Genomic DNA, 57671 nt, shown 5'->3' on the forward strand with positions numbered 1-57671 from the left:
TATTGTTTAGATTAGTTGCGATTTGAATATCTGAACCATCAACAGCCAAGAGTTTATATCCTTTATAATTATCATTACTATAAGTTGCTGCTGTAAAATCATGGAAAAGCGACGCAAATGCTTTAGGAAGTATGTTCTTACGCTGCTGGACAAAAGCAGATGATGTTGCTGTATTTAAGCCATAGCCAAACTGCCGTAAAAGTTCATTTGATAAAGATGCTCCCTCCATTGTCAATAACGAAAGAATCATTTTCTCACAATACTTATTCTCAAAAAAATCCCACACCACATTTTCTGTGATGTGAGATTTTCTTAACTTAATGCCATTGTTATAGATGCGCCTGGGCTTTTTACTTTTTTGCTTTTTTAGTACGCGATGGAGTGTATGCATACTTGCGTGCTTTGCTTTGTTTGCGGCACCAGCTGCTTTGCGAGACCTCATCTGATTAGGAAGAAATATACATTTATGCAAAGAGATATTTGAATATTGCGCACAAGTGATATAAAATGTAGACATGTTGTAAAACAAAGGAGGGGATTTTTTGTATAACAGTAAAACTCATGTAGCGTATGAACTAAAGAGATTGTTAACGACAAAACGGCGTTATCAGGAAAGACTGGAGCAATTACCGCAGGGCTATTTGAAACTCTGCGCCTCTAATGGCAGACCGTATTACATGCGGCTCAAAGATGGACAGAAACAGTATTTAGGAAACGGTGCAAAAGAAGAAGTGCAGAAATTGCAGGAAAGACGATTTTTGGAAGTTACAATTCGGAATATAGAGTATAATCAGGGCTTGATGGAGCAGTATTTGGATCAATATCGTCCGACCGAGCCTCATGAGGTCATGCAGTCACTGCCGAAGGCGTATCAGAGGTATGATACGTACTGGGCAGAGGGGATACTGAATCCGAAGCAGTGGGAATTTGCTGATTACAACAAATCTAATTTTCATCCGGAGCATTTGACTCATAAAACGCAAAAAGGAGAATTTGTACGTTCAAAGTCAGAAGCTCTTATTGCGGACATTTTATATGAGCGAGGAATCCCATATCACTATGAGGAAAGGCTGCTGCTGGGCGATAAAACTGTTGTACCGGATTTCAAAGTTCTGGTGCGCAGTGAGAACCGGTTCAAGTTTTTAGAACACTGTACCATGATAGAGAATGAGCGCTATATTCGAAGCTTTATTTGGAAGATGCAGCAATACCAGGCACATGGATATTTACCGTGGCGGGATATTTTCTATACCTTTGATGATGTGGACGGCAGTATTGACACCTTCAGCATCAACAAAATGCTGGATCATTATTTTGAATAGTTCCGCATTTTAACTGGAGTTAGTTAAAATGCGGAACTCTCAAAGTAGTAATGCCGGAAAAGAAAATTACAGAAGCACTGTTTCCGTCGCCACATTATCGCAGAACGCTTTATCATGCTCGACAAAAATCATTGTCGGCTGAAATTGCAGAAGCAGATTTTCTATCTGCATGCGGGATAAAACGTCGATGTAGTTGAGCGGTTCGTCCCAGATGTACAGATGAGCGTTTTCGCAGAGACTTGCGGCGAGAAGGACTTTTTTCTTCTGGCCTTCACTGTAGTCCTCTATATTTTTCTCAAATTGAAGTCTGCTGAAGTCGAGTTTTCGCAGAATAGTTTTCAGCAGAGTAATATCAATGCTGCGGCGTGAGGCATAAGTATCCAGCGTACCGCAAAGACCTGCTGTGGTCTGCGGTACATAGGAAATGACAAGTCCGCTGCCGACGTGCAGATTCCCGGTGAATTCGGGGAGACTGACAGGCGCTTCGTCTGTTACAGCAGCAAAGGTGCTTTCTGCAGCTTGCAAAATCAGCTTCAAAATGCTGGACTTGCCACAGCCGTTAGGTCCCTGCAGTGCAATTCTGTCGCCGCGTTTGACAGTAAAAGATTTCTTGTTAAAAACTGGGAACGCTGTTGAATCCGCAGAGTCCAGGTAAAACCCGCTTACGTGATCTAAGGTAACCAGTACATCCGTGTGATAGGTTAGAGGATGGATTTTCAGGTCGTCTGCGCGCTCAATATTTTTCAAAAGAGAAGATTTTGAATTGATAGCTGCTTCCTTTCTTATCGCTGCCGCCTTGGAACGTTTCATCATTTTAGCGGACTGGGCGCCGATGTGACCTTTGTCAGGTTTGACACCTGCCTGACCGCCGGTACCGCCGGTTTTTCGCTTTTCAATAGTATCAGACCAGGCAGCAGTGCGGCGTGCGGCGGCTTCCATAGATTTTATCTGTCTGGTTAGCTTTTCGTTTTCAGCCATTTCGTAGCTGTCCTGCAGCTCCTTATTGTAGAGCCATGAGGAGAAATTTCCTTTTTGAATTTCGATATTTGTTTTGTTGATGGACAGAATGTGGTCCACGCAGGCGTCTAAAAAAAGACGGTCATGGGAAACCAGAATGAAGCCCCGCTTTTTCTGCAGATATTTGGCAAGGATTTCTCTGCCATGCATGTCCAGGTGGTTGGTCGGTTCGTCGATGAGAAGAAAGCCGTCCTCCCTTAGAAACAAAGCAGCTAGCTGCACTTTGGCTTTTTCGCCGCCGGACAGAGAAGTATACGGGCGATATAGAATATCGTCGGAAGTTTTCAGATAGTTGAGCTCGCGGGAAAGCTGCCAGTATTCATAATTTGGCACAATCTGATCGACGATGTCCAGCGTCAGGCGGTTTGTGTCATCGGCAGTCTGAGGCGTAAAGGGAAAATAGCTGAAAGTTACTTTGGAAGAAATTTGACCCTCATAAGAATATTTTCCCAGAAGCAGATTTAGGAACGTGGTCTTTCCCCTGCCATTTCGACCGGTAAATCCCAGTTTCCAGTCCGTATCTATCTGGAAGCTGACATTTTTAAAAATCGTATCGTAACTGCCATCGTAGGCGAAAGTTAAATTGTTTATACTTATTAAAGACATAAATATGCACCTCCTGGTATTCATACAATAAAATAAGCTGCAAGAAAGTATCTCACAGCTTATAAATATTGCAAAGCTAAGGAACGCGGCGCAAAGGCAGCACCGATAGTTCTTTATAAAGGTAGCATATATTTATTCTCAAAGATGGGTAACTTTCTCGCAGACTGCATGAGAAATAAAGCGGCAGGTGACTACCGTCTTAAAATAAACTTCTTCATGCATGATTAAACTAGCAAGAAATGTTACGCATCTTTTCACCTCAAATCTTTAGATATTTTAGTTCACACAAAGGTGGTAAACAGACAATCAATCTGCTGCTGTCTGTACCCAAAGGCTATTATAACAAATTCGCCAAAGAAAAGAAAGCCTTATTTTTCTTTTCCGCGAGCTTCCTCAAGATAATTGTAAAGGGTGAATTTTGAAATCCCGAGAAGTTCGCAGACTTTTTGACCGGATTTTTGAATCATAAAGACGCCGCGCTCGTCGAGGAATTGAAGCAGTTTAATCTTTGCGTCTTTATTCATTTTGTCCGGCGGCGTGCCGATAAATGCCAGCGCTTCTGTGATGATATTGTCCATCATGCCGTGAATGGATGACGGCTGCAGGTCGAATTCATTACCGTTGGTAGACAATACGCTGGTTTCGAACTGGCCTGATTCAGAAAGACCTTTTACGGCATTTTCCAGTGCAACCAAATCGGTAATATCCTGGTTGATACACAGAGAACTGTTCAGTGTGCCGTCCTCATCAAAAAAGTTGGCGGTTGAAGAACGAATAATCCGCCCGTTTGGAAGGTGGGAAATGTGACGAACCTTTTCAATGGATTTTCTGGGATGATTAACGTTCATGTATTTTAGGAAAGACTGTGTCGGTGCATCGCCGATGGTTCTGCCGGTCACGTGGCCGTTGACTATATAGACGATGGTATGATCCAGCTCTCCGGTAAAGTCGTGTATAACTACTTCTGCAGCAGAGCCGAACTGAGCGGCAACTAAATCTGCAATCTGTTTCAGCTGGTCGAAATTATTAACCATACAGCAACACTCTCCTTTAAGCTTTGTTCAAAAATATACTTTATTATACCAATTTTTTTGCGTTTTCGCAAGATGCCAAACAAAAAGTTAGGAGGTCAAAAAAATAATTTGACCAGGTACAGTAAATGTGATATGCTTAACATAAGATAAATTACATGCAATATGCAATCCGTACGGCAGGAGGAAAAGACTATGGCATTTAAAGATTTTGAGGAATTAGAAAAGAGCTTTCACGCAGCGGGAAAGAAGACCGTTGCAGTGGCGGCAGCGCAGGACAAATCTGCTTTAACTGCGGTGAGACAGTGCAGAAAGGAAGGTTTAGTTGATGCCATTTTAATTGGTGATGAGGCTCTGATTCGTGAAGAAATCAAAGCTTTTGACGGTGACCTTGACGATTGTGAAATCATCGATGCTAAGACTTTGGAGGAAGCTGCGCAGAAGACTTGCCAGTGCGTCAGAGATGGAAAGGCGGACTTCATTCTAAAGGGCAAAATTGATACGGGGATTCTTTTGAAGGCCGTTGTAAAAGAGGAGAATGGTCTGCGTACAGGAAAGCTGATGAGCCATCTGGCATTTTTGAAAATTCCAAATTACCACAAGCTGATTGTACTGACCGACAGCGGCATGGTTCTTTATCCGACCCTGGAACAGAAGAAGGAAATTATCGAAAATGCTGTTGAAAATCTTTGTAATATGGGATATGATATGCCAAAGGTCGGACTATTGGCAGCGATAGAGAAGGTCAATCCCAAGCAGCCGGAGACTGTGGATGCGGCCGCTTTGACCGAAATGTATAAAAATGGAGAAATCACAGGATGTATTGTGGAGGGGCCTCTTTCTTATGATATTTTGATGAGCAGGCAGTCGGCACACAAGAAGGGGTTTGACAGTGAACTGGTAGGCGACGCTGATGTGCTGGTCGTGCCTGATATGCCGTGCGGCAATATTCTCGGAAAGGCACTTCTCTTCTCGGCGGGTGCTGATATGGCGGGGCTGATTGTCGGAGCAAAGGTGCCCATCGCTCTGACTTCAAGAGGCGCTACAGAGAAGGAAAAGAGACAGTCGCTGCTTCTGGCTGCGGCGTGTGCGAAAGGAGACAAATAAATGGCTGAATATATTCTGGTAATCAACCCGGGTTCTACTTCTACGAAGGTTGCTGTCTTTGACGGCGAAAAGGAAGTACACTCCATGAACATCGACCATCCGGCGGAAGAGTTGAAAAAGTTTGTGGATATCAATGAGCAGCGGCCTTTCAGAAAAGCTGCTGTGATGAAATATTTGGAAAGCCAATCGCTGAAGCCGTCTGATCTGGCTGGAATTGCTGCAAGAGCCGGCGCTATCGGACAGCTGGAAAGCGGGGCGTATCTCATCGACGAGACCTTTGTAAATGCGTGCAGAACTTCCCAGATTCCGCACCCTGCTAATCTTTCGCCGATTATTGCCTATGAAATCGCAGAGGAGGCGGGAACTGGTATTTGCGGCTATGCTTATGACGCAGTTTGCGGCTGCGGCGTGCCGGATCCGATTTTTACCTATACCGGTGTGCCGGAAATCAAGAAACCCTTTTTTACTCATGTGCTCAACAGCCGCGCTGTTAGTATCGAGCAGGCGAAGAAAGACGGCATGAAATTAGAAGACACTACTTATATCGTTTGTCATTTGGGCGGAGGTGTTACCAGCAATCTGATTAAAGGTGGAAAAGTGTTGGATTTTGTCGGAGATGATGAAGGAGGCTTTTCGCCGGAACGTTCTGGCGGTGTGCCTTGCAGAGAACTTGTAAAGTTCTGTTTCAGGAGCGGACTTTCCGAAAAACAAGTGCAGAAAAAGCTGAAGGGTCAGGGAGGGCTTACCGCTTACCTTGGAGTCAACGACGCCAGAGATGTAGAGCGCATGGCCTTTGAAGAAGGAAACGAAGAGGCGAAGCTTGTATACGACGCTATGATTATGCAGCTTTCCAAAGATATTGCAAGTTTAGCGCCTGTAGTGTGCGGCAAGGTGGATAAAATTATCTTGACAGGCGGCATGGCATATTCTTCCTATTTGACTGCGGAAATGGAAAAAAGAGTCAGTTTTATCGCGCCGGTTTCTGTCAGCGCAGGAACCTACGAGATGGAAGCGCTGGCAAAGGGCATTCATCGGGTGCTTGCAGGAGAGGAACAGGCGCAAGTTCTGTAAATAACCGGATACGGGAAGCCAGTGCAGCGGCAGATTAGAGTTGCCTAACTGCACTGGCGTATGTTATACTGAGAAAGCAATTTAGCTGTGATTTGTTAGCTCAGCTGGGAGAGCACTTGGGTGACAACCAAGAGGTCGGCAGTTCGAGCCTGCCACAAATCACCAAATTATTAAGAACCAAGGTTTGCGAGTTAGCATTCCTTGGTTTTTGTTTGGCCAACGCGCCGCACGCAGCTAACAAAACCGGGTTGTGCATATAATTCGACGTTTTTCTCAATATATGCACCGCGACCGAAGACGACCGTGGACGAGCAGACACGGAGCGGAGGTGCCGCCTGTATCTATCATAGCATCGATTTACATATTGACGATTTGCTTTACACCGCTGTATAATCAAAAATAAAAAGACTGCAGAGGGAGATGGATAACATGCTGAGAAGATATGCAGAGCAGATTTTGAATCTGTACAACTTCATTGACGGAATGATGATTGTCAATGCAGACGCAAAGGTTGAATATTTTATTACATATCGACCTGACGTCAATCTTCTGAAGGAGCAGAATTTAATCGGGCGTTATCTTTTGGACATTTATCCCAGTCTGACGGAGGAGAACAGCAGCATTATCCGCGTTCTTCGCACGGGTAAACCGATTTTCAATGAGTATCAGGTTTTGAGCACCTATGATGGACAGAACCTTCGGGCGGTTAATACTACCTTGCCTATCAAAGAAGGAGATACCATCGTAGGGGTGGTGGATGTGTCACGATACATTGATTCTGATATCGAGCGGCAGGACATCGTGTTACAGATAAAAGAAGCCGACGATGTGAAGACCATGTATACCATCGACGATATCGTCACTTCGTCCATGCAGATGGAGATTATCAAAGAGCGAATCGGCATGATTGCCGACACCGACTCATCTGTGCTCATCTACGGCGAAACCGGCACAGGAAAGGAACTGGTGGCGCAGTCTATTCATACTAGCAGCAAGCGAAAAAACCGCCGGTTTGTATCACAAAACTGCGCGTCTATCCCGGAAAACCTGCTGGAAAGCATCCTGTTTGGAACTGTAAAGGGCAGCTATACTGGCGCTGAGAACAGACCCGGACTCTTTGAAATGGCAGCGGGAGGCACTTTGTTTCTGGATGAAATTAATTCTATGGAGTGCAGCGTGCAGGCAAAGCTTCTCAAAGCCATCGAAGAAAAGCAGATTACCAGAGTCGGAGGGCTTTCTCCGATTCCCATCGATGTAAAGATTATTTCCGCAATCAATCAGCAGCCTATGGAGTGCATCAGAACCGGAAAGCTGAGAGAGGATTTGTTTTACAGACTCAGTGTGGTGCAGCTTTCACTGCCGCCGCTGCGTGAGCGGCTGAATGACCTGTTTTTTCTGGTCAGCCATTTTATCTCTATATATAATGAGAAAATGCACAGGAAGATTTTGGGTATTGATGAAGAAGTGGAACAACTTTTTAGAAGATATCCTTGGCCGGGCAACGTGCGCGAACTGAAAAATATCATCGAAGGGGCGTTTAACGTGACCAACGCTGCATTTATTCAGCTGAAAGACTTGCCGGAATATATGTTTACTGCGGCGAGAAGAGAGCCGGACTATATGACATCGGGCAAACCTGCTGTCGACCTGAACAATCCGGATTTTTCCATCGACAAAGCCTTGGCTGATTTTGAGGTCAGTCTCATTGAGAAAGCGCTGGCTCAGACCGGCACTATGAGTGATGCCGCAAAAAAGCTGAAAATATCCAAGCAGGCGCTGAACTATAAAATGAATAAATATGACATCAATCGCTGATGGTACGAAAAACTTTACAGAATAGTAAAGTTTTTTTTACTACTTGCGATAGGCTAAAGCCATAGAACGATGGAAACCGCTAATTTCAGCGGTTTTTATTTTTTTATAAATTGGCATAATAATTGCGGTTTATAAATACAAGTTGTGCAACGAGAAAGAAGTAGGAATAAATGAGGAGGTTGACATGAGTCAGGAACTTAAGAAATTTGATATTGACGCAATTCCGGGGGAACGATGGTTTCCGAAAGAGACAACCTTTGAGGAGGATATGAATCTTTACTGGGGAGACTGGGGCGTTGCGTCTGAGGTTGAAAAGCTGCGTGCGGTGCTTCTTCGCAGACCCGGCAAAGAAGTAGAAAACTTTGATGCAGCAGAGTACAGATTTTCTGATGAACCGGTTGATATCGAATTAATGAGAAAACAGCATGACCAAGTTGCGGATATTTATCGGGAGCATGGTGTCAAGGTTTACTACGTAGAGGAACAGAGAGAGGACCGACCGAATGCAATTTTTTGCAGGGATTTGATGTTTATGACACCGGAAGGTGCGATTATCACAAGACCTGGTATGGCAGCAAGACGCGGAGAAGAACGCTATATAGCAAAAGCCCTTGCGGATATCGGTGTGCCTATTGTAAGAACTATCAACGGAGACGGCATGTTTGAAGGTGCAAATGCAATGTGGGTGGACAGAAAAACTGTGGTCATTTCCACGGGAAGCCGCTGCAACAGAAGCGGATACGACCAGGTGGAAACAGAACTGAGAAGAATGGGTGTAACAGAAATCATTCACATGCAGCAGCCTTACAGCAATATTCATATCGATGGTCTGATGAACGCTGCCAGCAACGATGTTGTGATGGTTCATGCGTCACAGGTACCTTATGACGTGCTGGACGTTTTGAAAAAGAAAGGATACAAGATTTTGGAAGCACCATCTACAACAGAGGTGCGCGAAAGCTTTGGCTGCAACTTTGTAGCTTTGGAGCCGGGACTGATTGTAATGCCGGAGGGAAATCCGAGATGTCAGTCGCTGCTTGAAGACAACGGAATCAAGGTAATTACTGTAGATATTTCAGAGATTATGAAGGGCAGAGGTGCGCTGCACTGCATAACCGCATTTTTGAAGAGAGGATAAGGAGAGGTATTTAGCATGACAGATAAGAAACGTGATATCGACGCAATTGCAGGGGAAAGATGGTTCCCGAAGGAATCTACTATCATTGATGATATGAAGGACTTGTGGGGTGACTGGGGTGTATGCTCCGAGGTTGACCAGCTGAAGGCGGTTTTGATGCGTCGTCCGGGGCGGGAAATCGAAAACTTTGATTGGCAGGAAGCTCGCTTTAAAGCGGCAATCGATCCGGAAAAATTTCGTGCCCAGCATGACGGTCTTGCAGACATTTACAGAGCTCACGGCGTCAACGTTCACTACATCGAAGAGCAGAGAGAGGATAAACCTAACGCGCTGTTTTGCAGAGACCTGGTACTGATGACACCGGAAGGGGCTATCGTAACAAGACCTGCTATGGAAGCAAGACGCGGCGAGGAAAGATATGCTGCAAAGACTCTTGCAGACCTTGGAGTTCCAATCATCAGAACCATTTGCGGTGACGCAACCTTTGAGGGAGCGATGGTGATGTGGGTCGACCGTCACACTGCAATTTTGGCAAGCGGCGTCAGGACCAACAGAAGCGGCTATGAAATGGTGGAATACGAACTAAAGCGCATGGGTGTAACAGAAATTCTGCACATGCAGGTACCTTACGGTCACGCCCATATCGATGGAAATCTCAACTTTGCAAGCCACGATGTTGCAATGATTCATGCGTCACAGGTGCCTTACGATGTGTGCGATGCTTTGAAGAAAAAAGGCATAAAGCTGCTGGAGTGCCCGTCCCAGACTGAAGCAAAGGAAAGCTTTGCAATTAACTTTGTAGCCCTGAAACCGGGACAGATTGTAATGCCGGCGGGAAATCCTAGAAGCCAAGAGCTTCTTGAGAAAAATGGAATCGAAGTTATTCCGGTTGAGTTTGATGAAGTTATGAAAGGATTCGGTGCAATTCACTGTTGTACTGCATTCTTAAAGAGAGGGTAAGGAGAAGTAATATGAGTATTTATGAAAAGCTGGCAGAAGAACTGTCACTGGACAGAATGTATGAAAATATGACTTATCTGGTGGATGAAGTCGGAGAGAGACTTTCCGGTTCGCCGCAAATGCGTAAAGCGACGGAATTCATCTGCGGAAAATTAAAGGAGTACGGTGTGGAAGCGCACATCGACCACTTCCCAATGTACCAGAGCTATCCGAAAGAAGCAACATTGACACTTCTTGCGCCGGAGAAAAAGGAAATTCCGGCAAGACCTGTATGTCATATTAAATCCACTTCAGCAGAAGGGCTCAGCGGGGAACTTGTTTATTTGGGAAGCGGTGCCTACGAGGACTATGATGGAAAGGACGTGACTGGCAAAATCGTTCTGACCGACATGAACTGGAGTCCAGGCAGACCTGAAAAGGCAAGGATTGCCTGGGAAATGGGTGCAAAAGCTCTGATTATCATGAACTGGGGTAAGGCAGAAGACGGCCTGATTCAGATGGGTGCAGTTAAGGCCCAGTGGGGAAATCCGACACCGGACACAGAAAAGGATATCGTGGATTTGACTGTAATCAGCATTTCCAGAGCCGACGGTGAATATCTTGCAGGACTTTGTGAAAAGGGCGAAGTCAGCGTCCATCTGACGGCGGAAGCGACCAGAGAGTGGATTACTGCAGACCAGCCAATTGGCAGAGTTTACGGCGGAAAGAGTAGCGGCCAGTACGTACTTGTGGGAAGCCATGTGGACGCATGGGGAAAATCGGCAATCTGCAATGCGTCCGGCAATGCGCTGAATTTAGAACTCGCAAGGCTTTTTCAGAAGCATAAAGATGAACTGAACCGCGACGTAGTATTTGTATTCTGGGACGGCCACGAAATCGCAGAGGGCGGAGGTTCCGCCTGGTATGCAGACAATTACTGGAAGGATATGAACGAAAACTGTCTGGCGTATATCAACATCGACAATCTGGCAATTAAGGGAACTACCATTCCAGGCGTGGAAGGACAGCCCGAACTGAAAGACTATCTGACCGACGCAATCAAGGAAATCTGGGGTCAGGAAGGAGAGTGGCATCGGGCGTACAAAGGCGGCGGTGACTCCTCTTTCTTCGGTGTAGGCGTTCCGTACTGCTCCTTTGCAACAGAGTATACAGAAGAAAAGCTGGTAGAACTGAACTACGCATTTTACAGTCCATGGCTGCACAGCGACTCTGATACCATTGACAAATTGGACAGAGACCTGCTTTTGGGACACGGAAAATATTTTGCGTATATCATCGAAGGCATGGTCAATGCAGACCGTGTTCTTTACGATTTAAAGGCGTTGGCAGATGACACCAGAGAGCAGTGGAGCCAGATTAAGGTGCTTAGCGGCCGTGGTGCGGATTTAATCTCTGAACTGGGTGAAACTGTTGAGGAATATGCAAAGGCGCTGGAAGCCCTCTGGGATTTACGCAATCAGGAGGGATTCGCAGAGGAATACGACCGTCTGGCGCTGCTTTGCGAGAGACAGACTGCAATGCTGCGCTGCTACTCGGGCCGCTACGGACAGGACTCCTGCTGCGCGCTGCAGACAGAAAATCCAATACCGGCCTTGGCGCACGCTCTTGCAAAATACAACAGGGCAGAGGAAGGTTCTCACGAATATTACCTGTGGGAAACGCAGATTCTGCGCGTAAAACACATGGTTTATGATGCAATGTATTACTCCAAAGAGCTGATACAGCGTGGCATACTGAAGACAAAATAATAAAAAGGAGGAAAGGCAATGAAAGGAAAAAGTATCTCTAATCGGAGATGGTTTCTTGCGGCAGCTTTCCTCATCGGCATGCTGGTATTGACCCAGTTTGCCTTTGGGGAAGACGGAGAGGAAACGCAGTATTTTGGCGCGCTTTCTCTTATTACGCCGTTTATTGCAATTGTTTTATCGTTTATCACCAAACAGGTTGTGTTGTCGCTGGCAGCAGCAGTATTTGCAGGTGCAACTATCATCAATGGAGGAAATATTTTTGAGGGCTTTCTGCGCACCTGTGACACATACTTTGTAGGTACTGTAGCGGATTCTTGGAATGCGTCTTTGATGTTGTTTATTCTGGCTGTAGGCGGGATGATTGCCGTTATGAGCAGAATGGGAGGAATGCAGGCTATGGCTGTTGCCATGGCGAAAAAAGCACAGGGTACCAAAAATGTGTTGATCATGACTTGGATTTTGGGATTGATTATTTTCTTTGAAGATATTGCAAACTCCCTGATTGTAGGTCCGACCATGCGTCCTGTTGCTGACGAGGCAAAGGTTTCCAGAGAAAAGCTGTCGTATGTCATCGACTCTACGGCAGGTCCTGTAACCGATATGGCACCAATTTCTTCATGGGTTGCCCACGAAATTGGTATGATTACACTGGCATTTACCTCCATCAGCATGGAGGCCGCCAACGTATACGGAATTTTTCTGCAGACCATTCCGTACAGATTTTACAACATTTTTGCAATCGCAATGGTTATTATTGTAGTGCTCATGCAGAGAGACTACGGTCCGATGTACAAGGCAGAAAAGCGTGCAAGACTGACTGGAAAGCTTTACGCAGATAACGCAAAACCGATGATGAGTAAGGAACTGGATGCTATGAATGTAGCAGAAGGCGCACCGCTTCGCATTTACAATGCGGCAATTCCAATTTTGGTATTCATCTTTGTGACTGTTGCGGCACTGTGGTACACAGGCGGCGGTATGGATGCGGGCTTCACCTTGGAAGGCATTGCAACTGCATTTGGTAATACCGATGCAGCTTCCAGTATTCTGTATTCGGTTATCTTTACATCCATTTTGTGCATTATTATGGCAGTAGCGCAGAAAATCATGACTTTAAGAGAAGCCATCGATGTTTGGCTTGGCGGCTGCAAAGAGCTACTGTTCACCATCACAATTCTCATGCTGGCTTGGTCTACAGGCAGCGTCATGAGTGAGCTGGGAACAGGCGCATACATTTCCGGACTGGTAGGAACTGCAATTCCGGCACTTCTGCTTCCGGCAATTCTGTTTGTAATCGCTTGCGTGATGGCATTCTCCACAGGAACCTCTTATGGAACCAGCGGAATCATGATTCCGATTGCTTTTCCGATTGCTGTTGGAATGTCCGGCGGAGAAGTCGGATCCCTTGCTATCGTGACTATCGCAGCAGTAACTTGTGGCGCTGTCTTCGGCGACCACTGCTCGCCAATCTCTGATACGACAATCATGAGTTCCATGGGCTCTGCAGCAGACCTGATGGATCACGTAAAAACACAGATTCCGTATGCAATGACGGTAGCAGTTGTGGCAATTCTCGGATTTATTCTTGCGGCAGCAGGACTATCTCCGCTGATTATTCTTCCACTGGGCATTGTAGCTTTGGCAGTTATTGTAAGACTGATTGGCAAGAGCACTAAGCTTGAAGACCTCGAAAAAGAAGGATCGGAGTCAGTGTAAATGAAAAAGCTGAGTTTATAGAATTGAAAATCCCCAGGCTTAAGGCTTGGGGATTTTTTCGATGTATCGCGTCTCCATCTTGCCACGCCCGGCAAAAAACGATATAGTATATGATGGAAAAGAAACTCGAAAGGACGAGACAGCATGAAACGGATTGAAAAGATACAGTTTATCGGCATGGGAGCGCTGGGCATTATGTTTGGTGATTTTCTGGCAGGGAAGATGGGCGCAGGGGCGGTGGCCTTTGTGGGAGATAAAAGGCGTACGGAGCGCTTTGAAAAAGAGGGTGCGTACTGCAACGAAAAGCCCTGCAGTTTTTCTATGATAGAGGCTGGAAAACAGGAGGTGGCGGATCTGCTGGTTTTTGCGGTAAAGGGTACAGCGCTTTCTGAGGCGGTAGAACTTGCAAAGGACTCTGTTGGTGAGGATACAACGATTATTTCTCTTCTCAATGGTATTTCCAGTGAAGAGGTATTGAGCGAAGCTTTTGGCGAGGAACACATCGTGTACACGGTGGCACAGGGTATGGACGCAACCAGGGAAGGCACCCATCTGATTTACAGTCACATGGGTGAGCTTAGGATTGGTGTACCGAAAGGGGAAGGCGCTGCACGCCAAAAGCAGCGGCAGCACTTGCAGCGGATTTGTCAGCTGTTTGACGGGGTGCAGTTTCCTTATACGAAGGAAGATGATATTTTGCGCAGGATTTGGAGCAAGTGGATGCTCAATATAGGCTGCAATCCGACAGCGATGATTCTGGAAGGCACTTTTGGCACGCTGCAGACCGGCGGCAGTGGTCATCAGCTGGCGGTAGAAGCTATGAGCGAGGTAATTCCTGTTGCCAATGCAGAAGGCGTGGATTTGAATGAGACAGATTTACAGGAATATATTAATCTGCTGGATTCACTTAATCCGCAGGGCATGCCGTCTATGCGGCAGGACGGGCTGGCAAAGCGTTACTCTGAGGTAGAACTTTTTAACGGTGCGCTTATTGCAAAGGCGAGAAAGCACGGCATTGCGGTTCCGACTACGGAAATGGTATACCAAAGAGTAAAGGAAATCGAAGCGGGATACGAGAAATAGTACAGAATCTAACCTGTTTTTTCTGTGGGTTTTGTGGTATAATTATACAGTTAAGGTAATGCCAGCACGTTTTTAATAGTGTGGTTTAAGCACAGCTGAAACCTGACTGCATTTCGCCCTTGAAAACTTTGGAGGTAACCATAATGGATGAAAGATTAAAGAAAGTTATTGACGAAAGTGAGAACATCGTATTTTTTGGAGGAGCAGGGGTGTCCACGGAAAGCAACATTCCGGATTTTCGCTCCGAAAGTGGGCTTTATCATGCGCAGCAGAAATACGGGTATTCTCCGGAAACGATGCTGTCGCATTCATTTTATAGAAATCATACAAAGGAGTTTTTTGCATATTATAGGGAAAATCTTCTTTATCCAAAGGCGCAGCCAAATCAGGCGCATCTGACTTTGGCGAAGCTGGAGGAGATGGGTAAGCTGAAGGCTGTGGTGACTCAGAACATCGACGGGCTTCACCAGAAAGCGGGCAGCAAGAAGGTTTACGAACTTCACGGCAGCGTTCTTCGCAACTACTGCGAAAAGTGCGGCGCTTTCCACGATATGGACTATATGCTGGACGATGTTAACTGTGAGGATGGTATTCCCAGGTGCAGCTGCGGTGGTATCATGAAACCGGACGTCGTCCTTTACGAGGAAATGCTGGATGATGACTGCATCAACGGTGCAGTTGCGGCGATTTCCGAAGCGGATACCCTGATTATCGGAGGCACATCTCTGGTAGTATATCCGGCGGCGGGACTGATTAACTATTTCCGGGGAAAGAACTTGGTGTTGATTAACAAATCAGAAACTCCTTATGATGGGAGAGCAAATCTGGTGATTTACGATTCGATTGGAAAGGTAATGGATTGGGCATGAATATTTTAGTAGTAAATGATGACGGGATTGAGGCTGCAGGTTTTGCGGCACTGGTGAAGGCGCTGTCTGAAGTAGCGGATGTGTACGTGTGCGCACCGGAAAGTCAGCGCAGTGCAAGGAGCCACTCTATCACCCTAGGGCAGGATGTAATCATCGAAAAAACGGAGTTTCCTGGAGCAAAGGCTGCTTATAAGATCAGCGGAACGCCGGCGGACTGCACTAAAATCGGGCTGCAGTTTTTTGCAGAGGCGGGAGCACCAATTGATATGGTTTATTCCGGCATCAACATGGGAAGCAATCTTGGCAGAGACACCCTGTATTCGGGAACTATTGGCGCGGCGGCAGAAGCGGCGCTCAGCGGTGTTCATGCGGTGGCGGTTTCGGTAGACGACCATGACGCGGTTTACTTTGATGTAGCTTGTTGCCTGGCGAAAGAGGCAATCGACCTGGTATACGGTAAACTGGATAAGTCGGTGGTACTGAGCATCAATGTGCCAAATTTACCGAAAGAACAGATTCGGGGAATAAAATACGTTCCTCTTGGAAACACAAGATATTATGACGATAAATTTCATCTGGTGGAGGGCAGCAGATATACCTTGTCAGGACAGCCGGGTGACTATGTAAAGCCGGGTGAGGAGAACGACCTTTCCGCCGTGGCTGAAAACTATGCGGTTATCACGCCGCTGCAGATGGACTTTACAGACTACGAGAGTTTAGAGCAAATAAAGAAATGGAGCCTTAGTTTATGAACATTTTCAAACATTGTTTTGAAGATATGACAGGAGAAGATATAAGTATTTTAAAAGAGTATTTTCATGGATTTGACTATCGTGGAGCAGGGTATACCTTCCTAGCTAACTACATTTGGAGAAATACCCACTGCCTTTGCTGGGAGGTCATCGGAGACTACCTGTTTCTGGCTGGCGCAGACTGCATGATTGGAGAGCCTAGTGCGGTGATTTCCATGCCTATGACAAAGAACGGGGTGTATGAACCCCAAAAGCTGCGTGAGGCTGTACTGGAGGCACGCAGCCGTTTTGAGAAGCGAAAAATTCCTTTCTCGATTGTGCTGGTACCTGCGCATATGCGGCAGTATCTGGAAGAGGCGTTTCCGGAGGAATTATCCTTCGAACACGATAGAGATTCCGATGAATATGTCTATTTGAAGGACAAGCTGATTTCTCTCAGTGGACGGGCGCTGCACAAGAAAAAGAACCATCTCAATTATTTTTTGAAAACCTACAGCTACGAGGCAAAGCCTATTGACCGCACTATGACCGCCGAGATTATGGAACTGGTTCGCAGCGTGAAAGCGGGCAGGGATTATGATGCAGACGAGCTTGAGAGCCTTCATATGGAGGAAGAAGCAATCGGCGAGGTGCTGAAGTTTGCTGAAGATGAAAGCGTTTATGGAACTGCGGTTTTCATCGATGGAAAAATAGAAGCATTCGCGATAGGAGAGAGGCTTTCTCAAAATACCGCTGTAGAACATTTTGAAAAGGCAAACGACAAATTTCGAGGGCTCTATCAACTTGTCTGCAGTGAATTTTGTAAAAGTCTGCCGGAGGAAGTCGTGTATGTGAATCGAGAGGAAGATATGGGTCTTGAAAACCTCCGCCATGCCAAGGAAGCGCTTAAGCCTGACCACATGGAAGAGAAATATACAGCTTGCTTTTTGTAGGCGGATATGGTACTATTAGAATGTGAATAATTTAACAAATGTTAAAACATTAACGTTCAAACGTTAAAATGTTAACGATAGCCAGAGATGGCGTTTATTTTAAGGAGGTACATATCAATGAGAGAAGTAGTAATTGCTAGTGCAGCTAGAACTCCAATCGGAAGTTTTGGCGGCAGTCTGAAAGGCGTTCCTACCAGACAGCTGGGTGCAATCGCAATCAAAGCTGCAGTAGAAAGAGCTGGAATCAAACCTGAACAGGTTGATGAAGTAATTATGGGCTGTGTATTACAGGGAGGCTTAGGTCAGAACGTGTCCCGTCAGATGGCTTTAGATGCAGGTCTTCCTAATGAAGTTCCTACAATGACAATCAATAAAGTTTGCGGTTCCGGTCTGCGTGCAGTAGAACTTGCTGCTCAGATTATCAAAGCAGGCGATGCTGATATCGTAATTGCTGGTGGTGCAGAAAATATGTCTGCTACAGCTTATGCTATGCCGGCTGCTAGATGGGGCGCAAGAATGAACAATACACAGATGGTTGACATGATGGTTAACGATGGTCTGTGGGATGCTTTCAACGGATATCACATGGGTATCACTGCTGAAAACGTTGCAGAGCAGTGGGGCATCACCAGAGAAGAACTGGATGAGTTTGCTGTGATTTCTCAGCAGAGAGCAGAAGCTGCTATCAAAGAAGGCAAATTCAAGGACGAAATCGTTCCTGTTGAAATTCCGCAGAGAAAAGGCGATCCAATCGTATTCGATACTGACGAATATCCTAAGTTCGGCGCTTCCATCGAAAAGATGGCAAAGCTGAAACCGGCTTTCAAGAAGGACGGTATCGTAACTGCTGCTAACGCTTCTGGTATCAACGATGCTGGTGCTGCTCTTGTTGTTATGTCCAAGGAAAAAGCTGACGAATTAGGAATTAAGCCTCTGTGCACAATCAAATCCTATGCTTCCGGCGGTGTAGATCCATCTATCATGGGTGTTGGTCCTGTTCCTGCGTCCAAGAAAGCTCTGGAAAAGGCTGGTCTGAAGATTGAAGATATCGACCTGGTAGAAGCAAATGAAGCTTTTGCTACTCAGTCCTTAGCAGTTAGAAAAGATTTAGGATTAGATCCTGAAAAGACCAACGTAAACGGCGGCGCAATCGCTTTAGGTCACCCAATCGGAGCTTCCGGCGCTAGAATCCTGATTTCCCTGATTTACGAAATGCAGAAGAGAGAAGACGCTAAATATGGTCTTGCTACTCTGTGTATCGGCGGCGGTATGGGAACTACTGTTATTGTTGAAAAATAATCGAAACATAGTTACTAAGAAAGGGCAGTCTGTATGGCTGCTCTTTTTGCATATTCCAAATTCTTGCATGACAACCGCATTTTATAGCCCTGATGTCATTATCTCGGTGGGCTACGGTGTCAAGTCAAAGCGCGGTGCGGAATTTCGAAAGTGGGCAAATCGCGTACTGAAAGACTACATAATGAAAGGATTGCGGTCAGTCATAATCGTATCAATCAGCTTGGAGAGGTGATTACCCCCCTCCCGTCCTTTTGCGATAATAATTTTTAAATTCTTTTTGTGTCTGCGTTCTCTCTGGTCAGTGCGATTTTGCGTCAGCAATTTACGGCATAGAGGACTTTTTTTAAAACTATAACCTTACCCCAAAACAAGAAAATACCGGCTTCATCGCGGGCAGAAAAATTCGTCGAATTTTTAATTGACAAGTGTAAACCGGAGTGGTACAATTTTAATATGTTATTAATATATTAAAGATACATTGGAGGAAAATCTATGGCATGGCACAATGAATTACGAAGTCAATTTCCGGTAACGGGGCTATGTACATATCTGGATTCTGCCTATGACTGCGGCGGTTCTCTCATTGGAAAAGCGGCAGCCAATCGATATTTTGAAGATTGGGCACAGGCGGCGGCGACGGCAAAGCGAGGCGGTCCAGGCAGAGAGCCTTTTTTCAAAATCGCAGATGAGACCAGGGAATACATCGCGGAACTACTGGGTGGTGTTTCCCCGAAGAATGTAACGATTACCAAGAATACAAATGAAGGCTTCAATATTATTATGCAGGGATTTGCGTTTCAGCCTGGCGATAATATTGTCATCTTTGACAGAGAGCACTCTGCCATTGTTGCACCTTGTGTGAATGCGGCTAAATCTCGCGGGGTGAATTGCAAGTTTGCAGAGATGGATTCGGAATTTAATCCTTCCATCGAGACCCTTTGGGAGCAAGTAGATGACCGCACTGTAATGGTATTTGTCAGCCATGTGCAGTCACTGACAGGGTGCAAGATAGATCTGAAGGAGCTCGGAGGCAGATGCAGAGAAAAAGGTATATTCCTGATTGTAGATGCGATACAGAGCGTTGGACTTTCCAGCTTTCGGGCGCAGGAATGGGGCGTAAGTGCTGTTTCTGGCGGTGGCTACAAGGGTCTTGGCGCATTTATCAGCATCGGATATCTTTACTGCTGTGATGCGCTTTTGGAGAAAGTAAAGCCGACCTTTGTGGCAAACAATTACGAAAAGCTTATCCTGAAATACAGCAATAATATTCCGGAACTCTGCTGTCTAGATCCTTTGGATGCGAGCAAATTCGATAACCGTTCCAGCGATTATCTTGGAACCTACGTATTTCACGATTCCTTAAAGGCAATCTTGGAGGTTGGAACCGCAAACATCGAGAGGCATATTACAGCGCTTCTCAGCAAGCTTTACGAAGGTTTGCAGCAGCTGGGATACAACCTGATTACGCCGGAGGCGGCGGAAAAACGCTGCGCATCCCTTTGTATGAAGACCACTCACGCAAAGGAAATTTACCAATACTTCCTGGATCACAACGTAATTTCTTCGTGTAGCGGCGGTCAGTACATCAGAATGTCCTTGGGCGCTTATAATAACGAAGATGACATAGACCGCGCCCTGAAGGCGGCAGCAAACTGTCCGTGGCGGTAGACAGAGACTTCAAATACCGAAAGGTGATTGAAATAAATGAATTTTGCGAAGCAAAAGAAAGGAGAAGGGAAAACAGATGTATAAATACGTAATAAAAAGATTACTTCTTACAATCCCTATTTTGCTGGGTGTTATCGTCCTGGTGTTTGTTATGATGAATATCGTGCCGGGTGATCCAGGTAGAAATATCCTGGGTATGCAGGCAGAACAGGCAGCGGTAGATCAGCTGAATCACGAGCTGGGATATGATCAGCCGCTTCTGACAAGACTGGGCAAGTACTTGAGCGATATCGTTTTCCACTTTGATTTTGGAAAATCATGGATGACTAATCAGGATGTTTTAGCGGATATCATGCGATATTTTGCTTACACCTTTAGGGTTGTACTTTTTGGAACGGCGGTGTATATGCTGTTGGGCGTACCGCTGGGCGTTCTTTCGGCGGTCAAGCAGTACAGTCTGACAGACAACACGATGCGTATCATAGCCATGCTTTTTAATTCCATGCCGTCCTTCTGGCTTGGACTTGTCGCACTTTTAATTTTTTCTTTGAAACTTGGATGGCTGCCGTCAAACGGTGTTGATACGTGGAAGCATTATATCCTGCCGATTGCCGTATATGGCATCAGTAGCGCGGGCGGACTTCTCAGAACAACACGAACCATCATGCTGGAATCTATCAGACAGGACTACATTAGAACTGCCCGCGCGAAGGGCGCTTCCGAAAAACGCATCATCTGGCGTCATGCACTGCCAAATGTTTCGCTTCCGCTGATTAACTTAATAGGTCTGACCTTTGGTGCGATGCTTGGAGGAACTGTTCTGATTGAGACGACATTCTCCATACCAGGGCTTGGTGTTTTAGCGCTTGACGCAATTCGAGCGAAAGATGTGCCTCTGGTTTTGGCGACGACAATCTTCCTGGCAGCGATTTGGTGTCTGGCTGTATTGGCGGTAGACATTATGAGCGCCTACGCAGATCCGAGAGTCAGAGCAAAGTATACAAGTTAAACAGGAGTAGAACTATGTCAGAGAAAATAGTAAAAGAGAATGCGCCGAGAAAACGGCCCAGCCAAATCGCTGAAATTTGGCGTCGATTCAAGAAGAGCAAGACCGGCATGTTTGGTCTGTGCGTTCTGACGATATTTATCGTTATCGCGATTTGCGCAGGACTTTTAGCGGATGAAACCTTAATTACGCAGATTAACCATCAGGAAGCCCTGGAAGGGATAAGCGGAAAGCACATCTTCGGTACAGATAATCTGGGAAGAGACTTGTTTGCACGTATGATTTACGGCAGCAGAGTCAGCTTGTCCATGGGAATCCTCGTTGTGGTGATTTCCTTTACCATCGGTTCCTTTATCGGCGCAGCGACGGGATATTTTGGGGGCACTCTTGACAATATCGTAATGCGTGTCTTCGACGTTTTGAACTGTCTACCGCCGATGCTTCTGATTATGGTAATCGTAGTCAGCTTCGGTACAGGACTTGTCAATCTGCTGCTTGCCATGAGCCTGGGAACCATTCCAATGATTGCCCGAACGGTGCGGGCGCAGGTAATCAGTCTTACCGACATGGAGTACATACAGGCAGCAAGAGCTTTCGGCAGTAAAAATTTTAGGCTTATCGTGCGCCACGTCCTGCCTAATGCCATGGGACTGATTATTGTTGAAGCAGCTGGAACTGTTGCAACTACCATTCTTGCCGTAGCCGGCTATGGATATCTGGGTTTCGGTGTACAGCCGCCAGATCCAGAATGGGGCGCAATTTTATCCAATGCGCAGAACTATATGTTGGATGCGCCGAACCTGATGCTGATTCCGGGTTTTGCAATTGTCTTTTCCGCCATGTCTATTACGCTGATTGGAGACGGTCTGCGTGATGCGTTGGATCCAAGACTCAAGGATTAATTGCAAAGCATTGCGTCATTATAGGAAAGGATCACATTGCCATATGAATAATAGAAAACTGTTAGAAGTAAAAAATCTCGGCGTTGAGTACCGGACAGATTTGGACACCGTGTATGCCGTGAACAATATCGATTTTGAACTGGATTATCAGCAGACGCTGGGTCTGGTAGGCGAAACTGGCGCAGGAAAAACCACTACGGCGCTGAGCATTCTGCGGCTGCTGCCGGATAGAGTGGGTCATATCTCCAGCGGAGAAGTCATTTTAGAGGGTGAAAATCTGCTGGAAAAGACGGATTTAGAGATGCAGCTGATTCGCGGGGAGAAAATCAGCATGATTTTCCAGGATCCGATGACCAGCTTAAACCCGATTATGCCGATTGGAGATCAGATTTTAGAAGCGCTGAGTCTGCACAATAATCAGAACAGAACCCAAAAGGAAATGGAAAAGCGGGTGGAGGAAGTGCTGGAGTTGGTAGGAATTCCGGCATCCAGAAAGAATGAATATCCGCACCAGTTCTCCGGCGGAATGAAACAGCGCGTTGTCATTGCTATCGCTTTGGCATGTGAACCTGAGCTTCTGATTGCCGATGAGCCAACTACGGCTCTTGACGTAACCATTCAGGCGCAGGTTCTCAGCCTGATGAAAGAGCTGAAAGAAAAGCTGCAGACCTCCATGATTATGATTACGCACGATTTGGGCATTGTGGCACAGACCTGCGATAAAGTCGCTGTCATGTATGCCGGCGAGATTGTAGAAGCCGGAACGGTCATGGACATTTTTGCAAAGGAGAATCACCACCCGTATACCGATGGACTCTTTGGCAGTATTCCGAAGATTGCAGTCAGGGAGCGCCGGTTAAAGTCCATCAAAGGGATGATGCCGGATCCGACTGATTTGCCGAAGGGCTGCAAATTTTCACCACGCTGTGAAAAGTGTATGAACATTTGCAGACGGCAGGAGCCGCCTGTATTTGAGGATGGTACGCATAAGATTAAGTGTTTCCTTTACGGAGGTGAAGACAATGAGTGATAAGACGCCTTTAATCGAAGCAATTGATATTAAGAAATATTTCCCGGTCAAAAAGCATATGCTTCACGCCGTAGACGGATTAAGCTTTCAAATTGAGAAGGGAAAGACTCTGGGCGTGGTAGGCGAATCCGGATGCGGTAAGAGCACCCTGGGAAAGACCATGATTCGCCTGATTGAGCCGACCGGCGGTAAGATGCTGTTCAAGGGAGAAGACGTGTTTTCCATGAAGGCAAAGGAAATGCGGGAGATTCGTAAAAAGATTAATATCATCTTCCAGGATCCTTACGCATCTCTCGACCCACGTATGTCCGTGGCGGAAAGCATCATGGAGCCGTTGCTGCTGACCAAGCTTTATCCCAATAAGCGTGAGGCAGAAAAGAGAGTTAAGGAGCTGATGGATATCGTAGGTCTCAGCGATCGGGTCAGACAGTCTTATCCCCATGAGTTGGATGGCGGCAGACGACAGCGTGTGGGCATCGCAAGAACGCTTTCGGTAAACCCGGAATTTGTCGTATGTGACGAACCAGTTAGCGCGCTGGATGTAAGTATTCAGGCGCAGATTCTGAATCTGCTGATGGATTTGCAGGATGAATTAGGACTGACATATATGTTCATCACCCACGACTTATCGGTTGTGCGCCACATTTCCGATGATATTATCGTGATGTATCGCGGTGTGTGTGTAGAACAGGCTAGCAGCGATGAGCTTTTCGCGAATCCATTGCACCCGTATACCAAGGCGCTGCTTGCTGCGATTCCAGATCCGAGTGTAGCCGGCATTGGCAAAGAGCCTATGATTCTGAAAGGAGAGGTATCCTCTCCGATTGATCCGGGAATCGGCTGCAGATTTGCGGGACGCTGCGAATACTGCAGTGAGGCGTGCTTGGCACAGGACATTGTGATGACGGAAGTGACGCCGGGACACAAGGTTGCCTGCTGCATGCATTACTAAAGTGATATACGGCACAAAGCTGATATTAAATATGAACGATCATCAAGAAAACTAGGAGGTTAGTAAGATGAAAAAACGAATTTTAATTTCATTCCTCTGTTGTTTGCTGGCAGTTACCATGCTGACAGGCTGCGGCGGGGACGACTCGCAGGGAAGCGGAAAGAATCCGGAGGAAATCACTATTTCTTACGAATACAAATCCCCGCTGAATCCATTTGACTATTCTACGGATTTGACAAGAAATATTGTGGATAATTTGATTAGAGTCGATTGTGACAACGGAGACAGCATTACAGGAATACTGGCAGAATCCTACGAGGTATCAGACGATCAGCTTGAGTGGACCTTCCATCTTCGCGACGCGAAATTCTCCGACGGCAAGCAGGTAACGGCAGACGACGTAGTTGGATCCTTAGAATATGCGCTGAGCACACCGACCGGCGCAGTAAACTATGTGGGTTATTCTGCGGAAGCCAAGGACGAAAAGACTGTTGTCATTAAACTGGCAACCATGAGTCCGAATGCGGCATATTACATTTCTACAATTCCGGTCATCAATATGGAAAAATTCAAGGAACTGGGCGATGAAAAGTATTTCGCTGAAATGATTGGAAGCGGCGCTTATATGCTGGAAAGCTATGACGAAGCAACAGGTCTTGCCATTTTAGTCGAAAATCCTGAGTACTGGGGCGAAGCGCCGTCTATTAAGAAGGTAACCATGCGTTACATTCCGGATTCAAATACTGCTCTGATTGCGCTGCGTAACGGCGAGGTCGACTTTACGGATATTCCGTCTTCTACTTGCAAACAGGCAAGCGGAGATGACAATCTAAAGGTAGAATTCGGCAGACAGACGCTGGGCAACTATATCATCTTCAACACAGAAGCTGACCAGGTGAAAGATGAGAAGCTGAGACAGGCAATCCTGTATGCCATCGACTGTGACGGTCTGGCTAAAATGTCCGCTGTTGAGGGGGACTATGCAGTAGAAAATTGCTTCTATCTAGATACATGGGGCATTGATAAGGAAGGTATTCCTACCTATGGCTATGATCCGGAAAAAGCAAAGGCACTGATTAAAGAAGCTGGTCTGTCAACACCGGTAGATCTTGGAGAAATCAAGATTACAGGTGATCAGGCATCTATGTGGGAAGCAATCCAGCAGAGCCTTGCTGAGGTTGGCATCAATATCAAAGTAAGCTCTGTAGAAACCACAGTTTGGCTTGAGAGCATTTGGAAAGGCGACTTCAAAATGGGCGCAATGACAAATTCCGAAATGATATCCTTTGGAGACGTTTGTGAAAATTTCCACAGTGAAGGAATTGAACTGGGCTACAACCTGTGCAGATACAATGACGCGACGCTGGATAAGTACATCGATGCAGCCAGATTCTCCACAGATTCTGAAACGCAGATGAAGAACTTCAAAGAAGTAGCGAAAATTATCAACGAAAAGGCACTTTGGGCAGATCTTTTCCACTATGGACGTATTTACGCTATGAATAAGAACCTGAACGCAAAAGTTGAAGACCCTAATATCTACTTCAATGAAATGAGCTGGAATTAAGTTCAGATTTAGATTATAATTGCAGGAAGAATGACTCATTGTAAAATGGGTCATTCTTATCATCGCACAGAAAAATGAGAGGAGATAAAAGAAGATGAATACAAAGGATATAATGAATATTGCCCTGAAGCTGGCAGGGATTACGGAAATTCCGGAGGACAGCGATATCAATGTACCGTGTGAAGATGTAAAACGGGTGCTGGCGGGCGTAGATATCGATTCCGCGGAAATTCTCGCGGCAAGCATGAAAGGCTACGACTGCATTCTGCGCCATCATCCGCGGGGCTATCGGATGGCGAACGTAGGAGAAATGGAAGTGCGCGACCATATGAAAATGATGGTGGACAACGGTGTGCCTGCCAATATCGCGCAGAAACTCGCGGCGCCGAGAAAACAGAGAATGAATCGCTCCATGCATATGCTTAATTTGGTTGGACAGGTACAGTTTGCGGAATTTCTGGGCATGGGCTATCTGAGCATTCATACACCGGCCGATTTGATCTTTGAAAACGCCCTGAAAGAGCGCATGAAAAAGCTGGAAGCGGAAAAAGATGCGGCAAAGGAAGCGGTAACCTGCGGTGATATCATCGAAAATCTCCTCGAAATTCCGGAGCTTTCCAAAACTCCAATCAAGCCGGAAATCTGGATTGGGAATGAAGACAGCTTCGCCGGTAAAATTATGGTAACCATGGCAGGCGGCGGCGCGCCGACGGTAGAGGAATTCCTTGCCTGTGTGAACGCCGGTGTGGGAACTATCCTGACCATGCATATTGAGCGTGAGGAAATTGCGGAGCTGGAAAAGGACGGCCGTTGCAATGTTATCGTAACCGGCCATATTCCAAGCGACGCTTACGGCATCAACCGCATTACGGAAGAACTGGAGAAACAGGGCGTTGAAGTTGCCAGAATCGGCGGACTGGTGTACTAGAGCGTTCCCACAAGGCGGAGATGAAAAAGAACTTGGAATTGCAGGAGAAACAGTTGTATGAAAAACAGAGCGCAATTGCAATCGCATTAAAAGCGGCAGGCACTGACCCTGAGCAGATTTCAGAGTTAACAGGACTAAGCGTAGAGGAGATTACTGAATTATAATCGAGATAGAGGGTTTCATAAAAAGAGATAACAGACAGAGGACGCAGGGTTTCACCGGAATGCTTCTGTCTGTTTTTGAATTTCTTTCGCCTATTTTTGCATAGGTTTGGTCACTCTCTTATTAGTTTGCTGAATTCGGAAAGGACAGCAGCGGAATTTGCGCGCGGATACTGTTTGTTGGAATTTCAATTCTGGTAACGGTATCCGGTCTTTGGGTGTGCTGCGTATCGATGCCGTACAGAATTAGAGCCAGCTGATGGCCTTTTTTCAGGCTGTGGTCTGTCGGAATCATATCAAAGCTGTAATGCATGGTTTGGCCGGGGATGATTTCCTCCTTGCTGTAGAGACAGGTTCGATTCTGTGCGTTGAGGAAGCCGCGGCTGATTACCTTGTAGGCTGACGGATCGCTTTCTCTGCCGAAGACGAAGCAGCCATTTTCCTTGACAGGAATTTCGCTGACCGGAATCTGTTCGGTGGTGAATCTGCAGTCCTGCCCGATATCCACCAGCATAGCGCTGAGGATGGCAGTTTTTTGATCTATCGCCGCATCGAAGGATACTTTGACGGTTCCGGAAATGCGGAGCTCCGGTGCGTCAAAGTCAGCCACTTCTGAAGAGGCGTCCGCCTTCCAAGGGTTCCAGAAAAATCTGCAGCGGTACGCTGCCTTTTCATCTTCGTCGAGGATCAAGTGATCCAGCCATTCCTTCTGGTTATTGGCTTCCTTGTCATAGACCGTGGCGGACAGGTCGTCAGTGATGACTGTGATATCCTGCGGCGCAGCGGCTTTAATCGGAAAATCCTGGTAGGACCAGCTTGCAGGCGGCCAAGTGTCAGAGGTGAACCAGAAAGACTGGTCTGTGTTGCTTTCCACAAGAACCTTCGGCTCCTTCTCGACGCCGTTGTCAACCCCTTTCAGGTAGTGATCCAGCCAGCGGTCCAGCATCGGCGTGACGCCCGCATCCTTTAGAGCATAGACGTGGGAGTGTTCCCCTTGGTGGAGGAGCAGCTTTCTCTCTATGCCATTTCGCTCCAGCGCCTGAAAGAGCTGGACGCATTGGTCGGTTTTTACGTTCCAATCGTTAATCCCATGGATGATAAATGCGGAGGCTTTGAAGTTGCTAATCTGATTGAGATAATTGCGCTCATCCCAGAACAGATTGTAATTACCGGAATTGCGGTCTTCACATTCTACCATATGTTCCATCTCGGCGGCATAAAGGTCTTTTACCTGTTCGTAGTCAGAATCCTTCGCTCTGCTGAAGCAGAATTTTGCCAGGGAGTCGATGTCTTCTCCCTGACAGCCGATACCGCAAGTGACAAGTCCATTGGTGCGGTAGTAGTTATACCAGTTACAGATGCCGGCTTCCGGGATGATGGTTTCCAGCCCTTCGACCCCGGTGGCCGCAACACCGATTGCCATGGTGCCCAGATAGGATTTTGCGATCATAGCAATTTTTCCCGTGCACCAGTCGGCTTTTATTTCGATGTTGTCGGTTCTGTTGGTAAAGGCGCGGCATCTGCCGCAGAGCCAGTCGATGACAGCACGAAACGCCAGAATTTCTTCACGGGAGCCGGTCAAAAGCAGTCCCTCAGAGCCTTTTGTGCCCAGACCGCCGCAAAATATGGTTGCGTATCCCCTCTGGTTAAAATGGTTGTAAATCCGGTTGAGATCTTCCGGCTCCTCTTGCGGGTCGCAAGGAGAGGTCTGTGCAAACCCGCAGGTTTTGCGGGGCTGCACGGCAGAATAGACCGGCTCTTTAGAAAAATCGAAACGGATTTCCTCTTCGGAAATGTTCTGGGTCGGATAAACCCTTACATCCTGATTGACAGGATAGGGCACGTACCAGTCCTTGTTGCAGTCCAGCAAATAGGGATCGGCTTCGTAGACAACGGGAACCTTTTCGCCGTAGAGGGTAGAGACCGGACGTTTGATGTAGACGGCAATCAGATCGTATTTGCCGTCCTTGTCTGTATCTACCGGAGTCTCTACATAGACCCGTTCAAAGAATACTTCTTCATTTATGGTATTTGTTTGTGTGACAGTCATCATTGTAAGTTCCTTTCTTGTATCGTGTGCGTGGGAAGAATCAAATGCTCTGCGCGATGAAGGTGCGGATATCTCGTTCCAGATTTGCTGCGGCCTTTTCGTTTGTGTAAATCATGTGACCGCCCTCGTACTCTCTCCGGTAGATTCGCGCCTGATCAAGACCCAGCTGAGAAATGATATAGCGGGCGTATCCCGCGCAGGTACATAAGTCAAAGTAGCCGGTTGCGAACATCACGTGCAGGTTCGGATTTCTGCGCATAGCAGCTGCGAGACTCTGCGCCGGCGTACGGCCGCATTTGTAATTCCAGCTGAAATTAGAAGCGATATTGGTGGTGATGTAAGCTCGATCCAGACCAATTTGCAGTTTTTTCTTGAAATGGGAATGGAAAAGAGCGGTATAGGACGGAGTGGATTTTGCCATAGACGGATCGTCAAAAGAGTCTCTTGGACCGATTTGATCGGACAAAGGCAGGGTCACGCGGCTGTCATATCCTCCAGCTTCCAGCCCGCGGTCGCGTATAACAGTTGAGAGGAATGCTCTCGTATCGGGTTTCAGACCGTTTTGTCGGAGGCAATCTTCAGAGAGCCCGGTAAAATAGCTGAGCTTTGAAGTGGCGGCGCTTTTTTCCGCAGGTGTCATATAATCTCCCAGCAAAAGCGCGTGGGCGTATTCCCCGACAGAAAACTGGTACGCTTCCTCGACAAAGTCCTCCAAAGACGTTTCGGTGATTTTGTTGTGATAGTGATTGGCGGCGGCATAGGACGGGAGTTTCAGTACAGTCGGCTCGACATAGAGCGGACCGTGGGATTCCTCCACATGGAACGTAGAGCCCATCATGATAATTCCGTTTAAAGAAATGCCGGTGAACCGCTTTACAGCTACACCGCCCATGAGTAGATCGGCAAGAACCGCGGAACGGAGGGTGCCGTAGCTTTCACCACACAAAAAGTGAGGAGAGTCCCAGCGCTGATATTTGCTGAGCCAGTGTTCGATGAACAAGGCCAGCGACATGGCGTCTTCTTCTACGCCGAAAAATTCACCCGCAGCCTCCGGGGTGAAGAGCTTGCCGAACCCGGTCTCTACGGGGTCGATGAGGACAAGGTCGCAGAGATCCAAGATGCAGTGGGGATTTTCCTCGACCGCATATGGCGGCACAACGGGGGAATCGCCGGTCTTGCTGATTTTGGCTCTGTCTGTGCCGAAAAAGCCTACGTGCAGCAGGTGAGAGGAGGAACCTGGTCCTCCGTTATAGACAAACAGAACCGGGCGATTTTTCGTATTCTTTGCGTCAGTTCGAAGATAAGTATAAGAAAAAATGCAGGCGGCAAGATTGCCGTCCTTGCCATCAATCATCGTTTCCTCGGAAATTGTTTGGTAAGGGATGCTTTCTCCTTTGATTGTGGTTTTTCCCTCAAAAACAAAGCGTTTCCCGGGTTCTTTTTCTGAAATTCTCATTGCGTTACCTCCTGATAATTGTATAAAAATCGGTTGACAAAACACAAAAAAAGTATTAATATATTAATAGTATATCTCTAGTGTTTAAAAATGTCAACGCAATGAGGCGAATTTTTTATAGAAACATTTGGCAAAGTTTTCATGTTGATAAGACAAAAGAAAGAAGACGTGATATACTGGATACAGCGAATATAAAGGAAGACAAGAGGTGATATTTCTACGGAACTATTGCCCTTTTGGAGGTTGTAAAATGAAAAAATCAATGGTCGAAAGAATCTATAAGGAACTGAAAAACCAGATTCTGAATCAGACCTTTACGAGAGAGGTCTTTTCGGAGATGGATCTTGCGGAACAATTTCAGGTCAGTAAGACGCCGGTGCGCGAAGCGCTGAATATTTTATGTTCAGAAGGCTTTATCGCACGGTATCCAAGCTTTGGCTATGTGCTGAAGGATATGACACCGATGGAATATAAGGATATCAGTGAAATTCGATACATTCTGGAAGCAGGAGCAGCAAAGATTATCATCGAGCTTTGCAGTGATGAGGAGATTCGGCAGCTTTACGATACGCTGCAGGCGCCTGCGGATGTTTCCCACAACATCGTTAACCTGAATTTCCACAGCAAGCTGGGCGAGCTGACCAAGAATCAGATTTTATATAATGAAATTATCCGCATGACAGAGGTGATGGCACGTCCCGGACAATACGTGGACGTTAAGATAAAGCGCAGCGGTGAGTCCTGGCACGAGAAGATTATCGAAGCACTGCTGGCAAGAGATTTGAAGGAAGCGCAGCGCTGCATCAAACAGGATCTTGTCTATATCGCCAAGAATGAAACCACAATCTAAAGAGCGGGTGCGTACTGAGGCAGCAAAGCAATACAGCTGATAGTATAAGGAGTCAGAAATGGAACGGAAAAACATTTGGGAAAATTTTAGTGAAGAAGACCGCAAGGGCGTTGAGACCTTTGCGCAGGACTATATGGAATTTTTGTCTGCTGGAAAGACGGAGAGAGAATGCGTATCACAGGCGGTTTTGGCATGTGAAGCGGTAGGATTTCGCAATCTTTTTCAGTGTGATGCGCTCAAAGCCGGAGACAAGGTGTATGTCAATCACATGGGAAAATCTTTTATGATGTTTGTAATTGGCAGCGAGCCTTTGGAATACGGCATGAACATTCTGGGAGCCCACATCGATTCCCCGCGCATTGACGTGAAGTCTAATCCGCTGTATGAGGACAGTGACATTGCGTATCTGGACACCCACTATTACGGCGGAATCAAGAAATATCAGTGGGTAACCATTCCCCTTGCGCTCCACGGCGTAATCGTCAAAATGAATGGGGAAACCATAGAACTGCACATCGGCGAGGATGAAAAGGATCCGGTATTTTCCATTTCCGATTTGCTTCCGCATCTTGCAAAGGACCAGATGAGCCTAACTGCTACCAAGATTGTCGAAGGCGAGAATCTGGATTTAATCGTCGGAAGCCAGCCGTTGAAAGGGGAAGAAAAGGATGCGGTCAAGGCGAATATTTTGGCGTTGTTAAAAGAAGCCTATGGGATCGAGGAAGAGGATTTCCTCTCTGCTGAACTTGAAATCGTGCCGGCAGGAAAGGCACGCGATATGGGGTTTGATCGCAGCATGATTCTCGGATATGGCCACGACGACCGTGTTTGCGCATATCCGTCTATGCGGGCGGTGATGGATTTTGAAGGCGTTCCAAAGAGGACGATTTGCTGCATCCTTACGGATAAGGAAGAAATCGGCAGCGTCGGCGCGACCGGCATGGACAGCCGTTTCTTTGAAAATACTGTGGCGGAGGTGCTGGCGAGAACTGGCGCGCATAGTGACCTGATGCTAAAACGCACACTGGGGAACAGTTTCATGCTTTCCAGCGATGTGTCGGCGGGCTTCGATCCGCTCCACGCAGGTGTATATGAGAAAAAGAATGCGGCCTTCCTCGGAAAGGGAATGTGCTTCAACAAATATACAGGATCCGGCGGCAAGGGATTTTCGTCGGATGCGAACCCGGAGTTTATTGCCAAGCTGCGGGCTGTAATGAATGAAAACAAGGTATCCTTCCAGTTTGCTGAAATCGGCAAGGTGGATCAGGGCGGCGGCGGTACCATTGCCGAAATGTGCGCCAAGTACTGCATGAACGTAATCGACGCAGGAATCGCCGTGCTGTCCATGCATGCGCCTTACGAAATTGTATCCAAGGTGGATGTGTACGAAACCTATCGCGGTTACAGAGCATTTCTGAAAGGAATTAAATAAAAAAGCTTCATCAATACCATCCTTTGATTGTTTGGTTTACAGAAAGGGCTGCAGACATTAGCGGAAATAACCGTTAATTGTCTGCAGCCCTGATTTATTTTATGATACGAGAAAAAAAGAGGGCTTAATGCCCTCAGAGAGAAAAATGCTGCTTGCTGCTATGAGAGTTATGCAAGCGGTTCGCAAACATCTTTGATGCCTGTCATCATGAGCGCAATCAGCATGATGGACTGCGGTCCCTTGTGCATGTCGGTGGTATCGAAAAATTCGTCCAGAGAGTGGATACCGCCGTGCATGCCGCCGGTGCCCAGTGTGACTGCCTGAATGCCGGCGCGAATCGCGGCGCCGGAGTTGGAGTTTCCGGTTTCCGTGACTAGAGGCGTCTGTCCGCTGATTTCGGAGATGACCTTGTAGGCAGCGCCGCAGATTGGATTATCCGGGTTCTGTGGCGCAGGGGAAAGTGCTTCATTTTTGATGATTTCAAAGGTTACAGGAGGTTCTTCAAAACGCGCGTTTTCTTCGGCGCAGGCTTCTTCAGCGATTTGTCTGATTGCTGCCGTTGCCGTCGCCATCCCTTCGTGGGTGCAGGCGCGAACCTGGATGTTCAATTTTGTCAGGCTGGTGGTGCAGCCCTGGCCTTTATGCGGGTCGGAGGTGATGTTGTCTACCAGTAGGAAGGTTCTTTCCTCCTGCTTGTACTCGGAGAATTTAACGGCTGCTCTTGCCGCTGCGGTCAGACAAGGAGAGTATTTTCTCAAGCTGAAACGTTCTTCCATGCTTCTGAAGCGGATTTCAAAATCACATTCGCTGCTGGCGCCGTAGGCAAACCAGTGGGAGCCTGCGCAGTCAAGAGAAATTACCGCGTCAAAGGTGTTTTCGGCGATGAATTTGTGCATGCCGAAGATGCCGGGTTCTTCTTCTACGATGCCGGCAAAGTATAGGTCACCGGTGGTTTCGATGCCTTCGTGATTCAAAGCCCGCAATACGCTGAGCATGGCGGCAAGACCGCTGGCGTCGTCCGTGATACCAGGCATGTATACTTTGTTGCCTTCAAATTTTGGCTCTAGCTTGGTATAGAGAGGAAAAACCGTATCGGTATGGGCGTCGATTAGAACCTTGGGTCCGTTGCTGGTTCCTCTGCGCACGCCGTAGACGTTGCCGAAGCGGTCTGTTGTGATATCGGTCAGTCCGTACTGGCGGAAATAGTCCTTCATCGCGTTAGCGCGCTCTTCCTCGTGATAAGAAAAAGCAGGAATCTTGGCAATCGCAATCTGCTCTTCCAACCGCTTTTCCTGATCCGGTACTAAAAAGTCAAAAGCCTGTTTTACCTTTGGATTGGATTTGACGGTTTCGTATGTTTTCTGGACAGCGTCGCTGACCTTTATTTTTTCGCTCATGGTGAACCTCCTTATGTGCAATAAAATTCACGGCTAAATATATCTTTAATATATTAATAATATCATTCAAGCATTCTTCTGTCAATATAGGTTGGACAAAATTTTCACCGTAAAGGCACAAAATAGATTCATTTATAATTTTGTGGCAATCCATACTGTACATCGGTGCAGATTCTTCTGACTGCGGTCTTTTTGCAATAGACGTTTGTTTTTATGCGTCTGCCGTAAGAAATGCGGCAGCAAACGGTTTACTTTTTGCGGAAACGCTGATATAATAGAAATATAATTTTAATATATTAATGGATCCGGCGCTGCATCACCGGCGAAAAGCAAAGAGCAAAATGCGAATGCTAAATCATAAAACGCAGATGCAGACGCAAGAAATTTGAAAAGGGAAGGTCGTATCATCTATGTATGATTTAGTTATCAAAAATGGAACGATTGTTGACGGTACTGGGCGCAGTGCTTATCGGGGCGATATCGGCATCAGAGATCAGAAAATCGAAAAAATTGGAGATTTGCAGGATGTGCAGGCGCATGCTGTCATCGATGCGGCAGGAAAAACTGTAACGCCTGGCTTTATTGAGCCGCATTCTCATGTGGATATGACGTTGCTGTTTCATCCCTCCATGGAAACTTATCTGATGCAGGGGGTAACGACTGTGGTTTCCGGAAACTGCGGTCATGGAATGGCGCCAATGGGAAATGAAATTTATCGGTGCGCGGTGGATGCGGATAGAAGGGCGACTGAAGAGCTGGAGCCTGAATTCTTTGGAAGTATGCCGCCAATCTTTACAAATCAGAAAAAGATAAAGCCCTTATTAAAGAAATATTTTGATGTTGACCTGGACTGGCATACCTTTGAGGAATTCAACAGAAAATGCGAGTCTCTTCCAATCGACTGCAACATCGCGCCTCTTGTGGGACACAGCGCAATCAGAAACACGGTAATGGGGGCAGACTGCAGGCGCGAGGCCACAGAAAAAGAATTGCAGGAGATGGAGCGGCTGCTTAGAGATGCGATGGAACAAGGCGCGTTCGGCTTTTCCACAGGCAGAGACCCTGCCTATGAGCCTTCTGTTTATGGAGACGATGCGGAAATCATCCGGCTTTTGAAAATTGTCAAAGAATACGATGGAATTTTCTCTTCGCATACAGCCAACTTTTTGGATGGCACCTTTGATAATATGACAGGCTACAGAGAGTTTTTTAGGCAGGCAAACGCTGCTGCAGTAAGAGCGAATATTTCCCATGTGCAGCTGATGGCCGAGGATCGAAAAGGCGCGGTAGAGGAAGCACAGAATATCATCAAATACTTTGAGGAAAACGAAGCCCAGGGACTGGACTTTTCCTACGATGTAATTCCAATTGCGGATGCCAGTTTCGTGCTTTGTCCATATCTTGCCTCGGTGTTTGCGCCTTTTGTGCGGATGCTGGGAACACGGAAAAGATTGGCAGAATGCCTTGCTGTACCTGATTTTCGGGACATGGTGCGTGCCGTGGTTGAATCGGGCATGCTGCCGTCTATCGATACCAGACAGTCTGACGGTATCTTTGGCAGGTTTTATATTGCAAAAGCGAAAAACAAGAAGCTGGAAGGAAAACTGATCAGCGTGCTGGCAAAGGAGGCACGCGAAAATCCGCTGGAATATGCCATGAAGCTTCTGACAAAGGATCCAAATATCCGGTGTGGAATGAGTTTTCAGCCTTGCAGAAAAGCCTATGATATCTTGATTAATCACAGATTTGCCATGCCTTGTATTGACGGTAGCAGTACGGACAAGGATACCAGCTACAGCTTGTCGCCGGAACTTCCAGAATATCCGGCACCGTTTTATTATAACGGGATGATAAGCTGCGTTGTGCACAGCAAAAGACCTCGATTTGAGGACACCATCAGGCAGATGACCGGATTTGTCGCAGAAAGATTTCAGATTCCAAAACGTGGAGAACTGAAGGAAGGAAATTTTGCCGATATTTTAGTCATGGATCGCATGAGACTCCAAAGCTATGAGCTGGACGAAAATGAACGTAAATATCCGGATGGACTGGACTATGTTGTTGTAAATGGCGCCGTGACCATTGAGAAAAAGAAGCATCTTGGCGTGGCCTTTGGTCAAGTTTTGAGAAAGGAAAAGAAGTAATAAAATCATGCAGATTGAAAAAAGAATGGAAGCACTCGGCATTCAATTGCCGGAGTCATATACCGCAATTGCAAATTATGTGCCTGTGACCCGAAATGGAAATATCCTGTATCTTTCCGGCACGGGTCCAAGTGTGGGTAGAGAAGCGATTTACAAGGGAAAGCTGGGAAGAGATATCAGTATAGAGGACGGATATCAGGCGGCACGCCTTTCCGCGATGAATGTTTTAACGATGCTGAAGCAGGAACTGGGGGACTTGGATCAGGTCGATCAGATTCTGAAGATGACAGGCTACATCAACTGTACCGAAGACTTTACGGGACAGCCGTCGGTTTTGGACGGTGCGTCCGACCTGTTTGTGGATGTATTTGGCGAACGCGGAAAGCATGCCCGCGCGGCAATCGGTATCAATGCGCTGCCGATGTCTTTACCGGTAGAAATCGAAGTTATTGTAAGATGTAAAGAGTGAAAAGGAGTACGCTTATGAAGCGGAAGGAACAGATAGCGGCGTTAAAAGAATACCAGAAAAAGCGTAGAGCATTCTATCATATGTCAAATCTTTTGGCTTATGACGCTTCTGTGGCGATGCCGCCCGGTGCGGTAGAACTCATGGGGGAAACCATGGGCGTAATCGGCGGGCAGCTGCATAGTCTGCAGACTGCATCTTCTACGAAATCGCTGTTAAACGATTTGTACGAAGCTAGAGAAGAACTGGATTTACAAACGCGCCGCGAGGTGGAGGAACTGCATTTGGAGCAGGAAAAGATGGAAAAGATTTCGGAAAAAGAACTTGTTGCCATGGAAGAAGCAGAAAATCTGGCGACGCATGCTTGGGAACAGGCAAAGACAGCAAATGATTTTTCAATCTTTGCGCCCCATTTGGAACAGGTCATTGCCATGAAAAAACGCTATGCAGCCTGTGTGGCGCCGGGCAAAGATGTGTATGAGGTTCTTCTAGATGAGCATGAGCGCGGTATGACAAAGGCGCAGCTAGAGCCGTTTTTTGATGCGCTGCGCGAAGAACTGGTGCCTTTGTTTAAGAAAATCGGACAGAAGGAGCGGCCGGACCTATCCTTTCTAAAAGGACCGTTTTCCATAGAAAAGCAAAGGGAGCTATCTGAAAAAGCCATGGATCTGATGGGGATTGACAAGACTCGCTGCACCCTTGGGGAGACGGAGCATCCATTTACGATTCGCTTTTCCAAAAATGACGTGCGCATTACCACCAAGTATCTAGCGGAGGATGTGATGAGCAATCTCTACAGCATCGTTCACGAAGGCGGACACGGACTGTATGAGCTTTCTATCGATGATGCGCTGATTCGCTCGGTACTGGGCGGCGGCGCTTCAACTGCGATGCACGAAGCTTCGGCGCGTCTTTGGGAAAACTGCATTGGACGCAGTCAGCCGTTTTGCGAGGCGCTGCTGCATCTTTTGCGGCAAGTTTTTCCGGAGTCCTTTGAAGCGGTGGACGAGGCGGATTTTTACCGCGCAATGAACGTAGCAAACGCAGGTTGTATCCGTATGGACGCAGATGAATTGACCTATCCGCTGCACATCATGGTGCGCTATGAAATTGAAAAACGCATTTTTGCGGATGAAATTTCTGTCAGTGAGATTCCGGTCGAGTGGAATCGCCTGTATATGGAATATTTGGGAGTAGAAGTACCTGATGATGCCCATGGCGTGCTGCAGGATATGCACTGGGCCAGCGGCGCTTTTGGATATTTTCCAAGCTATGCGATTGGCACTGCATATGCTGCCCAGATTTATAGGGCGCTGCAAAGAGAGGTAGATATCAAGGCGTGCTGTCAAGCAGGTGACCTCAGCAAGGTACGGCAGTGGCTCACCGAAAAAATCTACCGATACGGCATGCTTTATTCTGCACAGGAACTTCTTGAAACGGCGTGCGGGACGCCGTTTGAGCCGTGCTGCTATGCCTCCTATCTGAAAGAAAAATACGAGACACTGTACGGGATTTGATTGCTGTAATCGTGTGCTCTGTGTTTCTTAAAAGCGCTGCAAATCCTGGAGATGCAGAAAAAGCCTATCTGCTTGAGCGCGTGATAGGCTTTTTTGATGTTTTTACAGGATAACATACAGCTCGATGGTCCATTTTCCACAGACAACGGCTTTTACTTCTGATTCTGCGGCGGTTAGGTGACAAACTTCGCGTCTGGTGCCAATCAGCTTCTGCAGATAAGGGGACTGTTTTAAAAGCGCTGCCGCAGCCATACTTTCTACATGTTGGTTCAGACTGTCATCAATGTATAAAATGACACCTTTTTCCAAACCAGATGCACCTTCGAGGGTGAAGGTATAGGTTTTAGCATCTTCGTGGTTGCCGTGATACGTAAATCGTTTGATTTGCTGTCCATCCTGGGCAAGCGAGATTTTAATATTCGTTTGCGCAGTTTGTTTTCCAAGAGAAGATACAATTTTCTGCAGCTCTTCGATATCCCAGTTTTCCTCCGTTACCTCCTGTGGTTTGCCTTTATACACCGATCGAAACTTTGACGGCGGACAGCCGAGAAAACTGGAAAATACCTGATTATAGTATCTTATAGAGGAAAAACCACTGGTTTCGGCGATATAGGTCAGCGTATAATCTGTATCTAGAAGCTGAATGACCGCATTAATCGTTCTGTAATAGTTAACGATTGTGTGAAAGTTTTTCTCCAGTTTTGCAGTAAACTCCCTGGACAAATAAGGGATACTCAGATATTCGCTTTGCGCAATATCTTTAAGTGAAATTTTGTTTGTTACGTTGGCAATCATATAGGAACTGATGCGCTGAAACCGTTCTTTGCTGATATTTTCCTGCTCGTTTTCAGAAAAGATATGTCCTACATCGTCGAAATGTTCCATAATATAATGCAGCAGATTCATCGCTTTTTCATGGGCATCAGCAGATGAAATGCCTTTGCGCGCATCCAAGGCAAAACAAAGCAGCAGTGCGGCGAGTGAGTCTATATATTCTTTTTTCGCAGCGGCGCCAAAGAAATTGCAGATGTTGCAGTTGTAGGTAACCCATTCAAAATTCATATTGGTGCACTGCAGAAGCTTATCATCAAAGCAAAAATATAGAACTCTGCAGGAATCGTTTTCTGCCTCCATCATAACCGGTTCTTTCACGTTGAGAATTTCAAGCTGTCCTTCATACAAGGTCTGCTTGCCTGCTACAGTTGAAAATTGTAATCGCCCTGACACAATATAGATTAAGGTCAGTTTTTTACAGATATGAAAAGGAATCTGACTGATGGAGGCGATTCCCAGTTTGCATATGCCTGGATAGTTTAACATATGAATCCTCCTTGTTAATTTCCCTAATTACACTGCAGCAGCGTGTTTTTGCACATAAGATTCTAGTTTATTTCTGCTTGTGGATATTTTTTGATAATCCATGTCTTCATCAGAATAATATATAAAATTCCTGAGAGAAACAGATTGGCAAAGAATTGCGCGTCACCCAAATTCCAACAGATGACTGTTGTTGCAACAAGCGAGATGATTGCCGCCGGATTTATATTTTTGAAATATTTGTATTGACCGTTCAAGTCATATAAATCTTCCACGTTGATTTTTCTCTTTCTGAGAAAATAATAGTCGCTGATCATGATGCCTGCAACAGGCGCGAGAAGGTTTCCTATGATGACCAGAACGTTGGTCATAGATTCCGCAGCAGACCACGGACGCATTGCTAGACCGATGAGACCTGCAATCACTACACCCATTGCGAAAGAAATCTTTTTGGGAGCGGTGTTGGTAATGGTGTACGCCGCTGGAAACAGATTGGCAGTATCATTGGTACACCAAGTCGAGACAAGGATAAATAGCAGACAGATGATCAGCGCCAGATCACTTCTTCCAGCGTTGATTGCCACTAGGATTTTAGCCGGATCGCTGTAGCCTGTTGTGACAACACCGACAATCCCAATGAAGGTGTAGAATAATACTGCTGGAATGATGCCGATTAACTGTGACGGCAGATACTTTCGCGTGACTTTTCCGAGTGTAGATACTTCCTCTGGCGAAATGGTGCAGTCACGGGTAATATCCATAATCGAAATACTCATGGTTGTCCAGCCGCCTGTAAAGCTCAGCGCCGCAAACATGAAAGAGCATTCTTTTTCGGTCGAACCGGACATGGTCCAGATCTTTGCAAAAGAAAGACCAAAATCGGTAAACGCGACATAGGCAATGTAAATGCCTACGGCAATCAGCATTGGAACGGCCACTTGACTCAATCTGGTTACTGCTTTGATGCCTAATGTTGTATGCAGAATCTGTATTAGACCTACGATGATAATCCACAGGGTCAGGTTATCATATGCGAATCCTACATGAATGATTTCGTTCATGGCAGACGCGGCTACCCATGTCTGAAAACCGAACCAGAACATGGCGGGAACAGCTCTGAAATAAGGAATGATAATGGCGCCAGCATATCCAAAGGACGGTCTTAACGAAACAGCAAATGGAATCCCGTATTTTATGCCGATATCCTGCGTAAAGAATAAAATAATGAATAGCAGTAAATGGCCTACAAGACAGGCAAGCAGAACCTCCCAGGCAGGAATCATTTGGTATAGCTGTGCCGCTGACATAAAAATGGTTACTTCGATTGCCATGGCGAACCAAATCGCAATCAGCTTATTTGGTGTAACGGTTCTCTTATCATAAGGACATGGAAGGATATCTTTTCCGGTCAATACGCTGCTTTTCTGCTCGATATCCTTTATTTCCAGTATATCATATTTATTTTGTGCCTTCATCTTATTTTTCCTTTCTCTGCCAAACGGCCTCTTTCATATAGGCTTTCATCAGTGCATAGCCCGGCGCGATATCCTTAAGGGATGTAAATTCATCGGGCGAATGGCTGATTCCGTCTTTGCTGGGTACAAAAATCATATTGGTTTTTATCTTCGGTGCGATAATCTGTGAATCATGTCCCGCACCGCTGGCAATTTTTGTCCAGGCAGCATTCTGTTTTTCGGCGAGTGTTGCCAGAGTGTCAATTCCTTCTGTATCCATCGGGGCGGGTGGTTCCTGACAAGCGTAGACAAGCTCCGGCTTATACGCAGGAAACTTTTCTAAGAGCGATTGCAGCATTTCCTTTGCTTCATCCAGCAAAAGCTGATCGCCTGAACGAATATCAAAGGTTAAGGTTACCTTGCCCGCGATTACATTGCTTTTTCCTGGTTCGACAGTGATATTTCCAATGGTGCAGACCAAATCGCTGCCCTTGGAAAGAGCCCAATGGTTCAAAATCTCGATGAATGAGGCGGCAGCAGGAACTGGGTCGCAGCGCAGACTCATTGGTGTGGTACCCGCGTGATTTTGCAACCCATGAAATATAATATCTCCTACTAAAAGTCCGACGATTGTTGTTACGATGCCGATTTGCTGCTTCGTTTTTTCTAAGACGCCGCCCTGTTCAATATGCAGTTCCAGAAACTGGCTTACATCTTTGCGGGGCATTGGGAGTTCGCCGTTGTAATAACCGCAAGCGCTCAGCGCATCGCGCAGGGAAATACCATCGGCGTCCTGCTCCTGCAAATCTGAGTCACTTAGCATACCTGAAATTGCCCGGCTTCCTACGTAGCCGCTTAAAAATCTGCTGCCTTCTTCTTCACAGAGTGCAACAACCTCAAGTGTCATTTCCGGTGTTCCGTAGGCGCGGTATAGTGCGCCGCCAGCGGCGATAGCAGTGATGATACCCAGAGCCCCATCATAGTGACCGCCGCCAGCAACCGTATCTCTGTGGGAACCTGTCAGAAAAACGGTATCGGTTTTTCCCTGAATTCGTCCATATAGATTGCCTACTTGGTCAAAGCGAGTCTGAAAGCCCGCATCTTCCATCCACTTCTGTAACAGAGCTACGCCGCTGCAGTCTTCGGGCGTATAAGAGGCTCTCCAGTAAGATCCATCTTTTACAGCGGTCTTCGCAAGACTTTTTATAGCATTTTCAATCCATTTTAACTCTTCATTCATTGCTGTTTCCTCCTGTAAGATACCATCATTTCTGCCATTTGAACTGATTCGCAGATGCCGTCGATGACGGGAATTCCTGCAGCTTCCGATAATCGTTTTCCTTTTCCTGCAAAAGCGGCACAGCCTAGAATTACAGCGTCGGCACCATCTTGCTTTCGGCATTGGTCAATGATCCGATAGATTCGCTCATCGGATGCAGTTACGGAATCTTCCACTGTGGAATTGATATAACGGATGGAAGCCAGATTTTCTGTATCGCCTAAATCCCGCACGCTGCCAATCCAGGGGGAAATATCCGACTCATTGCCGGAGGCAATAATGGAATATCTGCGGCCAGATAACCTGGCGAAAATGGCGCTGCTTTCGTAAAGACCGACTACAGGCTTTCTAATAAGCTCTCTGGCAGCGCGAAGTCCTGGATCGGCAAAACAGCCGATGATAGCAGCGTCGAAGTTGGGTTCTTCCCTGATGAGCAGATCTGTTACAGACAGACCTGCTTTCATCTCATCGTGAGAAGTTACAATCGCCTTTGGCACATTAGAGCAGTGAACAACATCAATTTGCAGTTTTTCCGTCTGCAAAGGAGTTATGGCAGCTCTTAAGGTTTCCGTTACGATAGCAGAAGAATTGGGGTTTACCAGTAAAATCCTCATTTAGTCCACCTTTCCCTCTGGCGCGATAAAGGTTCCGCTGCCTTTTTCTGCGAGAATGTCAGTCCCGTTATACACCTCTGTGCCGGCAACAATAGTATGGGTAATTTTCCCATTCACCTGCATACCGTGATAAGGACTCCACTTTATCATCTGTTTCAAATTTTCATCGTTGACCGTCCACATCAGATTTGGATTCAAAATCGCAAGATCCGCATCTGCGCCTACGGCGATTCGACCTTTGCGCGGATATAGATGATAACGCTTCGCGGCATTAGTACTGGTTAGCGCGACAAATTTTTCCAGAGATAGCCCTCTTTTGATAACGCCTTCGCTGAAAAAAAGCTGATAGCACAGTTCCAGACTTGTGACACCGGCAGGCGCAAGAAAGGCGTTCTCTTTACCTGCCATCTTTTCTTCGATGGTGTAGGTGGCATGGTCGCTGCAAATCCAGTCAATTTTGTCGTCAAAGATACAATTCCAAAGCTCTTCAACCCGCTCTTCTTGGCGAAGAGGCGGATTGCAGATGCCAAATACACCGAGCGCAGGAAGCATGGAGCGGTTCAGTACCAAATAGTGCGGACAGGTTTCTACTGACAGGTCAGCGCCTTGTTTTTTCGTTTCGCAAACGATGTCTACGGCCTCTTTTAAGGTACAGTGAGCGATATTGACGCTGCAGCCGGTCGCCTTTGCCAGCAGGCACATTCTGGAAACAGCTTCAAGCTCAGCAATTTCCGGTCTGCCGTCTGGATAGTCTTCCGGCTTTGTTTTTCCTTCTGCCTGAAGCCGTGCGGTACAGTATTCTACAATATCGTTGTTTTCGCAGTGGATTGCAAGGACGGTAGGGTAGTCTGCCAGAAATTTCATGCGTTCTAAGAGCTGTCCGTCGTCTAGCTTTGGGATTTCCGGGGAATAGGTCAGGAACGTTTTAAAAGCAACAGCACCGCTTTCAAGCATTTTTTCCATTTCGTCCTCGTTGCTGGCAGAGCAGGCTCCAAAGAGTCCAAAATTTACAATTGCTTTTTGCTTTCCGATTTCTTTTTTTTCTTCAAAAGCTTTCAAGTTATCCGGAAGAGGAAAGGTCAGGGGATGCTCTAAAACTGTGGTGATTCCTCCTGCCGCAGCAGCGCAGGTTCCCGTATAGAAATCTTCGCTGTTGGTCAGACCGGGATCGTTGAGATGTACATGGGGATCGACAAATCCCGGCAGCACGTACTGCCCCTGCGCGTCAATTTCGCGGGAAGCGGTATCAGATTTGAGTGTTTTGCCAATCTGCGCGATTTTTCCGTCTTTGATAGATAAGTCTACTCGCTGAAGACCATCTTCTGTAATAACTTGTCCATTTTTGATTCGTAAATCATAATTCATAATTGTCACCTCCTGTCTCCATTATATCTGTCTGAAAATTTAGTACAATGCAACTTTTTAATGTGTATATGTCAGATTTTGCGGTTTGGGGAATCTGTTTCCAGCCAGTTGAAGCCCTGATTTTTAAAATATTTGTGATAATCTGTATTTGTCATCATATCAGGAGTTTCTCTGTAGAAAATGCTGATAAAATATTGGTAGTAGTTGAAATATCCTTGTTTTCGAATCTGATTCACAGCATAGTTTTCAAAGGATTCTCCACTCCAGGCTTTGCAGCTTTCAGAAAATGCCTGCAGACTTTCTTCGCTCAATGGTTTTTTCCAGTTTTTGAAATGTTCCTGAAAAGAAGCTTCCAGGTCTTGATTCAAAACGTCACGATATACATTCTCATGAACCAGCAAACTTCCGGCATACTTATTCATAGGTTTCTTTTCTTGAGCAGGGTAGCCTATACATAAAATTAGTGCAGGGCATACATAGGAAGGCAGCTGGCAAAGTTTTGATAATTCTTCCATGTAACTGATAGGATTTCCTACGCAGATTGATTTCATTCCTTTTGATTCCGCTGCAATACACATATTCTGCATAACCATGCCGATTTCCATAAGAATGAACCATAATTCGGTAAAGGAGTCTGCATTGCGAAGGGGAAAAGGGTACTTGCTTGCCAGCTGTTTCATTCGGCGAAAATCAATGCAGAAAAGAAGAACAACAGGCGCTTTTTCAATAAATTTTTGATTATAGGAAAGCTGTGCCAGCCTGGCTTTTTTTTCGGCATCTGTCACATGAATGATAGAATATGCCTGGAAATTTCCGGAGGAGGGGGTGCTGAGTCCTGCGGCGATCATTTCCTCCAAATCATTTTGACTGACTTTTCTTTCTGAAAAATTCCGGCAGGATGATCGGTTAAAGATAATCTCTAAGGTTTGATTTTTCATAAATTTGCTCCTTTCGTTACCTTTTAGTATACACTTTGTAGCTTTTTTAGAAATGGTGTATTTTAACCTTTTTCTGTCGGATTTTGCTGGAGGAGGGAGAGCTTTCCGAAACAATAATTGTCTTTGCAGAACTATACCCTTTGTTGCATCAAAAAAAGGAAAAAATAAACTGTCTGCGAAGTGAAAAAGCTTTTAGCGAGGTATTACACTAGATTTTTGGAATATAAAGAAGGATTTTATTGGGAATAGAGCCAATAAAATCCTTATTTTCAACGGACTTTTATAAGAGTTCATCATATGCAGTGGGCGTTTTCCTTTTTTTAAAGGATATATTGAAAAAATCTGCAAAGCAAGAAAATGTTTCATTTAGGTACTACATTTTTCTTTGTGCTGAAGTGGATCGTGCATAGCGCTAGCTTGCGACACCTTGTCCACTTGACAATTCCGCCTGCCCGCTATGCAAAAATCAAAGAATGTGATAAAATGTAAAAAGCTATCCGGCGCATTTACCCGTGCTTTGCAGGCGGCAAGTGCGGGCGCCGGGATTTGAGTAATTGCAGGAAATTGGAGGAAACAGACTTTGAATCGGGAGACGGTAAAATATAGCTTTATTTCGTCGCTGCCGGTCATGGCGGGATATATCGTTCTTGGAATCGGCTTTGGGGTGCTTCTTGCGGACAAGGGATACAGCTCTTTGTGGGCAATTTTGATGAGCGTCCTCATTTATGCAGGCTCCTTGCAGTATGTGGGCGTGGGGCTTCTTAGCAGCGGTGCGTCACTGATTTCAGCAGGGCTGATGACGTTGATGGTAAATGCCAGACATCTCTTTTATGGGGTATCCATGCTGAAACGCTATGAAAAGCTGGGAGGAATCAAGAAGCTATATGCGATTTTTGCGCTGACAGACGAGACTTATTCGCTGGTGTGCAGCACCAAGGTGCCGGAGCATGTTGACGAAAAATGGTACTATTTTTTGGTCTCCATGATGAACCAGAGCTACTGGGTATTTGGCAGTTTTTTGGGTGCTTTTCTTGGAAATGCCTTGTCTTTTGACAGCACGGGAATTGATTTTTCCATGACGGCGCTGTTTGTGGTCATCTTTGTAGAACAGTGGGAGGGAAAGCGAGAACACATTCCGGCTCTATCGGGTCTTGGAATTTCCGTTGTGTGTCTTCTTGTGTTTGGAGCGGATTACTTCCTCATTCCTGCCATGATTTTGATTACGACAGCGCTTCTTCTTGCAAAGAAGCCACTGGAGAGGAGGGCACAGCATGATTAGTACATCTCATGCCCTGGGGCTTATTGCAGTGATGACCCTTGGCACCATGGCGCTTCGCTTTCTGCCTTTTGTGCTGTTTTCAAAAGGAACGCCGAAAATAATTCTCTATTTGGGAGACGTGCTGCCTTATGCAGTCATGGGAATGTTGGTGGTCTACTGTCTAAAGGGAATAGATTTTCTTGACGGCACCCACGGAATTCCAGAGATGATTTCTGTGGCGCTGGTAGCCATCCTGCATAAATGGAAACACAGTACCATTCTGTCGATTCTGGCAGGTACGATTTGCTATATGGTGTTGATTCGGGTCATGTAAATTATATTACAACAGATAAAAAGGGAGATGCTTCATTCTGTTTTGAAGCATCTCCCTTTTGCGTGCTATTCAAGATTGTATTTTTTTAACATACGGTAAAAAGTATTGCGGGACATATCTAAAAGGGCTGCAGCCTTGGACTTGTTTCCTCCCGCTATGCTGATGGCTTCCTTTAGAAGATTTGCGCCTGCAGCTTCGACCTCCTGCTGCCTTTGCGCCAGTCTTGCTTCGGCGGACAGAGTGCTGTCCGGAAGGCTTTGCTCGTAGGAAAGCCGTGCATCTGAGCCGCTTGCAAAGATGGAGGCAGTCAGTACGTCTCTGGTGATGAAGCTGGATTTGGAAAGAAGGGCTGCACGCGAAAGCACATTTCTAAGTTCGCGCACATTGCCGGGCCAGTCATAACTCAGCAGAATCTGTTTTGCGTCTTCGGTCAAGGTTTTTTCCTGCAAGCTGCCTGGGGCTCTTCCCTGGCGAAGAAGCTCCTCGGAAATCTGCAGAATATCCTCTCTTCGATTGCGGAGGGGAGGAATGATGATGTTGAGAATCTGCAGTCGATAGTACAAATCCTGACGGAAAAGTCCTTCCTCGACCATTTTTTCCAGATTGCGGTTGGTAGCTGCGATAAGGCGCACATTTACAGGAAATGGTTTTGTGCTGCCGATTCTGGTAATGGTCCATGTTTCCAGCACGCGAAGCAGCTTAGACTGGAAGTGAAAAGGAAGTTCGCCGACTTCATCTAAAAACAGCGTGCCGCCGTCTGCTAACTCAAATTTACCGATTTGTCCGTTTTTAGAAGCGCCGGTAAATGCGCCGCCTACATAGCCGAAGAGTTCGCTCTCGATGAGGTTTTCCGGAAAGCTGGCGCAGTTTAGGGCAACAAATGGTCCTTTTCTACGGTCACTGTAATTATGAACAGCTTGGGCAAAGAGCTCCTTGCCGACGCCGCTTTCGCCGGTAATCAAAAGGCTAAGAGGACTGTTGGCGTAGTCCTTTGCGGTGCGGATGCTTTCACGCATGGGGGTGCTTGTTCCGATGATATTTTCAAAGGTGTACTCGGCGGAAAGACCTACCAGTTTTTTTGCGCTGTCGAGGGACTGTTGTCTGGAATGGGTGATTTCCACCATACCCGTAACAGTTCCGTTTTCATCGAGAACCGGGTACATGTCGTTGCCTGCGATTTGTGTATCGCCTTTTGACGATAAGATGCGAACCTCCCAGTCGATGACCTCCTCGCCCTTGTGTAAAACGTCGTGCATTTTTAACCTGTTGGTGTTGGTATCGATGGAATGAACCTTGGTGCCAGCGCTTTTGATAACATCCTCGATGGAGCGTCCGATGACCTGTTCTCTGTTGGCGATGTGAAGATAATTGCAAAAATACTGATTGGCGTAGAGTAGGGTAGCATCTTTATCGTAAATGGAAATTGATTTTTTCACAGCGTCCAGGCTGTCCCAAAGCTGGCGATTTTCCTTTACATAGTCATCAAAGATTTGCATATAGGTGCAAATCTTTGAAAGGAAAGCTTTAACTCCTGTCTCTTCCTCTGGTGCGGTTAAGGTGATGAGAACGTAACCTGAAACTGTGTCGTAGTAAATCGTATCAGGACATGCAGCAGGCAGGAAATCCAGAGGCAGCCTGAGTCCTGGATGAATGCCCGAATTCTTGGAATCAGCCGAATTTTCCTGTAGGACGTTTAGAATCAGACCGTCCGCAGTGCAAAAAAGAGCAAAGCTGCAGGGCAGTTTGATCTGCTCATGCAGGGTTTGAAACAGCTGCTGTACATAGGCGTGCTTGCCGAGGATTTTCTGGGGTTTTTGTTTGGATACCAAGTTTTCAATGACCTGAATGGTATGGATTGAATCAGCCATAGGAACTCCTTTTCTGTGAATACACCTGCAATATAGCCTTATTGTAACATAAATTGCGCAGTGTCAAAAGAAGGAGCGGCAAAATCGACAGGAAAGTGTGTCACGTTTGGTACGAAAAATTGTCGCAGTGGCAGGGTGTATCAAAAAGAACACAAACATGGTAGAATGTTTGATATAGAATGCAGTTGAAATCAGAAAGAATGGCTGAAAATGGGGATTTTAAGCCGGTATTAGAAATTGGCATGAACATTGCTTTAATTGCTTTATATGCCATAATGACGAAAAATCTATGGATGATAACTAAAGGAGAGAAACTTGAACTTTGCAGTTTTGTTAGATTTTGGAAGCACATATACAAAGGTAGTCTGTGTGGATCTTAATGCAAGGCGGGTGGTTTTATCGGACAAATACCCGTCTACGGTTCATGAGGACGCAGGGATTGCACTGAACAAGTGCCTTAGTGCGGCGGAGTCTGTGCTGGGAAAGGAGAACCTGAAAAATGCGCTGAAGCTTTCTACAAGCAGTGCGGCAGGAGGTCTTCGGATTGCAGTCTGCGGTCTGACGGAATCTCTCAGTATGAAAGCCGGCAGAAACGCTAGCTTTGGAGCAGGCGGCAAGGTGGTACAGACATGCACCGGAAGACTTACGGAATCTGACCTTGCTGCAGTCCTTGCGGCGGATGCAGAAATTCTGCTTTTGTGCGGCGGCTACGAAGGCGGCAACAGTGCCTTGGTGCTGGAAAATGCAAAGCTGATTAGGGAAAGCATGCTGCACATTCCTGTCATTTATGCGGGCAATTCCGAGGCGGCAAAGACTGTGCGGCAAATGTTTCAAAGCCATGGTAAGGAGTGTTTCCTTGCGGAGAATATGATACCTGATATTGGTAAGTTGAACATTGACTCTGCGGTTTCCATTATACGAGATTTGTTTATGAGCAGAATTACCAATATGAAGGGTGTCGGCGTGGTGAAGAAAGTCGTTGACGGACCTATCGTGCCGACGCCAGCGGCGGTGCTGGCGGCAGGAGAGCTTCTCTGCAAGGGTACGGAGCAGGAAGCGGGAATCGGTCCTTACATGCTTGCAGATATTGGCGGCGCAACCACTGATATTTATTCTTTTGGAGAAGACGAAAGCTACTTGGGCGCAAAGAAGGTCGGCGTGCCGGAGCCTTTTGCAAAGAGAACGGTGGAGGGTGACATGGGCATGAGAGAGTCTTCTTCGTGTCTTATGCAGGAGGTGGGGGCAGAGATTTTTGCGAGAAAATGCGGAATGTCTGTTTTAGAAGTGGAAGAGGCAATAGAGAAAAGAACCAAAGTTCGGGAATACGTGGCAGATTCGGAGGCGGAAAGAAAAATTGATTTTGAAATCGCAGCAAATGCCGTAGGCATTTCTGCAAGACGTCACGCTGGCACCTGCACGAAAGAGTTTTACGGCGGCTGCAATCTGGTGCAGCGGGGAAAGAATCTGTCGGAAATCCGAAAGATTATTGGAACTGGAGGCATTCTCGTCAATAATGGGAAAGCGGTAGCCGAGAAGATTTTGAAAAACGCGGAGCTTTGCGAGAAGGAAAAAAATACAGTTCTGTTGCCGGAGCGTCTTGAAGCGCTGGTTGATGAGGATTACATTTTCTTTGCGGCGGGACTTTTGCGAGCATACGATGAGGATACGGCCCTTGCGATTATGAAAGAAAGCATTGGCAGAAAGTGAGAGGAGAAGCTGAATGGACATTGAAATCAAGAGAAGATATAACGAAAAAGAATTGCCGGATATGAAGACAATTCGTTCCGATGCGAAGAAAATTGCGTCGAAAATTACCATCGGGGAAACCCTGTTTATGAAGGAGTACGGTGTAAAATCGGAAGTGGAATATAAGCTGAAAATGATGGAAGCCGGCAAAATCATGAAGCACTCCGTCATCGGCTGGAATTCATGGGACGTGACGGAAGACGGTATTCGCGCAGTATATAACGGGCTGAAAGAAGCCGGCTCTGGTATCGACCGTCTGGGCATTTGCTGCGACTGGATTATGGGCGTGCCTGAGCAGTACAGAGACAGGTTTCAGGCAAGCGGCAGCTTGATTTTAAATACGCCGGAGGAATGGAGCCGTTTGGGACAGGTAGTACCTGTGCACCCGCACCTTGGCGATCATATGATTGGCTCTCTCAACGGTGTTGAAAATGTAACCAACGCCTTAAATGCGGGGGTAACCTCTATTGGTAACCTTGCCCAGTATTTTACTTACGAATATCCGAGTCTTGAAATGGAAGATTACCGTACCGAAGATTATATCAAAGCCATGGCGATTATGGGCGAGTTTAAAGACCAGGGTGTTTGCATGCACTGTAATCTGGACGACGGCTACGGCGCACAGTTCCACGATGTGGCAAATCTTTTAGGCTGGGCAAAGCTGGAACGCTACGTGGCAGAGGATTTGATGGGCGGCAGACTGGCTCACTGCTACGGAAATCTGTTCAGTGACTCATTCCTTCGTATCGTATTCAACAGAGCGCTGAGCATGATTAACAAGTATGGCACGCCGGGCACTTTTGTAAACGGAAATACCATCGACTACGGATTCTGCCTGCCGAGGAATTATGCGGCTCTTTGCGCTTATGCGCTGCCTGATGTGTCTTGCCAGCTGATGTATCCGTCCGGCTATGCGGTTGCGCCGGTGCCTTTCACAGAGGCAATCAGAATTCCGGAGCCGAAGGAAATTATCGAAGCCCAGCTGACCATGGATATGGTCATCGAAAAAGCACCGTACTATGCACGTTACATCAACTGGGAAAAGGTCAATGCCGATGCAGAAAAGTTAGTGGTTGGTGCAAATCAGTTCTTTGAACGGGTCATGAATGCGCTGGATGATTTGGGTGTTGATATTAACCACGGTGGAGAAATCGTATCGGTGCTGAAAGCCATCGGACCGGAGCAGCTTGAAATAGCATTCGGCGCAGGAAGGAAAGATAAAGAAGCAATGCGCACAAGAGTTCCGGTTATGCCAACCAGCATTGTGCAGACGATCAATAAAATTCAGGACGAGGCTCTGGCTAAACAGAACTTTGCGGGCGACGGTCCCCTGTCCGGTGTTGCCGTTGTCGTAGGCTCCACCGACGTGCACGAGTTCGGAAAAGAAGTCATCAGAAATTATCTTCGCAAAGCGGGGGCAAAGGTCTTCGACCTGGGTGTATCCGTTTCCATCGGAGAAATTGCAGATACCCTGGTTGAAACCGGCAGTAAGGTTCTTTGCATGAGTACCTATAACGGTATGGCATACAGCTTTGCGAAGGACTTAATGGAAGAGCTGAAGCGTACAGGCATGGAAGATACCCACATGCTCATGGGTGGACGACTCAACGAAGCCATGGATGGAAGTGATGTTCCGATTGATGTGACTGACAAACTAACAGCTATGGGTGTTAATGCAGATAACAACCTTGATACTATTGTAGAAACCATCGCGTCGTTTCAGTAAGAAAGGCGCATAGAAGATGAAAGATAAAAGTACCTCAACTAACATCTTCACAAAGCCAGCGGCAATCGTGCTGCTGGCTTTGCTGACTTGTGCTCTGTGGGGCAGTGCTTTTCCTGCCATTAAAGAGGGATTTGCATTGCTTGCAATTGAAGATTCTGGCAGCAAAATTCTCTTTGCGGGATATCGCTTTTTTGCGGCAGGCGTGCTGACGTTTGCTTTTTTCAGTGTTAAAGAGCGAAGGCTTTTGTCCATTCAGAAGAGTTCCATTCCCTATATTATGGTGCAGGGGTTCTTGCAAACGACGGTGCAGTACATCTGCTTTTACATAGGACTTTCTAATACGACCGGAACAAAGGGTTCTGTGATTAACGGAGCAAACGGATTTTTCAGTATTATCGCAGCGCATTTTATGACAAGAGATGAGAAAATGAACCGGCGAAAAGCCTTGGGTTGTGTGGTTGGTTTTGCGGGAATTGTCATCGTAAATCTGGGTGGCGATGGCTTTGGAGGCGGCGTTACCTTTATGGGAGAGGGCATGGTGCTGCTCTGCTCAGCGGCTTACGGAGTCAGCTCGGTGACTTTAAAAATGATATCTCACAGGGAGACGCCTGGCGCAATTACGGCTTATCAGCTGCTCTTTGGAAGCATTCTTCTGATTGCAATGGGTCTTTGCATGGGCGGCAGGGTGAGCGGGTTTACCTTGGTATCGGCGTTGCTGCTGCTCTATCTGTCGGTTACTTCCATGGTGACCTTTTGCATTTGGGCGAATCTGCTGAAATATAACCCGGTAAGTAAAATTGCTATTTATGGCTTTACCATTCCGGTGTTTGGCGTTATGCTGTCAGCTATTTTTCTCGGGGAAAAAGTGTTGACGCCTGCCACTGCATTGGCGCTGCTTCTTGTCAGCGCAGGGATTGTGGTTGTGAATCGGAAGTGAGGTTTTTGAACCTGATTTTTCTTTTGCAGAACTTTACCCTTTGTGGACACAAAAAAAGGAAAATTTATAGTAACCGGCATAAAACTTGACTGTGGATAGGTGTAATTGAACCTGAAATTGAAGAATATTCGTTGGATAACACTTGGGTTGCATTAGAATTTAGTTTGGAAATAAGAAATGTTGGTATGAGATTTCTTTTGAAGTAACCAGACATAAAAACATTTATAGTTTTAATTATTTTTTGTTGAATACCTTATCCTTGTACTCCTCGTCCTGAAGGCTGTCTTCTATTGTTTTTACATCTATAGCGGGATAATCATTTTGCTTTATATAGTCCTGCACCAGTAGATGAAATTGTATTCTCTGATTTGCCTCCTCCATAAACGCCCAGTATTTCTCATCTGTCAGACCCAACAACTTTTTTTGTTCATCACAATACTCGCGAAACTGTTTATCTTCCGAATAGGCAGTTCTTGTTTCACGAAACACCTGATTTGCCAGGTCAAGGAAATCATCATAACAATTCTGTTTTTTTATGTACTGTAATTCAGCAGCCTCCTGTTTCATTGTTTCCCAGGCTGTCTTGTAAGGATATTCTGCTCCTCCCTCTCTGATTTTCAAAGCACGCAGCTCAAAGTCTCTAGCAGTAATATCCTTTCCGTCAATCGTACCGATGACTCGCTCTGCTTCCTTTGAATCATCAAAGAATATGGAACGAAACATCTGACCAAACACTTTCATTCGCCTCGCCTGTTCTTCGTTACTCGGTTCCTCGTTTTGCATATCCAGCCGCGTAACATCCCACTTGTAGTTCTTTTCATTTATGAACTGTACAAAGTGTCCATAACTGCCAGTCAAAATTTGCACAGCCTCGTCATAAGAGTTCGCACCCGCCACAATAAAGTTGCTTTTCCCGTTGTATGGGTCACCGTAGTTCCAGCATATTCTTCCATCGTCATCTTTCTTTACAGACGGCACTACAACACAAATCCTGCGAAGAAACCGTTTGGATAAGACTCTGCCACCGATATATACTTTGAGATCATCCAAAACCTTCGTCATTTCCTCTTCTGAAAGGTTCTCCTCACGAAGACTATATTCAAGTTCTGATTCACCATCTTCAAAATCCACCCCTATTGCAATAGGGAATTTCAGTTTTTTTATCTGTGTTAGATTATCATTGGAAATGCGAAAATATCCACTGTATTCATCATGCGTCAACCAATTCAGATGATAACTGCCATCAAGTTCTATAGTCACCTTCTCACAGAAATCCGGATTTTCCGTCTGTATTAAAACGCCAGAAAGCTCCGTGTGTACCGGATATGGTACATTAAATATCAAAATCATCATTATAAATGCGATATAAGGCACCAAACTTTTCCATATCTTTTTCATCATAAACTCCTTTTTAGAAAATAGGGGCCACGCCCTAACGGTTATTTTCTGTTAATGCGACAGCCCCAGTCTCCATTAGCTCAGTAGCTGTGTAGTAAGTTTTGATGGATTCAAAAGTTCATCATAAGTATAGTAACCTACACCATTCAGATACACGTTCAGAACATTTTTGTACAATGTATTATTTCCTGCAAATCCCGGCGTCGATGTTGTGTATTTTCTTGATGTCCATGTATTGTGGGCAAAGTCATATGTGGATTCCGTCCTTTTCCTTGTTGGGATTTTCGCATCATGTTTTACCACAAGTTTTGTCTGTTCAGTTCGTCCCCATTTGTAATAATCATATCCCGACACTTTATTCAGCTTGTCTTCAATGTAAATATCTCTCATGTATAAATCTCCCGACACTTTTATTTTCAGATAGCTTCCCGATGTTCCATAGGAAATTTTTAACGGCTTTGCATCGACCACATTAGAAATTATATCGGAACCAACTACTGCCGTTGTGATCACATTATTTTTAGAAAGCCCTATAAACGATTTCAAGGTCTTTGCCATAAGAGTCGGCCAAGAGATAGATGTTGATTTATTAGGAGTTACCCAGCTGCTTTCAATACTTGCTGAAGACTCCAAATAACGGAATTTATATCCGTTATAGCTCCCAAGATATATACCAATCGGCGCTGCTTTCGCTACATTGGATTCACTTACAAAAAAGTTTATGTAGTTGACTGTTACCCCTTCGTTCATCAAGTCGCACACACGCTCAAATGTGCCAGAAAAAAGTTCATTCTGAATCAAAGCTTCGCGCTCTTTTAAAGCTAACTTTTTTACTTCAAAATTACCTTTAATGCCACTTACTATTCCTGCATTCTGAGTTAAAAGGCAATCCTTTTGTAATTCAACGTCATTTGCGATAGCCTGTTGACATTTTTCTTTCGCTGTTTCGTCGGTTGCATCTGCAAGTGTTGAAATGTACACAGGGATTCCCATTATATTTTCTACCTCAGCGGTGGTTAACGATTTATCTTCTTCATTTTTTGTATCTGCGAAAGCAGAAATTGCACTTGTTAAAACAAGTATTATTAAAAGCATAACTGCCATAACCTTCTTCATGTCGTTTTCCTTTCAACTTCAATCAAAACGCCCCTACATCTTGATTTTATCCAAATTCATTAGTATAATGTTCTCATAGAGTTTTCCTAAATAACTTAAATTGGGCTCCTAATCCAACTTGCTATTTTTGAAAACTCTTTTTCTTTGCAGATTTTCAACTATCCGCTTTCTTGAAAATTCCTCAATTTCCTTTACCTCCTTCTTGCTGATTTCTCTATCCCCAATACCACCTGATAAACGAATTAATACTTTTGGCTCAAAGAGTCTCCCGTCACTGTTTCCACCAGCTTGCTATTCTTGTACAGCTTTACATTGGCATGTAAGTAGTAAGTTCCTCTATCTTCTAAGCTATGCGAACCACTCCATTCAATGTAACCAAACCCATCCGGATACACTTTTTTCTGAAATGTTTTTACCGTTGTTCCAGAACTTTTTTTGACAGTCATGGTGACCTGCGCATAATCAATATTTTTCCCTGTTTTAACAGGCATTTTCATAGAACATTTGGCCTTTTCACCAGTAATTGTAAAACCTAAAGAAATTCGTTCAACATATGTATACTGCAATTCTGCATCAGGCTCCTGCTTTGTTGTCTGCTGTGCATCCGCCCATGCAGGCATCACCAATGCGCACATTATGCAGGCAATTGTCATCATTACTAAAACTAATTTTCTCATCATGAAAATCCTCCTTAGTTTATCCTCTCATCTAATATAACAATACAAAAATGGACTTTGTGACAAGAAAAAAGAAAAATATTATTTGCCAAATTAAATTACTTCTTCAAAGTTATGCTTCTTGCAACCTTCAAAGTCTCCTTCTCCGGAAAAGATGTAAGTAAATCAAAGGTATAGTCACCGACTTGCCATACCAGCATGCAATCGCTTTCTCCATAGAAAAGTAAGCCCTGGCTGGTATTTACCATGACATCCTTTCTTTCATGGGTCTCTGTGTCAATTCCTGCACTGTAAGTACGACTTTTGTATATTGTACAACTAATGCGTTCGCCCTTCTCGTTTCCTAAATAACGAATCTCTTTACATACCCCGTCATCGGTTGCATCATACAGTTCAAACCCTCCTGGCACATATCCCAGTTCAAAATCCGGAAGTCCCGACGCATTTTCTTCATCGCCAACAAATTTTAGTTCTGTATGTCCTTCCTTATCGTTTTGCAGAAATCCAAAAAACTGTTTCCTTGCGCCTTCCGATGATACAACCGCAAGCCCCATCAAAAGTACCAGCACTGCAACCAGAACCAGTACCCTTTTTAATCTAATTTTACGATGACCCTGCACCGACACTTTTGGGTACGGCTCTTCAACAAAAAGTGTCGGATTCGGTACTTCTTCCTGCTCCAATGCATCTAAGTAAGCATTACGACTTTTCTGCAGCTCCTTTGCATATGCACTGAGAATTCTCTCTGCTTCTTTCTCAAATTTTCCCTCTTTATTTATCATTTTTTACCTCTCTATCCAACAGCATAACTTCCAACTTTTTCAAGGCACGTTCAGCGCGTTTGCGTACCGCGCTGTCGCTCATTCCCACGACCGGCGCAATCTCCGCATATGTATATCCATCGCCATAATGCAAGCAAATGATGTCCTTATCAATATAATCAAGCTGATTCAGTACTTCCTCAAGTTCCACGCCGAATCCCTGATTATTGCAAAAAGCTTTTGTATCTATCTGCTGCTCTGTCAGCTTTGACAAATCAAACGGATCTACACTGACCGCCGCCTTCTCACGTCTGCGATATTCATTGATTGCGGCATTACGCACAGCTGTACACAAATAGCCTCTAAAACTTTTTTCTCCCAGTTTATCCATATGTCTGGAAATCAAATTCCAAAGTACGCTTTGTATGATATCCTCCACTTCATGACTGTCATGCAAAACCTCATAAGCCACCTTTCTAATAAGTCTGCCATACTTCTTGTCGATTTCCTTGATTATTACATTTCTAGCATCTTCACACATCTGCTTTGTCCTCTCAACAATATAGTATTATTAGGCTTATTATATCAAATCAAATGATAATCATCAAGAAAAAGAAGTTCTCTATACATATAACAGTTGAAAATAGGGGAATGTGACCTAAAATAGCAAAAGTAGCAAAAGCAAAAGTGTTTCTTTTGCTTTTTTAAAGATATTTATGCTTTTTTCTGCAAAACAGATTTTTGCCTTGCGGAATCACCTTTTATTTAAGTGTGCTTTCCGTATGTGAAACGAGTAAGAGAAGTTTTATATACGGAGACAGCACGTGAAAATTATGTGGTCTCTTTGTATAAGCGAAAACCACGCGTTGGACGCGTGGCTGTTTTTTCTAT

Annotated in this window: 49 protein-coding genes, 1 tRNA gene and 1 pseudogene; 33 read left to right on the plus strand and 18 right to left on the minus strand. The window is 45.8% G+C overall.

Going from position 1 to position 57671, the window contains the following annotated elements; all coding sequences use genetic code 11:
- Nucleotides 1-529, minus strand: a pseudogene (locus tag D1151_RS06075) (hypothetical protein); the annotation flags it as partial.
- Between the two features lie 13 nt (nucleotides 530-542).
- On the opposite strand from D1151_RS06075, the gene D1151_RS06080 reads away from it, so the two are divergent.
- Nucleotides 543-1322 (plus strand): hypothetical protein, encoded by a 780-nt coding sequence (locus D1151_RS06080; RefSeq protein WP_160202027.1) that lies wholly within the window; start codon nucleotides 543-545, stop codon nucleotides 1320-1322.
- A gap of 66 nt (nucleotides 1323-1388) precedes the next feature.
- Here D1151_RS06080 and abc-f read toward each other — a convergent pair whose 3' ends face one another.
- Together abc-f and D1151_RS06090 are read right to left on the minus strand one after the other, a co-directional pair.
- Complete coding sequence (gene abc-f / locus D1151_RS06085) at nucleotides 1389-2945, minus strand: ribosomal protection-like ABC-F family protein (protein WP_161908309.1); 1557 nt, start codon at nucleotides 2943-2945, stop codon at nucleotides 1389-1391.
- 368 nt (nucleotides 2946-3313) lie between these two features.
- The gene (locus D1151_RS06090; protein ID WP_160202025.1) at nucleotides 3314-3979 is read right to left on the minus strand and encodes a transcriptional regulator; all 666 of its coding nucleotides are present in this window, start codon (nucleotides 3977-3979) and stop codon (nucleotides 3314-3316) included.
- Between the two features lie 192 nt (nucleotides 3980-4171).
- On the opposite strand from D1151_RS06090, the gene D1151_RS06095 reads away from it, so the two are divergent.
- The 22 genes from D1151_RS06095 to D1151_RS16720 all read left to right on the plus strand — a co-directional run bounded on the left by D1151_RS06095 (nucleotide 4172) and on the right by D1151_RS16720 (nucleotide 26683).
- Nucleotides 4172-5083 (plus strand): bifunctional enoyl-CoA hydratase/phosphate acetyltransferase, encoded by a 912-nt coding sequence (locus tag D1151_RS06095; protein WP_161908310.1) that lies wholly within the window; start codon nucleotides 4172-4174, stop codon nucleotides 5081-5083.
- The gene (buk, locus tag D1151_RS06100) at nucleotides 5084-6154 is read left to right on the plus strand and encodes a butyrate kinase (RefSeq protein WP_161908311.1); all 1071 of its coding nucleotides are present in this window, start codon (nucleotides 5084-5086) and stop codon (nucleotides 6152-6154) included.
- An 89-nt stretch (nucleotides 6155-6243) separates the two neighbouring features.
- A tRNA-Val gene (locus tag D1151_RS06105) sits at nucleotides 6244-6319 on the plus strand.
- A 264-nt stretch (nucleotides 6320-6583) separates the two neighbouring features.
- Nucleotides 6584-7969, plus strand: a complete 1386-nt coding sequence (locus D1151_RS06110; protein ID WP_160202022.1) for a sigma-54-dependent Fis family transcriptional regulator — start codon at nucleotides 6584-6586, stop codon at nucleotides 7967-7969.
- Nucleotides 7970-8153: 184 nt separating this feature from the next.
- Entirely contained in the window at nucleotides 8154-9107 is a 954-nt protein-coding gene (locus D1151_RS06115) for a dimethylarginine dimethylaminohydrolase family protein (RefSeq protein ID WP_161908312.1), read from the plus strand.
- A 15-nt stretch (nucleotides 9108-9122) separates the two neighbouring features.
- Nucleotides 9123-10067, plus strand: coding sequence for a dimethylarginine dimethylaminohydrolase family protein (locus tag D1151_RS06120; RefSeq protein WP_160202020.1), 945 nt, complete (start codon nucleotides 9123-9125; stop codon nucleotides 10065-10067).
- An 11-nt stretch (nucleotides 10068-10078) separates the two neighbouring features.
- Nucleotides 10079-11815, plus strand: coding sequence for a M28 family peptidase (locus D1151_RS06125; RefSeq protein WP_161908313.1), 1737 nt, complete (start codon nucleotides 10079-10081; stop codon nucleotides 11813-11815).
- Between the two features lie 18 nt (nucleotides 11816-11833).
- Complete coding sequence (locus D1151_RS06130) at nucleotides 11834-13531, plus strand: Na+/H+ antiporter NhaC family protein (protein WP_161908314.1); 1698 nt, start codon at nucleotides 11834-11836, stop codon at nucleotides 13529-13531.
- Nucleotides 13532-13675: 144 nt separating this feature from the next.
- Nucleotides 13676-14614, plus strand: a complete 939-nt coding sequence (locus D1151_RS06135) for a ketopantoate reductase family protein (RefSeq protein ID WP_161908315.1) — start codon at nucleotides 13676-13678, stop codon at nucleotides 14612-14614.
- Nucleotides 14615-14757: 143 nt separating this feature from the next.
- Nucleotides 14758-15483, plus strand: coding sequence for an NAD-dependent protein deacylase (locus D1151_RS06140; RefSeq protein WP_160202016.1), 726 nt, complete (start codon nucleotides 14758-14760; stop codon nucleotides 15481-15483).
- The gene (gene surE, locus D1151_RS06145) at nucleotides 15480-16235 is read left to right on the plus strand and encodes a 5'/3'-nucleotidase SurE (RefSeq protein ID WP_161908316.1); all 756 of its coding nucleotides are present in this window, start codon (nucleotides 15480-15482) and stop codon (nucleotides 16233-16235) included. The genes D1151_RS06140 and surE overlap by 4 nt, the downstream gene beginning before the upstream one ends.
- Nucleotides 16232-17167, plus strand: a complete 936-nt coding sequence (locus D1151_RS06150; RefSeq protein ID WP_161908317.1) for a DUF2156 domain-containing protein — start codon at nucleotides 16232-16234, stop codon at nucleotides 17165-17167. The genes surE and D1151_RS06150 overlap by 4 nt, the downstream gene beginning before the upstream one ends.
- 117 nt (nucleotides 17168-17284) lie before the next feature.
- The gene (locus D1151_RS06155) at nucleotides 17285-18466 is read left to right on the plus strand and encodes an acetyl-CoA C-acetyltransferase (protein ID WP_160202013.1); all 1182 of its coding nucleotides are present in this window, start codon (nucleotides 17285-17287) and stop codon (nucleotides 18464-18466) included.
- 67 nt (nucleotides 18467-18533) lie between these two features.
- Entirely contained in the window at nucleotides 18534-18698 is a 165-nt protein-coding gene (gene rhuM, locus D1151_RS16645) for a RhuM family protein (RefSeq protein WP_243151172.1), read from the plus strand.
- A gap of 260 nt (nucleotides 18699-18958) precedes the next feature.
- Nucleotides 18959-20134, plus strand: a complete 1176-nt coding sequence (locus D1151_RS06165; protein WP_161908319.1) for an aminotransferase class V-fold PLP-dependent enzyme — start codon at nucleotides 18959-18961, stop codon at nucleotides 20132-20134.
- Between the two features lie 76 nt (nucleotides 20135-20210).
- Entirely contained in the window at nucleotides 20211-21143 is a 933-nt protein-coding gene (locus tag D1151_RS06170) for an ABC transporter permease (RefSeq protein WP_161908320.1), read from the plus strand.
- 14 nt (nucleotides 21144-21157) lie between these two features.
- A complete protein-coding gene (locus D1151_RS06175; protein ID WP_161908321.1) occupies nucleotides 21158-22042 on the plus strand; it encodes an ABC transporter permease in 885 nt (294 codons plus the stop codon).
- A 43-nt stretch (nucleotides 22043-22085) separates the two neighbouring features.
- Complete coding sequence (locus D1151_RS06180) at nucleotides 22086-23072, plus strand: ABC transporter ATP-binding protein (protein WP_161908322.1); 987 nt, start codon at nucleotides 22086-22088, stop codon at nucleotides 23070-23072.
- Nucleotides 23065-24024 (plus strand): ABC transporter ATP-binding protein, encoded by a 960-nt coding sequence (locus D1151_RS06185; RefSeq protein ID WP_161908323.1) that lies wholly within the window; start codon nucleotides 23065-23067, stop codon nucleotides 24022-24024. Before D1151_RS06180 ends, D1151_RS06185 begins: the two co-directional genes overlap by 8 nt.
- Nucleotides 24025-24091: 67 nt before the next feature.
- Nucleotides 24092-25591, plus strand: a complete 1500-nt coding sequence (locus D1151_RS06190; RefSeq protein ID WP_161908324.1) for an ABC transporter substrate-binding protein — start codon at nucleotides 24092-24094, stop codon at nucleotides 25589-25591.
- A 94-nt stretch (nucleotides 25592-25685) separates the two neighbouring features.
- Nucleotides 25686-26519, plus strand: a complete 834-nt coding sequence (locus tag D1151_RS06195; RefSeq protein ID WP_161908325.1) for a hypothetical protein — start codon at nucleotides 25686-25688, stop codon at nucleotides 26517-26519.
- 20 nt (nucleotides 26520-26539) lie between these two features.
- Nucleotides 26540-26683, plus strand: coding sequence for a hypothetical protein (locus D1151_RS16720; protein WP_207708618.1), 144 nt, complete (start codon nucleotides 26540-26542; stop codon nucleotides 26681-26683).
- A 121-nt stretch (nucleotides 26684-26804) separates the two neighbouring features.
- Here the strand turns inward: D1151_RS16720 and D1151_RS06200 are convergent, their stop codons facing one another.
- Both D1151_RS06200 and D1151_RS06205 read right to left on the minus strand, forming a co-directional pair.
- Nucleotides 26805-28733, minus strand: a complete 1929-nt coding sequence (locus D1151_RS06200; RefSeq protein ID WP_207708619.1) for a CocE/NonD family hydrolase — start codon at nucleotides 28731-28733, stop codon at nucleotides 26805-26807.
- Nucleotides 28734-28770: 37 nt separating this feature from the next.
- Entirely contained in the window at nucleotides 28771-30186 is a 1416-nt protein-coding gene (locus D1151_RS06205; protein WP_161908327.1) for a S10 family peptidase, read from the minus strand.
- 250 nt (nucleotides 30187-30436) lie between these two features.
- Here D1151_RS06205 and D1151_RS06210 point away from each other — a divergent pair, with 250 nt between their 5' ends.
- The gene (locus D1151_RS06210; protein WP_161908328.1) at nucleotides 30437-31036 is read left to right on the plus strand and encodes a GntR family transcriptional regulator; all 600 of its coding nucleotides are present in this window, start codon (nucleotides 30437-30439) and stop codon (nucleotides 31034-31036) included.
- A 58-nt stretch (nucleotides 31037-31094) separates the two neighbouring features.
- Nucleotides 31095-32468 (plus strand): aminopeptidase, encoded by a 1374-nt coding sequence (locus D1151_RS06215; RefSeq protein WP_161908329.1) that lies wholly within the window; start codon nucleotides 31095-31097, stop codon nucleotides 32466-32468.
- 167 nt (nucleotides 32469-32635) lie between these two features.
- On the opposite strand, the gene D1151_RS06220 is transcribed toward D1151_RS06215, so the two are convergent.
- On the minus strand, nucleotides 32636-33865 hold the full coding sequence (locus D1151_RS06220; RefSeq protein WP_161908330.1) for a M20 family metallopeptidase: 1230 nt from the start codon (nucleotides 33863-33865) through the stop codon (nucleotides 32636-32638).
- A gap of 410 nt (nucleotides 33866-34275) precedes the next feature.
- Here D1151_RS06220 and D1151_RS06225 point away from each other — a divergent pair, with 410 nt between their 5' ends.
- From D1151_RS06225 to D1151_RS06235, 3 genes are read left to right on the plus strand one after another with little or no spacing between them, the layout of a single operon-like run.
- Nucleotides 34276-36009 carry an amidohydrolase family protein gene (locus D1151_RS06225; protein WP_161908331.1) on the plus strand — a complete coding sequence of 578 codons (1734 nt, stop codon included), beginning with the start codon at nucleotides 34276-34278 and terminating at the stop codon, nucleotides 36007-36009.
- 7 nt (nucleotides 36010-36016) lie between these two features.
- Nucleotides 36017-36478, plus strand: a complete 462-nt coding sequence (locus D1151_RS06230; protein WP_202620389.1) for a RidA family protein — start codon at nucleotides 36017-36019, stop codon at nucleotides 36476-36478.
- A 14-nt stretch (nucleotides 36479-36492) separates the two neighbouring features.
- On the plus strand, nucleotides 36493-37992 hold the full coding sequence (locus tag D1151_RS06235) for a carboxypeptidase M32 (protein WP_161908332.1): 1500 nt from the start codon (nucleotides 36493-36495) through the stop codon (nucleotides 37990-37992).
- Between the two features lie 102 nt (nucleotides 37993-38094).
- Here the strand turns inward: D1151_RS06235 and D1151_RS06240 are convergent, their stop codons facing one another.
- From D1151_RS06240 to D1151_RS06265, 6 genes are all read right to left on the minus strand, one after another.
- Entirely contained in the window at nucleotides 38095-39312 is a 1218-nt protein-coding gene (locus tag D1151_RS06240) for a helix-turn-helix transcriptional regulator (RefSeq protein ID WP_161908333.1), read from the minus strand.
- Nucleotides 39313-39374: 62 nt separating this feature from the next.
- Entirely contained in the window at nucleotides 39375-40784 is a 1410-nt protein-coding gene (locus D1151_RS06245; protein ID WP_161908334.1) for a cytosine permease, read from the minus strand.
- 1 nt (nucleotide 40785) lies between these two features.
- Nucleotides 40786-42003, minus strand: a complete 1218-nt coding sequence (locus D1151_RS06250; RefSeq protein WP_161908335.1) for a M20 family metallo-hydrolase — start codon at nucleotides 42001-42003, stop codon at nucleotides 40786-40788.
- The gene (locus tag D1151_RS06255; protein ID WP_161908336.1) at nucleotides 42000-42656 is read right to left on the minus strand and encodes an aspartate/glutamate racemase family protein; all 657 of its coding nucleotides are present in this window, start codon (nucleotides 42654-42656) and stop codon (nucleotides 42000-42002) included. The genes D1151_RS06250 and D1151_RS06255 overlap by 4 nt, the downstream gene beginning before the upstream one ends.
- The gene (gene allB, locus D1151_RS06260; RefSeq protein ID WP_161908337.1) at nucleotides 42657-44021 is read right to left on the minus strand and encodes an allantoinase AllB; all 1365 of its coding nucleotides are present in this window, start codon (nucleotides 44019-44021) and stop codon (nucleotides 42657-42659) included.
- Between the two features lie 71 nt (nucleotides 44022-44092).
- Complete coding sequence (locus D1151_RS06265) at nucleotides 44093-44959, minus strand: nitroreductase family protein (RefSeq protein ID WP_161908338.1); 867 nt, start codon at nucleotides 44957-44959, stop codon at nucleotides 44093-44095.
- 580 nt (nucleotides 44960-45539) lie between these two features.
- Between D1151_RS06265 and D1151_RS06270 the strand changes: the two genes are divergently transcribed.
- Together D1151_RS06270 and D1151_RS06275 are read left to right on the plus strand one after the other, a co-directional pair.
- On the plus strand, nucleotides 45540-46238 hold the full coding sequence (locus D1151_RS06270; protein ID WP_161908339.1) for an AzlC family ABC transporter permease: 699 nt from the start codon (nucleotides 45540-45542) through the stop codon (nucleotides 46236-46238).
- The gene (locus D1151_RS06275; RefSeq protein WP_161908340.1) at nucleotides 46231-46551 is read left to right on the plus strand and encodes a branched-chain amino acid transporter permease; all 321 of its coding nucleotides are present in this window, start codon (nucleotides 46231-46233) and stop codon (nucleotides 46549-46551) included. Before D1151_RS06270 ends, D1151_RS06275 begins: the two co-directional genes overlap by 8 nt.
- A 65-nt stretch (nucleotides 46552-46616) precedes the next feature.
- Here the strand turns inward: D1151_RS06275 and D1151_RS06280 are convergent, their stop codons facing one another.
- Nucleotides 46617-48419: a sigma-54-dependent Fis family transcriptional regulator gene (locus D1151_RS06280; RefSeq protein WP_161908341.1), complete on the minus strand. Its 1803-nt coding sequence runs from the start codon at nucleotides 48417-48419 to the stop codon at nucleotides 46617-46619.
- 315 nt (nucleotides 48420-48734) lie between these two features.
- Here D1151_RS06280 and D1151_RS06285 point away from each other — a divergent pair, with 315 nt between their 5' ends.
- The 3 genes from D1151_RS06285 to D1151_RS06295 are packed head-to-tail and all read left to right on the plus strand — an operon-like array spanning nucleotide 48735 to nucleotide 52828.
- Nucleotides 48735-50126 carry a glutamate mutase L gene (locus D1151_RS06285; RefSeq protein WP_161908342.1) on the plus strand — a complete coding sequence of 464 codons (1392 nt, stop codon included), beginning with the start codon at nucleotides 48735-48737 and terminating at the stop codon, nucleotides 50124-50126.
- 13 nt (nucleotides 50127-50139) lie between these two features.
- A complete protein-coding gene (locus D1151_RS06290; RefSeq protein ID WP_161908343.1) occupies nucleotides 50140-51891 on the plus strand; it encodes a cobalamin B12-binding domain-containing protein in 1752 nt (583 codons plus the stop codon).
- A gap of 16 nt (nucleotides 51892-51907) precedes the next feature.
- Nucleotides 51908-52828, plus strand: a complete 921-nt coding sequence (locus D1151_RS06295) for a DMT family transporter (RefSeq protein ID WP_161908344.1) — start codon at nucleotides 51908-51910, stop codon at nucleotides 52826-52828.
- 234 nt (nucleotides 52829-53062) lie between these two features.
- Here D1151_RS06295 and D1151_RS06300 read toward each other — a convergent pair whose 3' ends face one another.
- The 5 genes from D1151_RS06300 to D1151_RS06320 form a co-directional block, all read right to left on the minus strand.
- Nucleotides 53063-54226 carry a hypothetical protein gene (locus D1151_RS06300; protein ID WP_161908345.1) on the minus strand — a complete coding sequence of 388 codons (1164 nt, stop codon included), beginning with the start codon at nucleotides 54224-54226 and terminating at the stop codon, nucleotides 53063-53065.
- 75 nt (nucleotides 54227-54301) lie between these two features.
- A complete protein-coding gene (locus tag D1151_RS06305; protein WP_161908346.1) occupies nucleotides 54302-55342 on the minus strand; it encodes a hypothetical protein in 1041 nt (346 codons plus the stop codon).
- A gap of 242 nt (nucleotides 55343-55584) precedes the next feature.
- Nucleotides 55585-56022, minus strand: coding sequence for a hypothetical protein (locus tag D1151_RS06310; RefSeq protein ID WP_161908347.1), 438 nt, complete (start codon nucleotides 56020-56022; stop codon nucleotides 55585-55587).
- A gap of 95 nt (nucleotides 56023-56117) precedes the next feature.
- Entirely contained in the window at nucleotides 56118-56801 is a 684-nt protein-coding gene (locus tag D1151_RS06315) for a DUF4367 domain-containing protein (protein ID WP_161908348.1), read from the minus strand.
- Nucleotides 56791-57321 (minus strand): RNA polymerase sigma factor, encoded by a 531-nt coding sequence (locus D1151_RS06320; protein ID WP_160201995.1) that lies wholly within the window; start codon nucleotides 57319-57321, stop codon nucleotides 56791-56793. Before D1151_RS06320 ends, D1151_RS06315 begins: the two co-directional genes overlap by 11 nt.
- Nucleotides 57322-57671: the final 350 nt, after the last annotated feature.

The organism is Emergencia sp. 1XD21-10, assembly GCF_009936045.1.
Lineage (GTDB): Bacteria > Bacillota > Clostridia > Peptostreptococcales > Anaerovoracaceae > Senimuribacter > Senimuribacter intestinalis.

What these genes read in the sequence shown, in the direction of transcription:
- abc-f (WP_161908309.1), bottom strand. Translation starts at nt 2,945, where the DNA reads ATGTCTTTAATAAGTATAAACAATTTAACTTTCGCCTACGATGGCAGT.
- D1151_RS06090 (WP_160202025.1), bottom strand. Translation starts at nt 3,979, where the DNA reads ATGGTTAATAATTTCGACCAGCTGAAACAGATTGCAGATTTAGTTGCC.
- D1151_RS06095 (WP_161908310.1), top strand. Translation starts at nt 4,172, where the DNA reads ATGGCATTTAAAGATTTTGAGGAATTAGAAAAGAGCTTTCACGCAGCG.
- buk (WP_161908311.1), top strand. Translation starts at nt 5,084, where the DNA reads ATGGCTGAATATATTCTGGTAATCAACCCGGGTTCTACTTCTACGAAG.
- D1151_RS06110 (WP_160202022.1), top strand. Translation starts at nt 6,584, where the DNA reads ATGCTGAGAAGATATGCAGAGCAGATTTTGAATCTGTACAACTTCATT.
- D1151_RS06115 (WP_161908312.1), top strand. Translation starts at nt 8,154, where the DNA reads ATGAGTCAGGAACTTAAGAAATTTGATATTGACGCAATTCCGGGGGAA.
- D1151_RS06120 (WP_160202020.1), top strand. Translation starts at nt 9,123, where the DNA reads ATGACAGATAAGAAACGTGATATCGACGCAATTGCAGGGGAAAGATGG.
- D1151_RS06125 (WP_161908313.1), top strand. Translation starts at nt 10,079, where the DNA reads ATGAGTATTTATGAAAAGCTGGCAGAAGAACTGTCACTGGACAGAATG.
- D1151_RS06130 (WP_161908314.1), top strand. Translation starts at nt 11,834, where the DNA reads ATGAAAGGAAAAAGTATCTCTAATCGGAGATGGTTTCTTGCGGCAGCT.
- D1151_RS06135 (WP_161908315.1), top strand. Translation starts at nt 13,676, where the DNA reads ATGAAACGGATTGAAAAGATACAGTTTATCGGCATGGGAGCGCTGGGC.
- D1151_RS06140 (WP_160202016.1), top strand. Translation starts at nt 14,758, where the DNA reads ATGGATGAAAGATTAAAGAAAGTTATTGACGAAAGTGAGAACATCGTA.
- surE (WP_161908316.1), top strand. Translation starts at nt 15,480, where the DNA reads ATGAATATTTTAGTAGTAAATGATGACGGGATTGAGGCTGCAGGTTTT.
- D1151_RS06150 (WP_161908317.1), top strand. Translation starts at nt 16,232, where the DNA reads ATGAACATTTTCAAACATTGTTTTGAAGATATGACAGGAGAAGATATA.
- D1151_RS06155 (WP_160202013.1), top strand. Translation starts at nt 17,285, where the DNA reads ATGAGAGAAGTAGTAATTGCTAGTGCAGCTAGAACTCCAATCGGAAGT.
- rhuM (WP_243151172.1), top strand. Translation starts at nt 18,534, where the DNA reads ATGACAACCGCATTTTATAGCCCTGATGTCATTATCTCGGTGGGCTAC.
- D1151_RS06165 (WP_161908319.1), top strand. Translation starts at nt 18,959, where the DNA reads ATGGCATGGCACAATGAATTACGAAGTCAATTTCCGGTAACGGGGCTA.
- D1151_RS06170 (WP_161908320.1), top strand. Translation starts at nt 20,211, where the DNA reads ATGTATAAATACGTAATAAAAAGATTACTTCTTACAATCCCTATTTTG.
- D1151_RS06175 (WP_161908321.1), top strand. Translation starts at nt 21,158, where the DNA reads ATGTCAGAGAAAATAGTAAAAGAGAATGCGCCGAGAAAACGGCCCAGC.
- D1151_RS06180 (WP_161908322.1), top strand. Translation starts at nt 22,086, where the DNA reads ATGAATAATAGAAAACTGTTAGAAGTAAAAAATCTCGGCGTTGAGTAC.
- D1151_RS06185 (WP_161908323.1), top strand. Translation starts at nt 23,065, where the DNA reads ATGAGTGATAAGACGCCTTTAATCGAAGCAATTGATATTAAGAAATAT.
- D1151_RS06190 (WP_161908324.1), top strand. Translation starts at nt 24,092, where the DNA reads ATGAAAAAACGAATTTTAATTTCATTCCTCTGTTGTTTGCTGGCAGTT.
- D1151_RS06195 (WP_161908325.1), top strand. Translation starts at nt 25,686, where the DNA reads ATGAATACAAAGGATATAATGAATATTGCCCTGAAGCTGGCAGGGATT.
- D1151_RS16720 (WP_207708618.1), top strand. Translation starts at nt 26,540, where the DNA reads ATGAAAAAGAACTTGGAATTGCAGGAGAAACAGTTGTATGAAAAACAG.
- D1151_RS06200 (WP_207708619.1), bottom strand. Translation starts at nt 28,733, where the DNA reads ATGATGACTGTCACACAAACAAATACCATAAATGAAGAAGTATTCTTT.
- D1151_RS06205 (WP_161908327.1), bottom strand. Translation starts at nt 30,186, where the DNA reads ATGAGAATTTCAGAAAAAGAACCCGGGAAACGCTTTGTTTTTGAGGGA.
- D1151_RS06210 (WP_161908328.1), top strand. Translation starts at nt 30,437, where the DNA reads ATGAAAAAATCAATGGTCGAAAGAATCTATAAGGAACTGAAAAACCAG.
- D1151_RS06215 (WP_161908329.1), top strand. Translation starts at nt 31,095, where the DNA reads ATGGAACGGAAAAACATTTGGGAAAATTTTAGTGAAGAAGACCGCAAG.
- D1151_RS06220 (WP_161908330.1), bottom strand. Translation starts at nt 33,865, where the DNA reads ATGAGCGAAAAAATAAAGGTCAGCGACGCTGTCCAGAAAACATACGAA.
- D1151_RS06225 (WP_161908331.1), top strand. Translation starts at nt 34,276, where the DNA reads ATGTATGATTTAGTTATCAAAAATGGAACGATTGTTGACGGTACTGGG.
- D1151_RS06230 (WP_202620389.1), top strand. Translation starts at nt 36,017, where the DNA reads ATGCAGATTGAAAAAAGAATGGAAGCACTCGGCATTCAATTGCCGGAG.
- D1151_RS06235 (WP_161908332.1), top strand. Translation starts at nt 36,493, where the DNA reads ATGAAGCGGAAGGAACAGATAGCGGCGTTAAAAGAATACCAGAAAAAG.
- D1151_RS06240 (WP_161908333.1), bottom strand. Translation starts at nt 39,312, where the DNA reads ATGTTAAACTATCCAGGCATATGCAAACTGGGAATCGCCTCCATCAGT.
- D1151_RS06245 (WP_161908334.1), bottom strand. Translation starts at nt 40,784, where the DNA reads ATGAAGGCACAAAATAAATATGATATACTGGAAATAAAGGATATCGAG.
- D1151_RS06250 (WP_161908335.1), bottom strand. Translation starts at nt 42,003, where the DNA reads ATGAATGAAGAGTTAAAATGGATTGAAAATGCTATAAAAAGTCTTGCG.
- D1151_RS06255 (WP_161908336.1), bottom strand. Translation starts at nt 42,656, where the DNA reads ATGAGGATTTTACTGGTAAACCCCAATTCTTCTGCTATCGTAACGGAA.
- allB (WP_161908337.1), bottom strand. Translation starts at nt 44,021, where the DNA reads ATGAATTATGATTTACGAATCAAAAATGGACAAGTTATTACAGAAGAT.
- D1151_RS06265 (WP_161908338.1), bottom strand. Translation starts at nt 44,959, where the DNA reads ATGAAAAATCAAACCTTAGAGATTATCTTTAACCGATCATCCTGCCGG.
- D1151_RS06275 (WP_161908340.1), top strand. Translation starts at nt 46,231, where the DNA reads ATGATTAGTACATCTCATGCCCTGGGGCTTATTGCAGTGATGACCCTT.
- D1151_RS06280 (WP_161908341.1), bottom strand. Translation starts at nt 48,419, where the DNA reads ATGGCTGATTCAATCCATACCATTCAGGTCATTGAAAACTTGGTATCC.
- D1151_RS06290 (WP_161908343.1), top strand. Translation starts at nt 50,140, where the DNA reads ATGGACATTGAAATCAAGAGAAGATATAACGAAAAAGAATTGCCGGAT.
- D1151_RS06295 (WP_161908344.1), top strand. Translation starts at nt 51,908, where the DNA reads ATGAAAGATAAAAGTACCTCAACTAACATCTTCACAAAGCCAGCGGCA.
- D1151_RS06300 (WP_161908345.1), bottom strand. Translation starts at nt 54,226, where the DNA reads ATGAAAAAGATATGGAAAAGTTTGGTGCCTTATATCGCATTTATAATG.
- D1151_RS06305 (WP_161908346.1), bottom strand. Translation starts at nt 55,342, where the DNA reads ATGAAGAAGGTTATGGCAGTTATGCTTTTAATAATACTTGTTTTAACA.
- D1151_RS06310 (WP_161908347.1), bottom strand. Translation starts at nt 56,022, where the DNA reads ATGATGAGAAAATTAGTTTTAGTAATGATGACAATTGCCTGCATAATG.
- D1151_RS06315 (WP_161908348.1), bottom strand. Translation starts at nt 56,801, where the DNA reads ATGATAAATAAAGAGGGAAAATTTGAGAAAGAAGCAGAGAGAATTCTC.
- D1151_RS06320 (WP_160201995.1), bottom strand. Translation starts at nt 57,321, where the DNA reads ATGTGTGAAGATGCTAGAAATGTAATAATCAAGGAAATCGACAAGAAG.